The organism is Bradyrhizobium sp. SRL28, from assembly GCF_018596315.1.
Classification (GTDB): domain Bacteria; phylum Pseudomonadota; class Alphaproteobacteria; order Rhizobiales; family Xanthobacteraceae; genus Bradyrhizobium.
On sequence record NZ_JAHEAG010000009.1, the window covers coordinates 173,015 to 230,685 of the forward strand.

Consider the following 57,671-nt stretch of genomic DNA (forward strand, 5'->3'; position numbering starts at 1 on the left):
AGATAATAAGCGGCAACGAACGGCAGGAACACCCGCAGAATCAGGTGCCAGTTTTCTGTCAAGCCGCCGACACTTCGGTCTCGAGTCGCACGGCTGGACAGTCGGGATCGTGGTGGCTGTTCGACCGATTCTTCGTGAGCAATTGTCTGCTTCGCAACGGGTCTAGTGCAGAGGCAGTCCCGCCTTCCCTGGAAAGTTGAACAGGCTGCCGCCCTCCCGGACGGCAGTGGCGTGCTCTACTTCGATGCCAACCGGGTTTGACGTGCGGAGATCTGGCTCGTGAACTGGCGAAGAGGTCTTTGCCAGTCCCTTCCCAAAACCGTCAGCGAGAGTACCTCTCTTTTGGCCGAGCCGATCCACTGTCTCATGCACGAGCGAAGTCCCCGACTGAACGCGCCGCCAAACCTGTGTGGCAAATTCATCGAACCGCTCCGACCCTAGCGCACACGCGGCCGGCAGAGCTGCTGCCGGTAGCGGCGGCGTCACCGCAAGCTGGTATCGAGCCTGCAGCGCGACGCTCTCATTGACAACCCTAAGATCCTGATCGAGCTGTTCGAGCTGGCGGCTCATAAGTGAAAGGCGGCGATCTACCGAGAGATTATCGCTATCGTCGTCCGAACCGAAGAACTGGACAAGGGCGGCCTCAACGAGCGCCGACTTGCTAGCGCCAGGACGTTTGGCGGCTGCCGCTAGCCGCGCGGCCATCTGCTCCGAGAGATAGACGCCAATTCTGGGCTTCATCGTTGGACCTTTTGAAAGCCTGATTTCCTGCAGTACGCCTCCGAAGCAGCGGCGCGCTGACAAAAGGGGCTACTCACGGCTCCCGAGCAACCGCTCAATCGCAACCGTCGCGCGTTCGGATAGATCGGCGTAGAAAAAGGCCGATCGAGATTGCATGGCACCTGGCGGCCGGCGCGAGGTGCGACATGGCGCGGAAGTGCCGGCAGTCCGCCAATCAGATTCCCAGGCTAATTTTCCTTCCAAAGCTCCAGTTCACTCCCCCTCCACTCGCCGCGACGCCGGATACCTGTCGATCGAGATGCTGCTCAAGGGCCGGCCGCCAAGGCACGAGTTGGAATCCAAGTCCGTCGTCAATCATGGCAAACCGGCCTGACGCCAGCGTTACGCGCTGACGATAGACGCCCACGATGCGTTCGCCCTCCGACGAAGGAGTGTGCGATAACCCCGTCTCGGCCGAGAGTCTTGCCACCGTCGCATCGAGCTCCTGCCGCCTTAGCGTGTTGAGGAGATCGCGGGCAAAGACGACCCTTGCTCCCTGCCGGCGCGCAAGGCCTTCGCCTGCGAGATAGTCAACCCGGCGGTCCATGGCTTCGCGCACTTCGGATCCGAAACCACCGCTCGCCACGATCGAATCCCGCGTGAGTAACTGCCGGTCAATCCAGGTCGCTCCCGGCGCGGTGACCTGAGCCTCAATACTGAGATCCGATCGGTTGGCGAGCGAGAGCCGTTTGCGGCCCTGTGCATCGTCGTAAGACCGCGCCTCCACGATCGCGCCGGGCGCGGCATCGCCGGTCATTTCGATATCGGTGAACCTGATGTGATGCGTTCGTCCATCGATCCCCTCGACGATCGCATAGGCCGAGCCTTTCAGTTCGTCTTGCAGTCCACGCTCGACCAGGCGGCCGAGCACGGGATCTGTCGGTTCCTCGCCGTGCAAGGCAAAGCCGGAGACATCCGGCTCGCGGCCACGAACGCTCATCGCCCGATGCATGGTCTTGATGACATCGCCGCGAATTGACAGATCACGCAGCCTGTCCTCGATACCAGGCTTCAGCGTCCAGCAGCCGGGTGCAACTTGATCGGCAAGACCGAGACGTTCCAGTCTGGCTGCCCGGCCGACCATCAGGCGGCGGAGGCTCAAGTCTTCGCCCGACGCATTTGGCCGGAGGTCCGCCACGCCGGCGCCCTCGTCGGCGGCGATACGCAGCGCCCGATCGAGGCTCGTCCAACGTTCCGCCTCAACCTCCCTTTCCAAGGCAGACTGGATGTCGCGCTCGCTGCGCGGCCCGAGCTCCAGTGTGACGCGCTCGGCGGCGCGATCCCGAAACCCACGGCTGATGTAATCCCGGCTGATAACGAGATCCTGGCCGTCCTCGGCGCGGCCGCGGATCAGGACATGAATATGCGGATTGTCAGTGTTCCAGTGATCGACCGCGACCCAGTCCAGCTTGGTTCCGAGATCGCGCGCGACGTCGGTCATCAACTCGCGCGTGAAGGCACGGAGATCGCCGAGCTCGGCGGCGTCCTCCGGAGAAATAATAAATCGAAAATGATGCCGGTCATCCTCGCAGCGCCCAGCAAAGGCCCGCTCATCCGCCGCATCCGACCTCGCGTCGAACATCCGGGCGTCCGCGCCGTCGCGCGTCACGCCCTCGCGCTTCAGATAGGTGATGTGCTTGGTCAGCGGGGCCGAGCGAAAGCGCGTGCCGTGATGACGGACCACGCGCGCCTTCATTACCACGCGTCGCGAAGTCGAGCGGAGTGACAACGAGAGCGCGGCACGCCGGCCTCGTCCGAAGTGCGACCGACTCGCTCCACCCTTACCGCGCCCGAAACCGTCGCCGACATGCCCGGCCTTCTTGGCCGCCCGCATGACCTGGCCGACAAAGCTCTTCGGACGCGACGAGCTACGTCCGTTGTCGCGAATGCGACCAGGGCGAACACGAAGGTCATTGTCGCGCTGGCTCATGAAGGTTTCACCGCATACTCGCGTAGGCCGACGGCTCCGGCCCCGTTGATTTCCTTGACGATTTGGAATGGAGCGACGGCTTGATCATTCTCGCTGCCTCTTAAAACCTCATCTCCACCAACCACATGCGCCGGACCGAAGGCGGCGCTTTTCCCTTGCCGTCCTCCGTCGCTGGTTCCCAGGGCCCAACTTCCAAACTTCCAAGCCAACAGACTCTCGGTACTCGCGGCGATTTGCGACAAAATGCAGTTCGGGTCATGCGGTGGATCCTCCAATAGCGCCTGCCCGAACACGTCGGCTGGTGGCCGATTCATTGCGAAAGAGCCGCCGCGACTTGGCGGTTGACTTGCGAAGCCCCCACTGTTTGCGAACGAAGCGAGCGCTTGCGATAGCGATCGTTACCCGTAGGGCCGAGACACCCGTAGGGTGGCTCGGTGAGGAGCGAAGCGACGAGTAGAGCGCGGGCCGAAGGCATCGCCCGTATGCCATCAGCACGTTGATATCGCGCTCCTCCGCGAACCCTTGCCGCGTGAGCGAGGATCCTTCAGTAGCAAACCCGAAAGTCACAGCGTCATGACGTGTTGCAGCGCCTCGAATGCAAACCGAATGTCCGTCACGCTGCGCCCGCCCGCTCAACAAACAGCCTCTCAACAACAGGGGAGCCCCCCGCCAAGGAAGTGCACGCCTGCCGTCAACTGCGGCATGTTCACCCTGCTCGTTGTCCAGCAATGGTGTGACCGCCGCGACGTAGGCCGTAGTTTCGGATGGAAGCTGCTTGCGATGCGGTGTGTGCGCGCACGCTAGGCTCGAAGAGCGCGGAAACAGCGATGACACACGAATGGCGCGACCGCCACAATAGCACGCACGGTACGTCGGAGCGAAACGAAGCCACACGGCCGAGCCAAGCTTTCCGTTGCAAGCTGTGAGAACGATGCTTCACTGTTGGCCGGCAAGGAAAAAATGAAGTCCCTTCGGAGGGAGCCGTAATCCAGCGGCTTGTAGGGGAGTTCGTGCATGATTACTCCTCGTTAGTCCACACGGGTACCGCTCTGCCGATCACTGCGGAGGCAGGAAGTGGCCCGAAGTAGCGGCTGTCCAGCGAGTCGGTTGACTGCCAGTTCATGACAAAGATGTCGCCATCAGCAATGACGCGGCATCCGTTCCAGGCCGGAAGCGGACGGCCTCTCCCGTCGCGTTCCTGCGCCTGGCCGACCTCGACGCCGTCGACGGCGATCGTCAGGCGGTTTCGGCAAACCTTCTGTCCGGGGAGTGCCAGAACGCGCTTCAGCATAGGGACACCGATCGGCAGATAACCATTGAGATCAAGGAATGCAGCAAGGAGATCAGGTGGCTGAATCGCGACAAGTTCGGTAACGACCAACGTGGTCATCGGCTGAAGGCGGTAAAGGCCAATTGGAACGCTGTTCGATGCATTCCATATGTAGCGTGGTGGCGCTCTCCCAATCGTCCAAAGGAGAAGAACGGTTGCTACAGATGTCGTGAAAACTGTCGCACGCCGAGCGCTCATGACATCATCACCCTCCCCCTATGGAGCCAGGCCTGGTGCCGGGACCGGGTGTATGGCCGAGGTATTTCGTTGACCGACAACCGGTTATGCGCATGGTGCCAATAGTCGGGGGCGGCGTCGGCAGGATCAATGCCGAGCGCCTCGACGGCATCGATCAGCTGCAATACCCGCTCGACCTTTGGCCAGCCTGACAGGCGCAAGAGAACCTCGCCGCCCGGCCTGACATAGGGCACAGTCGAGCAGCGCTGGCCAGTTGCGACCGCCCGCAAGATGTCGATGCGTGAAACGACCGTTCCAAAATCGTTCGACATCCAGCGCACAAACGCGAACATGCTGCCGGGCGCGAACGACAGGACCCGCCTGCGGCGATCGAGAATTCGCTCCTCGGCGACGCGACCGAAGCGAATTCGGTTCTCGATGCGACTTTCAAGCCATAGCAGCTCAACCTGCGTGAGATTGCTCATGCGGCTGCTCCGTCTGCTCGGAGGTCAAACGCCTTGGTCCGCCCAAGCAGACGGCGCAGCGCCCGCTTACCAACAGGCTGGAAAACGACCGTCCCCGTTAGAAGGAATCCGAAGGATTCCAGGTTAGTAAAGTTACGGCCGCGACAAGCTACTGAGCACCAAGACGTTTCATCCGATTTTGGTCCTCGATAGCACGAGGATCGGGTCCTCGATGGCACGTGAATCCCGGTCCCCGATAGCACGAGCTGATTCACAGGTTTTCCCCCGTGCGACAGAAACCACGCTTGCGCAGACGTTCTACAAACGGATCGACGGGAGTCGGCGCAAAGACGAGACGTTCAGCGCCTCGAGGTCCCGGTCGGATGAAAAGACGGTAGCCAGGCATTGCCTGGCGACGGACTATTTCGCGCAGGTCGTAGGCAAAATGTTTGAGCGGCGAGAGGCTGCCGGACTTGGCGTGGAGATGAACAAGATCGAAACTCCAGCCGCCTTGCTGATGGCCGCCGTGCTTACGGACGACCCGATAAAGCCAGCGCTCAAGTCCACCTGTCAGGTCGAAATAGGCCCGGTCGATCGTGAGCACGAGCGCGTCGTCCAATACACCGCCGTAGAACCAGTCCGGCAGGATCAACTCCAGTCCACGCGGGCGGCCGTGCACATCCGCGGTCTCCTTCCACTCGTTAATCCAGGAGAACCGGTGCCGCCGGCGCTCCGTCGGTTGACGGATCGACGTCATCACGCTGGTCGATTGCAGCCGGTCGAGCGCCGCCTTGAGACGGTCGTAGTCGCGGGCGCTGGTACCGCGGCCGACGAAGGTAAGGATTTCGTAGGGCGTTGTCGCCATCAGGCGGGAGGTCTTCAGCCCGCTGTCTCGCGCTTCAACAATCTGCGAAGCCGCCCAGATCAGCACATCCGCGTCCCAGATCGTCGCCATGCCGTGTTCCGGCACGGCCTCGACGCGAATGGCGATCTTGCCAGCGCGGAAGTCGATCGGAACGACGCGCCTGGACTTGGCCAGGGAGAAGAACGGATATGCCATCAGGTCCTGCGCGTCGCGTGCCGCGAGGTCGCCCGGAAGCGCTCGGAACAGGTCGAGCTGTTCGCGCTCTAAGATACCTCGGCGCCAGGCCGGCCGATCATGTTCCCTGGCCATCAGCGTCGCGCCTTGCCCGCATAGGGAATGGGGCTCGCATGCCGCCTGGCGGGTAGCACCGTGCCGGCGCCTGGATCAGAGGTGGAGGTTTTGGCGCCCCGATCTGCCCAGGCCCTCAGGTCCTCCAGCGCATAGACCACGCGCCCACCAAGTTTTCGGTAGGCCGGGCCGGTGCCGTAGGTTCGGTGCTTTTCAAGCGTGCGACCGGAAAGCGAGAGGAACCGCGCAGCCTCGGGCGTGCGCAGATAGCGCGGCGGCAAGCCGGCGTTCGGATCGGGCATTTGAGAGGCTCCATGATCTCAGGGAGCGCCGGCGAGGTTGGCGGCGCGTCGAAGGTCAGGGTGGCGGAGTGAGGGCGCGAAGGGGGATGCCGATGATCGGGAGGTCCGCTTTCGGCACCCCTTTGAATTATCGGCTATTGCTTGCGGCGCGACCGCTGAAGCAATGCCCGATAGCTGCCGCGCATCAGCGCCAGCCCGCTCTGGACCAGGCGGATCGTGCGGTTACGCAGGTCATGGGTTTTCCAGGCATGATCCGGAATGCGGTTTTTGCCAAACAAGGCTTCTGCAATGGCGCGATAGCTGTTTCCTTCGGCTCGGCCATCGAGGGCGCGGATGGCAAGCGTTATCCGCTGGCGTCTTTGCGCAGACAGCGCAGGAAGTGGCGGTCTCGGCCGCCGTCCGCCAAGAGCCGACCACAGTCGATGCGCGGCGCGCGAGCGGACGTCGAACTCGGCGTCGAGCGGTAGTTCGAGGATCAGCAATGTGGCCTCAGTTGGAGGCTCCCTCAGCCACAGCCGATGCGTCGTTCCACCCAACCGGACGACGGCATGCCATCCATCTGACGCACGCCGAAGCTCGGCGCCGGTCAGTTTGGTCAGGTCAAACTCGTACCGACAAGCATCAATCGACGAACGAACTCCCGCCGGCAGCACGGTCGGCAGAACCTCGGGCGCCCAGAAGATAGCCTGCGTATCGAAGGGTTGGCGGGGGTCAGCTGCGAAAAGAAAGCCCCCATCGCTCTCGGAATTTTTCCTCGCTCAGCGCAGCCGGCGACCCGCCACGCTGCAGCGAGCGGTAATCTTCACGATAGTCGAGATTGCGACGAAGACACTCCCAGGCGAAGTCAGTTGCTTCGGCACTCTGCAGGCTTGCATAGGCCTCCGGCGATCTCCAATCGAATTCCGACATCGTATTACTTTCCCCATGCTTAAAAGGACAGGGAATTGCAGCACGAAAATGGGGACCCTTTATGGTTGCACGATACGCTGTCGCTATTGCGTCATTCAGCTTTGCAATCAAGGGGCAAACAAGAAGTCATCTTTCTGTCAAATGGAATTCACTTTCCATCTTCTCGCCGGCCTCCATGCAGCAGATGACGATAGCCCTGGTCCGCCATCCATTTCGCGCGAGCAAGATGGGTGTCGAACGCAAGGCGTGCACGTTCCGGCTCCCGGACGGCATCAATGTGGAGGATGAGGCGCGCCGCTTCGCGCCAATCCGCGTTATCGGCCTCGGCGTCGAGCAGGCGCAAATAGGTGACGACGTGTTCCTCGTCATACACTGTCAGGACGGGATCATCGGGAGCCGTATCTGCAACATTGGGATCGAGCGGTGGCGACGGCATTGAAACTCCTACTATTTTCTAGAAGCTTCGACCTCGGGACATCTTAGCTGCCCTCAGGCGATCTTTGTACTGGGAAGCCCGGCCGCTTAGAGGCTTTGTTGGCCCCAAAAGATTAACCAACCGTTTGTACGGAACGTTCCCACCCGTCGGATATCACGCGCGATTGTAGAGAATACTCCGTGGTGAAATACTCTTCAAGGCGCTGCCCTCTCAGGCATGGAGATACGAGAGGTACTCGCGCTCAATCTGAGGAAGCTTCGACGGGCACGCGGCTTTTCGCAAGAAGAGTTGGCGCACCGTGCCAAAATCGACCGTACCTATATCAGCTCGCTTGAACGAAACCTTTACGCCGCCGGCATCGACGTGGTGGACAGGCTCGGACGGGCTCTTGGGGTCGAAGCCGCAGATCTTCTCAGGCTTCCCCCTGCCGAATCAGGCGAACGAAAGAAGCGGACGCCGTCCAAGCGTTGAAATCGAAATTTGGATCGGGTGCTGGTGCAACGCCTTTTCGCGAGCCGGGCCTAAAGGCCAGCCAGGCCGGACGCAGTCCCGCGTCAGCCGCGTTGGCCGATCCTTGCCGATAATGCAAGAATCAACACCCCGCTCAACGAGCGGGGTGTTGGGTCTGGTTCGGCTCAGTCCCCGTTGGGCTTGCGGCTGCGGGACCAGATCAGGGTGGAGGTCTCGGCGTCTTCGTCGTCGAAGAGGTTGGCGTAGATCGGAGCGTTAAAGCTCGGATCGTCGAGCTTCACCGACAGATAATCGCGGCCCTCGCTGGAGCGCTTCGGCCAGGCGGCCCCGATCTCGGCGCGGCCGACATAGACCCGGTGGCTCGGCGCGTTGTCGCTGGTCCGGTCTGTCTCGGGCACGATGCGGACGCCCTTGGTCTGGAGGCTCAGGGTGACGATCTCGCCCTGGAATTCCTGGCCGGACTTCTTGAAGGAACCGATGTTAGCCATGTCACTTCTCCTTGCTGTTTTCGAGCCCGCGACCACCGCGGCCTCGATGGCGATCTGAAAGCCGAAGGCGATCGACGCCGCACCCGCTTGGGCCGCAGCGCAGCGGAGGATGGCGGCGGGCGACTTTCTTGCCTCGCGAGGAATGGGCGAAGCCCAGGGGAAGAAAGTCGATCCGTCCGCCATTGCGGTTCAGGCGATCGAGGCGCAGCCGACCTTCGGCCAGATCAAGCCAATGAGAGGCAAGGTGCTCGCGTGCACTGAACAGCATTCGAGGAGACGTGCCAGCTATCAATCGGTCCGAACAAGAGACCCCGGCGCATCCGGGAAGGAAGAGAAAACCTGGCGTACAGAAAGGCGCCCAAGCGTCGACGAGATAAACCGGACCAACGACAACGCTCCGAGCCATCAGGATTATCGTCGACCGACGGGATCGTCACCGCCCGTTCGAAGCGCTCCCGCGCGGGCCGTTATCTCTCGGTCACGAAGAACGACAGCCTCCCGTTCCATAGCCAGCCGAGCGAAGACGGAGCCGAACGATCACCCGTCTGTGGTCACCGATCCCAAGCATGGTCCCAAGGGTGATGGAGCCGAACCAGCACCAACGCCCGCGCTGAGAACAGGTGTCGTCAATATCGCCACGCGGGCCCAAGCGGTGCATCCGATGCCGACCGCGCCGACCAAGGCAAACACTTCCCGCCACCATTCCGAGGAAATGCCGATATGAGCGAGGCTGAGCGTCACCTCATAGCCGGCCCACACCGCGGGAGCCGCGAACAAAAGGGCTATGACAAGACGGATGGTGGGAGAGCGTGTGACAGAGAAGAGATACCGACCGGCCAAAAGTCCGAAGGCACCCGCGACAAAACCAACAGCGATGGCGCCGATGGGACCTATTCCAGTTCGATACGTATACATGCCGGCGGTCACGCCGACGAAGAACGGCAATGCATAGACTGCGAGCGTGAATAGCGCCCAACAGACGACGCCGAGCCCGGCGATATTGAGAAGAATGCCAGTGGTGATCATGGTGGTGGGTCCCGTGACACGTGTTGCAGGGTTACGCCTCCACCACCACCACGGCGCACCATTTAGTATAGCCGAAGACATGAGGTGACGGGAGAGGAAATTCGTTGGTGGTTCCTCCGTCTGGTCAATACGGAAATGTGCCTTTTGTCCGGCAGTAGCGGCGCTTACGCGCCGCCGTCGCCGCCGAACTTCCAGACGGGAATGCCGAGCTTGCGCGCCTTGTCGGCGAGATTGTCTTGAATACCGGTGCCGGGGAATACCATGACGCCAACTGGCAGGACGTCGAGCATCTGGTCGTTGCGCTTGAAGGGTGCCGCCTTGGCGTGGCGGGTCCAGTCCGGCTTGAAGGCGATCTGCGTTACCTTGCGGTGATCGGCCCAGCGGGCGGCGATGCGTTCAGCCCCCTTCGGTGATCCTCCATGCAGCAGGACCATGTCAGGATATTTGGCCCGGACCTTGTCAAGCGTATCCCAGATCAGGCGGTGATCGTTGCAATCGAGTCCACCGGTAAAGGCGATCCTGGTGCCCGCCGGCATCAGCGGCTCAAGGGCGACACGACGTTTGGCTGCGAGAAAGTCGCGGCTGTCGATCATGGCCGAAGTCAGGGTGCGATGGTTCACCAGAGACCCCGAGCGTGGCCGCCAGGCTGAGCCTGTGTGACGCTCGAATTGCTCGGCGGCCTGGTCGCGGAAGAACTCGATGGCGTTGCGGCGTTCGATCAGGGTCATGCCCTCGGCGATGAGGCGTTCCAATTCGACCGAGCGGATTTCCGAGCCATCCTGATCCTTCTGGCTGCGCTTCTGCGCCAACTCATTGCCGTCGAGGTCGCGTTCGATACGCTCGGTGGCGCGGTGGAAGAGATTGACGCTTCCCCACAGCAGGTTCTCAAGATCTGGTTCGAGACGGGTCTCGCTGAGCGTCGCGATCAGGGCGTCAAAGATGTCGGCGACGGCGTCGGCGACGGTGTGCGCTTCAGGCAGCGGTCTGGGGTCGGGTTCGTCCTGAAAGGGGCGATAGCCATGGAGCTGGAGTTCGGTGAGTACGTGATCGGTTGGGGATGTCGTGAGCGGCGGATCCCAGGTCTGTTCGTCGCGATCGGTCGTCATGGCGTTTTCCTTTGTCGGAACGGCCGCGCCCATCGCGGCCTTCGTGGCGACGAAAGGCGGCGGGCGGACCGGACCTGCACAGCGAAGCGGCCGAAGCAGAGCGGAGGATGGCGGGAGCCGGCTATTTTGCTTCGCGATGTAAAGCGTCTGTGAGGACGCGACGGAAAATAGCCGGCTCGCGCCATTGCGTGGCCGGGCCGCTTGCCGCAGGGTCGCCCTCTCAGAAGGCCGGGGAGCGGTCCTCTACGACCCACCAGGAAACGCCTGCGAACCGGCGCGAGGGAATGCGGAGACACTGCGTTCGTGTCCCGTACCGGCGGCGAGTCAGAACTCAATGAAGCGCGCTACGTCCTCCGGGGCGAGTTGCACTCGCAGGGCAGCCCGAAGCGCATCAATGCCGAAACCTCGGAGATCCTCGTTGAAGTCTCCGCAGCGCGGCGACAGGGCGATCGCCTCGATCCCGTTCGTGCCAGCCCGTGCGCTCAAGCTTTCCATTGCATGATCTCCGGCGGGATCGTCGTCGCGAACGATGTAAAGGCGACGCAGTGTGGCCGGAAGGAGAATGGCTGCGAGGTGAGCGGCTGAAAGTGCCGCCGCCATTGGCATATCAGGCAAACCGCAACGGAGCGACAATATGGTTTCGATCCCCTCGCCGGCCGCCATCACGTCGTCTGCGACACCGAAACGAACGGCGTTACCGAGGAGATGGCCCATCGCGCGCCGTGGCGTGTCGATTGGCGCCTTGCCGCTGGCCGAACGATCGAACCCTTGCGGATTGAGGTAGGTACGATGCGCGCCGGTAATCCTTCCGTCGAGATCGGTCACCGCCGCGATCATCGCCGGCCAGGTCTCGGTCGGTTCGTATGGATCCGGACGGTAGTAGCAGCGCGGATGGAACCGAAGGCTTGCGCAGTCGCGAAGAACCGTGATGCCGCGGGCACGGAGATTTGCTTCCGCAAGCGTCCCCGCAATCGGCTGAGACATCGCGAATAGCCGCCGTGCCGATTCCGGAGAACCCCTGGTCGCCGACTTCGGCGATCCAGTCGGTACCACCGAATGACGCGGCGGGTAGTCCGGTTCAGGTCGTGGTAGCCTGAGGAAGCGTCTTGCTTCGCCAGCCACGTCGCGGAAATCGACGAAGCCGCAGCTTTTGCGGATGACGTCGAGCAGATCGCCGTGCTCGCCGGTGGCGGCGTCGGTCCATTTGCCGGCGACGCGTTTGCCGGATGCATCGCGGCTCAGGCGTACGAACATCGAGCGGCCAGCGGCGTTCCTGACATCGCCGACCTGCCAATAGTTTCCGACCCGCCGCCCGTTGGAGAGATAGTGACGGCACACCGCCTCGGCCTCCCGCGCCAAGCGATGCGCCAATTCGGTTGCATCGCGGGGCATGTCACGCCGCCGCCCGATCGGAGATGCGCGAGAGCGGATAGCGCTCCAGCACTTTGCCCAGGATTGCCGGCCCGAAAGCGTCCGTCGGCACGAACATGCGCAGCTTCCACGAGATGATTTCGTGGAACAGGCCATAGGCTCGCAGCCGGTCCCGCATCGCGTCGGTAGAACCGGACAGTTCGATGCGGTTCACGCCCATGACGCGGACGCGACGAAGTTGCAGGCCTTCGGCCAGATCGAGCACGGTCTTGCCATCCATCAGCGCCGTAAAGGCCCCGTCCGGCGTCAACGTCGCCATACCGGTTGAAAGTGCGCCCGCGACCCAAGCCGGCGAGACCTGGCGGCCAATGATGCGCTCGCCGGTATCCAGTTGGAGCCGGTAGACCCGCGTCGACTCGTTGGGCAGGCGCTTCCAGATCGGTAACAACAATCCACACACGATGTGGATCTCGCTGTCGGTGAATTCCGGTACCTCGGCAACCTCCGCGGTCCAGACACGCGAAAAGGTCTCGCGGTCGGTCTCCTGCCAGTGGGTCTGTGGCATCATCGCCAACGCGACAGTTGGATGCTCCATCGGTCGAATGAGACGCACCCGGCGTTCGACCTCACCGTCGTCAGTCATCAGACTGCGAGCCGGTACCTGCACTGCCGCTCGTCTCGACTGGCTGTTGACCAGGAGCACGGCGCGCGGATCGGCGAGACGATTGAGCGCGTCGTCGAGGGTAACGGGTCTGTTGCGATCACGTTGGGTGATCGTCAGCAGACGGGTCTCGGCCGACCTGCCGGGATGGGTGTAGATGGTCTGCCGATCGGCGATGGCAAAGGACTCTGCCGTGAGCGTTTCCAATCCGACATCATAGGTACCGCTTGCGATCGCCCCCTCGATGCGCGAGGTCAGCAATTGTTCGAAAGCCGTGAACAGGATGTTCTGCAGATCGATAGTCATCGCCAGCAGACGGTTGAGGAAGGTCGTGATCGGCGGCAATTCGTCCCTGATGCCGTTGGCATCCATAAGCTTGAGCCCTGTGGTATCCTCAAACGTCTGGAGTGAACAATCCTCGACCTTGCCCATGACAAGGAGAACGTAGAGCTGCCGCAGGGCATCGCGGGCATAGTGGCTCTCCAAATTGTCCTCGGATCTGAACAACCCCTGCCCGCCGGTCTGGCGCTGGCCTTTGGTGATGGCGCCGAGGGTGTCGAGACGCCGCGCGATGGTCGAGAGAAAGCGCTTCTCGGCCTTCACGTTGGTCGCGATCGGGCGGAACAGCGGCGGCTGCACCTGGTTGGTGCGGTTGGTACGGCCAAGGCCCTGAATGGCGGCATCGGCCTTCCATCCGGCCTCAAGAAGGTAGTGAACCCGAAGGCGCCGGTTTTTGGCTGACAGCTCCGCATGATAGCTGCGTCCGGTACCGCCTGCTTCGGAGAAAACGAGGATGCGCTTGTCGTCATCCATGAACGCCTGGGTTTCGGCGAGATTCGCCGAACCCGCGCGGTTCTCGACCACGAGCCGATCGATGCGATCGGCGCCCCGCTTGCGAACGATCCGGCGCGAACGGCCGGTGACTTCGGCCACCATGTCGGTGCCGAAGCGCTGAACGATCTGATCGAGCGCGCCGTGGACAGGCGTTAACGAGGCGAGTTTTTCGATCAGCCGGTCGCGGCGCGCGACGGCGTCCCGACACTGCACTGGCTGGCCGTCACGGTATACCGGCCGTGACGACAAATTGCCCTCGCTGTCGGTGAAGGGCTCGTAGAGCTGGGTCGGGAACGAATGCGCGAGATAATCCAGCACGTATTCGCGCGGGGTAATGTCGACCTGGACGTCGCCCCATTCCTCGGTCGGAATTTCGGCGAGCCGCCGTTCCATCAGCGCCTCGCCGGTCGAAACAATCTGGATCACGGCGGCATGGCCCGCCGCAAGATCGCGATCAATGGCTGCGATCAGCGACGGCGTCTTCATCGCCGTAATGAGGTGGTTGAAGAAACGCTGCTTGGCGCTCTCAAAGGCGGAGCGCGCGGCGGACTTCGCCTGCGCGTTCAAAGTGCCGGTGGAGCCGGTGATGTTGGCCGCCTGCATCGCCGCATCGAGATTGTTATGGATGACGCTGAACGCGCCCGCATAAGCGTCATAGATGCGAATCTGCTCGTCGGTGAGCGTATGCTCAACCAGTTCGTATTCGACGCCCTCATATGACAGCGATCTGGCGGCATAGAGACCGAGCGCCTTGAGATCGCGCGCCAGCACTTCCATCGCCGCGAGACCACCGGCCTCAATCGCCTCAACGAACTCCGCGCGGGTGGCGAATGGGAAATCTTCGCCGCCCCACAGTCCAAGCCGCTGCGCATAGGCGAGATTGTGGACCGTAGTGGCGCCGGTCGCCGAGACGTAGACGATGCGCGCGTTCGGCAAGGCATGTTGCAGGCGAAGCCCCGCGCGGCCTTGTTGTGAAGCGGTCGCGCCGCCACGTTCACCTTTCCCGCCCGCCGCATTCTGCATCGCGTGAGACTCGTCGAAAATGATCACGCCGTCGAAATCCCTGCTCAACCATTCAACGATTTGCCGGACCCGAGAAACCTTCTCGTCACGCGCGTCGGAACGTAGCGTGGCGTAGGTCGTGAAAAGGATGCCCTGCGCCAGACGGATCGGTGTGCCCTGACGGAAACGCGAGAGCGGTGTCACCAGCAGGCGTTCCTGGCCGAGTGCGGACCAGTCACGCTGGGCGTCCTCGATCAGCTTGTCGGATTTGCTGACCCACACTGTACGGCGGCGACCCTTGAGCCAGTTGTCGAGCAGGATACCGGCGACCTGACGGCCCTTGCCGGCGCCAGTTCCATCACCAAGAAACCAGCCACGCCGAAACTGGACGGCGTTCTCGGCGTCCGCGGGCGCGGCCGAGACGAAATCGAACGTCTCGTCGACCGTCCATGATCCCTGGAGAGTGCCGCCATGGGCTTCGCCGGCATAGATCACGGATTCAAGCTGTGCATCCGACAGCAGGCCGTCCGACACCACATTCGCGGGAAGATGAGGCCGATAAGAGGGAATGGGTGGTGCGACCGACGCCATCGCCGTTGATTGCACGAGCATGGTGGGATGGGCTTGGGAGCCGGGAATACGGATCGACTGTAAGCCGTACTGTTCGTAGAGGGCTTCGGTGATGCGGCCGTGCTCGACGGGGTGCCACGCCAGGGTTTCGTAGGCGAGTTCGGTCGCGGCAGGCTCCATCGCCGGAGCTGGGGTGGAGGACGGGCGCATGGCGCAGGCCCGCACCGTTTTGGGAATGACCGGACGCGAGGTCGCCACATTGGCGACAGTCGATCCGATCGGAGACCGAGGTGGCACCTGCTGCATCACCCAGCCGAGCAATGTCGCTACATCCGGCGCCATGCCCGGAGACAGCGGAAACACCGTCGTATCTTCAGCGGGTTCCTTGTCGATCACGGTCAGGCGCGTATCGATGCTGGTGCCGTGTTTGGCGTAGACCGCGCCGTCGATGGCGGCCGAGAACACGACGCGCCCGCGTTCCTGCAAGGCGATGAAGGCGTCCCTCCATGCGGGATTGTCGGGCGCGCAGCTCGCGCCTGATATCGCGACCAGACGACCGCCTTCGGCCAGGCGTGCCAATGCCGAGGAAATATGACGGAGCGCTGCATCGGCCATGCGGCGGTCGACGTTGGCGACGGCCGAGAACGGCGGGTTCATCAGCACGACGCTGGGGACGGTGTCGGTGTTGAGATGATCGTCGATGTGCGCGGCATCGAACGAGGTCACCGCGATGCCGGGAAAGAGGAGTGACAAAAGTCCCGCGCGGGTTTCGGCCAACTCGTTGAGGGCAAGAGATCCCCCGGCGAGTTCGGCGAGGATCGCAAGCAGCCCGGTGCCGGCCGACGGCTCCAGGACAACGTCAGCCGGCGTGATCGCGGCGGCCAGGCTCGCCACAAAACTGAGCGGAATGGGCGTACTGAACTGTTGGAACGTCTCGCTCTCTTCGGAGCGGCGGGTATGGGTAGGAAGAAGGCTGGTGATTTTAGCCAGCATCGGCAGCATGGCGACCGGCGATGCGGCGCGTGCGCGCATCGCCGGGGCGAACTTGCGCAGGAACAGCACCGTCGCCGCTTCACAGGCGTCGTAGCCGGTCTTCCAGGCCCAGGCTCCCGAAGCGTCGGTGCCGCCAAAAGCGGCGTCCATGGCGACGCGCAGGAGCGGCGCATCGATGCGACGACCACTTTCGAGATGAGGAAGGAGAAGTTGCGCGGCCCGGCCAATCGCGGCAGATCGGCCTGCGATATCGGAAGCGGCCTCAAAGCACGCGGATGCGGCGGCAGAAGCGGAGATGTATGTCATGGAAGTGACCTCGAAAGAGCGGAGACGGGTCGAGCCGCAGGCGCTCTCTCTCGACCTCGCCGGCTCAAACCCGTCCCGGCCGCGCTCTTCCTTTGACCCGTCCACGAACAGAGGGTCCGACGCATCAGCGTCGGACCCTCGAGTTGCCCGCGATCAAGCCGGTTGCGCCTCCGGCTCGATCAGCCGCTTGGTGTGCTTCCTGACGCTGCAGGCACGATCGATCGGCCCCTGCCCGCTACACGGAACCGCGCGATGGCCGGGAGCCCTACGAGTGAACGGGTACAGTGGATCGCACCGAAGGTCAGGCGGCCCGACCCTCGACGACATCAGCGCCGACCTCATCCTCGGTGACCTCGTTCAGGCGCACGTTGGAATAGCGATGTTGCGTCAACCAGCGCTCCGCCGCTTCGTGGCTTTGGGCTAGATGAAGCAGTTCGGCATTGTCGCCATATTCCTGGAGGATGCGTACCGCGCCGATGGCAGGGCGCTCGACGATCTCGAAGCGCAGATCGCTGTCGAGGGAGTATGTACGCCTGACCGTCAGCACCACGACGCCGCCGCTGCCGAAATCGCCCTCGTGGAGTGTGAAGCTGGCAGGCGAGATCCAGTTCGGCCGCTCTCTGGCCGGTTCTTTCCTGACGAGGCGCCCGGCGCCGTTGCGGTTTTCCCACGCCGCGAGCTTCTTTTTGATGCGCGCAGGCGGCCTCGGCGTGCCGTCGGAATAGCGAATGAGTGAACCGAGTGGTGCATTTTCGTAGACGGTGTGAGCAGACATGATCGTTCTCCTGAAACGATGAAAGCCCGGCATGTCCCTGTCATTGGGGGGAGCCGCGCTTGGGGATGGGTGTGAGGCTGGGAAGGTGCGAAGCGGCCGCAGCCGCCTCGCGTTCACTCAACTATTCAGCTGCGATGATTTGGGGCCGGTCTTCGTCTGCGTCGGCGGCGACTTCGTCGTCCTCCGCGAGGAATTCCGGAAGCGCCTCGACGTCCGCGGCCGGACCTTGCTGCGCGTCGTCGATGTCAGGGAGACGTAGCGGCTCGGGCAGCCAGCCCGTGCCATCGAGCAAACGCTCGGCCTCCCGCGCCATGTCGCCTTTCTTCAGGTGGTCGATGAGCTGCACCGACGGCACACCCTTGGCCTCGCGCACCGCCTGGAGAATGCGGGGCTTGGTGACGCGGCCAAGGTAGTTATCGGCAGTCGGCTTCCAGCCTGCGGTCACCATGTCGAGCCCGACAGCGCGAGCCAGGGCATCGGCCTGATCGAGCCGGCGTCGAACGCCGTGGGCGGAGACGCGCCCCTCATTGTACCGGTTGGCGGGTTCGTGAAGTGCGTTGACCGCGGACGAGGCGCAGTGCGCGAACAGGGCCGCCTGCGCGGTCCCGTCGAGCGCGGCAAGCGCGTCCCACAGGCCGCCCTCCTCCTTGGGCAACCGCGCCTTCCATCCATCGTGGCGTGCGTCGATGGCGACAGCCGACGCGCTCTCCTTCAGGCCGGCAGCCTGAGCGGGGAACGTCGGTGTTCGGATCGAGATCTCCAGGCAGCCGCTCGACGATGCGAAACGATAGAAGGTCGCCAGCACGAAATTGTGCAGCACCGCCTGGAAGGCGACGGCGGGATTGTTGGCCAGTGCATCGCGCAGCGCCAGCGTGCGATGCGCCGTCAACTCGGTGACGAGCCGGTCCGGCAGCGGCTTCGCGGCATCGTCATCATCCTCGTCGACTGGCTCAGTCGGCGCACCACCAACCGTGATGACCGCACGCTGAATCGTACCGGGCTCCCGGTTGTCGACTGTCTCTCCCCCTTCGTCGGCGTCGCTATCGGGGACGTCGGGCACCTCGTCCTCAGGACGAACGTAGCCGCGGTCGATCGCGAGTACCCCTTCGGCATCGATACTGACGAAGGTGCCGGCACGGGCGATGTCGGCCGGATCGTAGATGAGCGATCGAGCTTCAAATACCGAACGCGCCGCCTCGATCTCGCCAAGACGCTGCTCGATCTCGTCAGGCAGTTCGTCGGCGTCCTGATAGTCGGTCTCGATCCTGGCGTACTCGGCATTCAAGGCGTTGAGCGTCGCCCGCTCCTCCTCCGTTAGTTCAGCCGGCTGACCGTCGAGTTGGCGCAGCCCGTTGGACTGACCGTAGGGGAAGTCGACGGCAACTGTGATCCACTTCCAGCCCTCGGCCGCGATCGCCTCGGCCTCGATCCTGAGCTTCTCCGAAACCATGCGATCGAGCAACGGCACGTCCTGCAGCCAACCTCCGTCATCGTGCTGAAACAAATCGCGCAGCACGACGCCACCCGCCTGCTCGTACGCGTCTAGCCCGACGAATTGGGCCCGGCGGTCGGAGGCGCGGACGGTGTGTTCCGTGAGCATCCGGCGGATCTGGTACGGCTCGTCGTTCTGAGAACGGCTCACATTGTCCCAAACCTGTTCCTGACGCGCATGGTCGCCGGTAACGGAAAAGGCCATGAGCTGCTCCAAGGTCATGCCATCGTCGGCATAGACGTCGTGCAGCTTCGGCGACACCGACGCCAGACGCAGGCGCTGCTTGACGATTGCCGGCGTCACGAAATGCCGTGCGGCGATGTCCTCTTCGCTCATGCCGCCATCACGGAGGATCTGGAACGCACGGAACTGATCGAGCGGATGCAGGCCGACGCGTTCGTCGTTTTCCGCAAGCGAGTCGTCTTCGGCAATACCGCCGTCCCTGACCACGCAGGGGACCGGTTGCGTCTTCGCCATGCGCTTCTGCTTCACCAGAAGCTCGAGGGCGCGGTATCGACGCCCGCCCGCAGGCACCTCGAACATGCCGGTCTCCGTGCCGTCGGCGTCGACGACGGCACGGACGCTGAGGCTTTGCAGCAAGGTGCGCTGCGCGATGCTCTCGGCCAGTTGCTCGATCGAGATGCCCGCCTTGACGCGGCGAACATTCGACTGGCTCAAGACCAGCTTGTTGAAAGGAATGTCCCGGGACGGACTGAGTTTGATCTTCTGAACGGCGCTTGCCATGTCGGATTCTCCGCGACGGGCGGCCGAAAGACTCTCTCTCGACCTCCAACCCGTCACGAACTGCGCCGCCCGCCTCTCACTCTCTGAGGTATCCCCGCCACCGCCAACCTAAGCGGTCGGCCGATGCACTACGCGGCCTCCTCGCTGCCATCGTCGAAAGAGGCGACCGGCTGTTGCAGAAAGCCGAGCAGGAAATCGGCAACCTTCGACGCCGCGCTCGCCGCCCGCACGACGGCGCGGTTGTCCTCACGCAGCACCTCGAGCCAGGAGCCGATATAGTCGGCGTGGCGCACGGTCGGCACGATGCCAAGGGTGGCGCAGACGAATGCGCCCGCCATCTCCGCGACCAGTTCCTCGCGCGCGTAGGATTTGGAGCCGAACGAGCCCGAGAGATCCCGACCGAGCCGGGCAGCCGCTCCGCTCCAATGCGAAAGTTCGTGGAACGCGGTCCGATGCCAGTTGATCGGCTCGAAATACGCGGCCGGCGGCGGCACCTGCACGAAGTCGCCGGTCTTGTTGTAGTAGGCCTGTGCGCCGCCGATGCGGAAGTCGGCGCCGGTGGCGGCAATCAAGGCTTCGGCCTGCGGCTCGATCTGATCCGGTGGCGGCGGGACAACCGAGGCGGCGACGTCCTCGGGCAAATCGCATTGGTCGGTGTTGAAGAGAGTGAAGCGCTTGAGGAACGGGATCGTGTCCGGCTCTTCCCCGGTCTCTGCGGCATGCTGGCGCTCGCCCGGGGGAACGAAGCGATCGGCATAGACGACGGTGGTTCCCCGCTCTCCCTTCCTGACATGGCCGCCGAGCCCGAGCGCCTGGCGAAACGTCAGCCAGCTCTGGCCGGAGAAGTGGTTTTCAATAACGGCACCCCACAAAATCAGCACGTTGATTCCGGAATAACCGCGCTGCGTCGAAGCATTGCGCGGCATGGCGAGCGGCGCCTTGATCGCCGCCGTCCCCCATGGCTGCACCCATGGGATGCGGCCGGCCTCCAGTTCGGCGATGATCTTGTCGGTGATTTCGGTGTAAAGGCTGGCTCGATCCTGACTGGCGCGCGCGTATGATTTCTGGCTGAACATCGCGGTTCTCCGCGACGGGCGCCGGAAGCCTCTCTCCCGACCACTCGACCCGTCACGACGAAGCCGGTCTGCCCTCTCACTCTCAATCTCGATGACGGGCGCACTGCGCCTGAAGGCTCGGTAGATTTCGAACCGGATGCACCCACGTATCTCGGTCGGTCTGGACGCGCTGCTGCTCCAAATGCCGATGGTTGTGACGGCGCGCCCAAGCTTGCGCGAGGGCTCACGCGTGTGATTAACGGGGCTGATGTGGCGGGTCGGGTCAGGAAGCTTTGCGCGCGAGGTGCGGAGGTCCGGTCATCAACATAGAAGAGAAGTGTATGGGCGGAGCGAAAGCGGAGACCACTCACGGGTCGCGAGACCCGGCTAAAAAAGGCACCCGCAGGAGGGTCAGCATAGCGCCGACGCGTAGCCGCGGGACCCGGGACCGAGTGCAGTCGCGAGACCGGTTAAAAAGGCACCCGAGCGCGGGGCAGTGATAGCGACGCCGGAATGAAATGACGGCGGGACCCGAGAGCGAGTGCCTCCGGCGAGCGACTCGTTATTCTGCGCGAGGGATCGAAGCCGCATGGCCGAGACGCTGCGCGGCTCGGTTCACGAGAGCCCGGTGCGGCGACAGCCGCACGCGCAAAGACGAGAAGCAGCAACAACGTGAGCTCGGGAAATGCGGATATCCTCACGAGCGCTTTTTTGCGGGTGATAGATCCGGATCTGACCATCGGAAACGCTTCTTCAGTTCTCCGCCTACTCAAGCACCCTTGCCGGGTGGCAAATTCGGCCTTCGAACACCACAAGTGTGTTTCGGCGTGGGGTTTGGACGCCTATCGGCGCCGGGGTCACCGTTCCCACATCAATAAAGTCAAGACTTTAGATCCGCGCGTGCGGCGATTGAGGGGTCAACTTCGATCAGCATTCACACTATGGGGCACCTGGGGTGTTTCCAGGAGAATGTAATGCCCGACCAATGTTCCGAGCTCGTCGAGATTTCGAAGCTCAATGGCGATTTCAGGAGAAACTACGGCAAGATCTTGGGCGCGATTCTCTATCTACGTTCCGTCAGCGCCGCGCGTGGACGTTCTTCGTTTTGGGCCGGCATGGTTTCCTTCGCTTGTTCGTTCGCGTTGGCTTGGATGGCGCGGCATGGCTGGACGATTTGAATTTCGCTTCGATGTTCCGAATAAGTTCGTTCATAGTATCTGCGCAAACGGCCTTGTGGCGGGCCAAAGCCCCATCTGAAAGCGTTAGATAAGGCTTCGCAGTATCTGCTGCGGGCAACAGCACATAGTCTTGAACCACCTTGTTGGACTCCTTCAGCCGCAAGAAAACACACAACTTGGTCCGTTCCTTTCTCAGGTGGGCTCTCCACAGAGCAACATGGTTTGGGGTCCTCCGCGCCATTCGCCGGACCACCTGAAACGAGATGATCTTGCTTCCGTGCCGTGCAAGCCCTGCACCATCGTCAGTGAGATTCAACCGAATCCCGAGATCGATCTTCAGCGCCTCCGCAACCTGCGCTGCCAGCTTTGACAGAAGCTCGGACCAATGATCTCGCACGTCAAACCATTCGCAGTCACGGGACCCTTGATAACCGATGAGCGCGTAGGCTTTCCGTAGCGAACCAAAATGCTTGATGTAGCATGCGACGGAAGGGAGACCGGGCGCGCTTTTAATGATGCGGGTCGTGAGTCTTCCTTTTCGACCGAGCGTCAAGCGGAGTCTCCGCAGCATCTGATCTTCCGGGATCGAGATGTACCGTTCAGCCATGATCTTCTGAGCACGTGCAAAAAGGTCCTGGTCGATCACCGGCGGCACCACTCCTGGGCTCCGAATCCACAAATGATCGGGATTGTTTACTTGCGTTTGGCCGAGACGACGGGACGTTCGGTTGTAGACGAGATTGCCGATACAGTTTTCGTTCCTGAGAATAGAATGGACCATGATGTAGGTCCAAGGTCGCCCATGGTGATTGGCTATGCTCCCTCGATTGAGCTGCCGTGCGATTTCGACGTCGGTCTTCCGCTCCATAACGAACTGCTGGAATATCCATCTTACGACCGCCATCTCTTCGTCGGACCCGAGCCGAAGCCGCACACGGTCTATTTTCAGCGCCTTGTATTCGCCCTTCGCCAACTTGCCTTTCGAGCGTTGCTGCTCATCGACCATCTCCCTGCCGAGCCCGAACGTGAGCGGGCCACCAACACGATAGCCAAGGCTCGCTATCCGGCAGTGACCGGTGTGCACCTTGACACCAAGCTCCCGGCTGAACTCGGCCGCCATTACGCGCTTGATGTTCTTTAGGATGCTCGACAGAAGGCTTCCGTCGTTTTCGAATTGTTCAGCGCAATAGACGACCTTGACGCCGCTTCGCTTGCAGACGAACTCATAATGCGCGCTTTCATCGACATCCTGGAAGCGTCCCCATCGGCTGACGTCGTAAACCAGAACGTGCTCAAAGTCCGTGTTTCCTGATTGAACATCCTTGATGAGTTCGGCAAGGGCAGGCCGACGGTTGATCCTCACTCCGCTGCGCCCTTCGTCGACATAAGTCCGAACGATGGTAAGGTTTCGTTGCTGCGCGTATGCCGCGATAGCGGCCGCCTGGTTCTGGGTCGAATAGCGCTGAAGATCGGTGGACATTCGAACATATTGCGCCGCGCGAAGAGCCTTCTGGGCTTTTGCCAGTTGCGTATTGCGGCGGACGACGAGCGCATTGACCATGGACTTACCTCGATCACTCGGCTCGCGGGTAATCCAATCCTCGAACCGGCTTCAGGGCAAGGGCCGCCGGTTCACGCTGGCAGGGCCGTAGGCATTGGAAATCCCGCCAAGTTGGCCGCTTCTGCCGCGCGGCAAGGGCGAACGAGCCCGAACGATAAACACTTGAAGTGGACCGCTGACCTTCGCTCGTGCGTGCCGCTACAGAAACTACCCCCGCGCGCGCCGCAGCGCGGCTTCCAATCGCTCCTTCTCCTTATCCCAGCGGGCTTCTTCGGTTTGCGATCTCTTCTCAAGAGCCTCGACCTCGGCCTGGATGGCGGCGGCCCGCTTCGCGTGCTCCTGCTCGGCCTTGTCCAACGCGGCCTGCGCCTTGTTGATGGCCTGCTGCCGGCGTTCACGGTCCTTTTGCCTGGCGGCCTCTTCCTTCGCCCGTTCAAGCTCGCGGCTCCTCCGTTCCCGTTCGTAGTCGAAAGCGGCCTTTCGTTCCGCAACCTTATCGACGGGGCGAGAGGAAGGCTTTTTCGCCTTTGGGCCTTTCGACTTGCGGGCGGCTTTCGTTGGTCCTCCGCCGCCAAGATCGGTGGGCAGCTCCGCATGTTCGCTGAAAGGTCGGTCGGTGCCAACCGGGCGCCTGAGGACGACGCCGGGCTTTGCCAGGGTCGCGGCGATGACGTCCGGATCGTGGCTTTCCTTCGCCGCGCCCTGGTGGAAGAGATTGCTGTCGGCGCCCCACGCTTCCAGCGCCGCCTTCATGGAGGGAGCGGCCATCGCCAGATCGAAGAAGCCCAGCGAAGTCTGGTAGGTCTTCAGTTTTTTAGCCATGCGATGTCTACCGTGGGAGCAACGACTGCCCAAGCCAAGCATAGAGCGCGGCCGGTCCGGAATATAGCTCGACCATTCGGTTGCTCGCAGCCGGTCCTGGCTGATCCCGCCGCGGAGGCCGCCGATGGTCGCGATCTTGGAGATAGATTGCGCCCGTCACTGACGACTGCGATGAAGGCGTGGGAAGCTGTGACCGGGTAGCCTTTGACTCCACTTTTCATCCGATAATCGACTAAGACTACGAGCACTCCCATCGGCCTTGAAAAAAGGGGCATGAGCAGTTGCGCGACGATCGTCTACCCACGCTCCGGACCGCAGTGATCGAGGGCTCCCTCGCGTTCCAGATGCGCCGCTTCGCGGCGGCGCAGGCCAACGACTGCGGTCTGCAGATCCTGAACTTGCCACAGGTCGCCGCAAGGCTTGCCGGCGGCTTCGCGATTCCGGCTTCGGCCGATTTGTTGGAGCCTGCAATTCGGGAGGCGCTCGACGAAGGTGGCTTCGACGAACTCGAGCGCGTGCGACATCTGCCGGGCATGACGCGCGCGGTGTTCCGGACCTTGAGGAAGATCTGGGCGGCGGACTTCGATCTCTCGGCGCCCGGCCCTGACGGTCACCGCCGCATCGCGGAAATGTCTCAGATAGAGGCCCGCCTGAAAGCACGCTTGCCTCCGTCAGCGATGACGCCAAGGGAACTGCGTGACGCCGCGCTGAAACGCATTCGGCATGCGCCTCGGATCGTCGGTGACATACGCATCGAGGGATTGTCCTTTATCGCGCCGGTTTGGCGACCGCTGATCGAGGCGCTTTGCGGGGTCGTCCCGGTCGAGTGGATCGCGCCGGCCGGCGCCGACGCCGGCTGGTTCCGCGGCACGATCGTGCGGCTGGATCCGGCCTCGGCCAAACAGCCCGCCGTCGTTTCTTGCGCCGACGTCCGCCACGAGGTGGTCGAGAGCTTGAGATGGGCGCGGCAGCTCATCGCATCCGGCATCGCCAAACCCAACGAGATCGCGATCACGTCGGCCAACACGACGGCGTGGGACGATCATTTTCTCGCATGCGCCGAAGGCACCGGCTTCCGGCTCCACTTTTCCCATGGAGTTTCGGCACTCGCCTCGCGCGACGGGCAACGTTGCGCGGCCTTGGCCGACGTCCTGATGCACGGATTGAGCCAGCAGCGCGCTCGCCGGCTGTTCGCCGTAACACGGGGACAGGGCCTCCCGCCGGACGACCTCCCGGACCGTTGGCTGGACGCGATACCGCGCGGCGCGGCACTGTCGAACGTGACGGATTGGAAGCGCGCGCTCGAAACGGCGGATCGCCAAGCGCCGGGACGGGTTTCCGTCGAGGCCACGTCTCCCCTCCTGGAGGTGCTCGCGAAGGGACCGGACGCGGCGGACGAGGCGGCGGCAACGTTTCTTCATGGACGCTCGCTCCGGATCTGGCAGGCCGCAACCCGTTCCGCGCCGACAGATGCCATCGAGTTGTCGTTGCGGAGTGCTCGTCTCACGTCGGAGACGGATGCGGCCGATGCCGTCGTGTGGTGTCCGGCGGGCGATCTCGCCGCCGCCCCCCGTCCCCACGTGCGGCTGCTCGGACTCACGAACCGAGGCTGGCCGCGCGGAAGCGGAGAAGATCCAATTCTGCCTGACCATGTCCTGCCGGCCGGCGTCTTCGACGTCGATCCGGTGGCGCGCGCGGACCGCAGGCATTTCGCCGTTATCCTCGGTGCCGCGACAGGAAGCGCCATTCTTTCGCGCAGCCGACGAGGCGCGCAAGGCGGCCGTGTCGGCCGCAGCCCGCTGCTGCAGAACCGCGTGGAGATCGTCCTTCCACGCGAGCGGATTCCGGAGCATGCCTTCAATCAGTCCGACAGGCTGCTGGCCCGTCCCGAAGAGGCCGCCGGCATCGATCAGGTCGGTTCGGCCGGCCGTTGCTGGCACGACTGGCACGTCGAGCGCCTCACGGATCACGACGGATGCTTCGAGCCAGGTCATCCGGCTATCAAGCGTTCGATCGAGCGGATCCAGTCGGCGACCTCGTTGCAGCGGCTGCTGCGAGACCCGTTGGGATTCGTCTGGAAGTATGCTCTGGGTTTCGATGTCCCGCAGCAGCGGGAGCAGCCGCTGACCATCGCGCCGGACGAGTTCGGCAAGCTGGTTCACGAGCTGCTTCGGCGCGCCGTGGATGCCCTCGAACCGCAACCGGGATACGCGAAGGCGTCCGACATCCAGATCGAAAACGCGCTTGAGGACGCGGGCCGGGTCGCTCACGCCGCTTGGCCCCTCGAACGTCCGGTCCCGCCGAGACTGCTGTGGGCCAATACCGTCGACTACGCGATGGCGATGGCGATGGCCGGCCTGCTGCGAAAGGACATCAACGAAGACGGCACGCGCAGTTGGACCGAGGTGGCGTTCGGTCAATCAGCGGGCTTCGAGGCTGGTCGCGAGCTGCCGTGGGACCCGACGATCCCGGTCGAAATACCGGGCACGCCCGTTCGATTGCGTGGCACCATCGACCGCCTCGATATGCGGAGCAATCCGTTTGCGGTCAGGGTGACCGACTACAAGACGGGAGCGCCTCCCAAGAACGCGACCCGCATCGTGATCGGCGGCGGCGCCGAATTGCAACGCGCCTTGTACGCGCTTGCGTGCCGTCAACTGCTCGAAGAAGAACCAAGGGTCTTGGCGAGATTGCTGTATCTGGCCGGTGAGCCGTTCGAGGTCAGATTGCAGGATGTCGATGCGGCTCTCGTCCGGATCGGCGCCTTCGTGAGCGAGGTGGTAGCCTTACTGCAACGAGGAAACGCAGTACCCGGAAGGCTCGCCTACGACAGATCCAACGATCTTCGATTGGCGTTTCCCGCCTCACCCGGGTACGAGCGTCGCAAACGCGTCGCATTCGACCGCGCTGCGGGTGGACTCTCGAAATTCTGGAGCGCGGCATGACCCCGCGAGTCGACGACGGCGACCGCCGCCGCGCATTGACCGAACTCGATTCGACGCTTCTGGTCGAAGCCGCCGCAGGCACGGGAAAAACGTCGCTGCTCGCCGGCCGGGTGGTGATGCTGCTCGCCGGCGGCGCAGCTCCGAGGTCCATCGCGGCGATCACCTTCACCGAGCTCGCGGCGGGCGAACTCCGCCAACGGATCGCTCACTACCTCGACGCCCTGCTCTCCGGAACCGTTCCGGGTGAACTGCGGCTATGCATTCCGTCGAAACTGAAGGCGGCGCATCGGAGATCGCTGGAGAGGGCGAGCGAGCTACTGGACGAACTGACCTGCTCGACGATCCATGGATTTTGCCACGACCTGCTGCGGACCTACTCCGTCGAGGCGAAGATCGATCCGGGCGCAGAAATTCTCGATCGCGATCAGGCCGATTTCATATTCGACGCGATCTTCGATCATTGGTGGCGCGATCGGCTCGACGAGCCTCGTCCGGCCGATGATCCGATCACGGTGGTGGCGAGGAAGGATCCGACCGGAGCTGAGAAACTCCTGCGCGACTTCGCCAAATCGAGGCGGCGCTACCGGAATGCCCGACCCCTGTCGCCCGATCTGGATGTCGACGCTCACCTCGATTTCGGAGAGAACGTTCGCGAGTTCCGCCGTTGGTACGACCGCGTCGGGGGACCGCGCGACGCCGAAAGCGACATCGCAAATCTCGAAACGTTGGCCACGCACTTCGAAGGCAGCTTCGCAGCAGGTCTCGACTTCGCGCGGTTGTGGGACGCAGCGCACCCCGCGACGCTGGGCCTCATGCGGTCCAGATCGTTCGATCTCCGCGAATACAGGCGACGCTCGATTTGGAAGCGCGCCAAAGGGGACGTAGAGGGTGGACCTCTCGCCGACCAGGCTGAAGAGCATTACGCGCGATGCCGCGAAGCCTACGGCACGCTGATGGGCCGGATCGCAACTGCGATCGTCAGCGTGTTCTCGTCCGAGCTCGACGGGCTCCTCGCCGAATACGAAGCGTTCAAGCGGCGCGCGGCGGTGATGGATTTCGATGACCTGCTCTTTACCTGCCGCGAGGTGCTCCGCCGATATCCCGAGGTACGGGCCGCCGCTGGCGAGCACTTCTCGCGCATACTGGTGGATGAGTTCCAGGACACGGACCCCGTGCAGGCGGAGATTCTATTTCTTTTGGCCGGATCCGACGGATCCGCCGGTGCTTGGCAAGAGCGTCGCCTGAGACCCGGTCAACTCTTCCTGGTCGGCGATCCCAAACAAGCTATCTACCGCTTCCGAGGAGCCGATCTCGCCACCTACCTCATGGTGCGGAACGCGATCGAGGCCCAGTTTCCCGATAACATACTTCGGGTCACGGCGAATTTTCGATCGAGACCGCGCATCCTCGAACACATCAACGGCTGCTTCGCGGGACCGCTCGCCGCGCAACAGGCGGGGTACGTCGCGCTGCAGGGCACGAGAGACGACGCGGATCACGGTTTTCCGAGCGTCGCCAAAGTATCCGTCGAGCTTTTGCCGAATACCCGGATCGACACCAGCCGGGACGAAGAGGCACGTGTTGTCGCCGAGATCTGCAGCCGACTGATCGGCAACGTCGAACTGAAGCTGAACAACGGCGGCAGCAGGCGCTTGACGCCAGGAGACATCGCCCTGTTGGCGCCCGTCTCGACCGAGCTATGGCGCTACGAGCGGGCCCTCGAGGAAGTCGGACTACCTTTCGCGTCACAAGCCGGCAAGAATCTTTTCAAGCGGCAGGAGGCTCAGGATCTCGTCGCGCTGGTCCGCAGCATCGTCGACGCGCGCGACACGCTGGCCTTGGGTGCCCTTCTGCGAGGGCCCTTGGTGGGACTTTCCGAGCAGGATTTGCTCACGATCACCGCGAGCCTCCCCGTTCCGCCGGGCAGCGAGTCGGCCCGCCTCTCGCTAAACACCGACCCGACGATCGTACAAAACGATCTGGCTCGAGAGATACTCGGCATATTGCGCGACCTTCGACTCCGGCTGCGCGTCACCACGCCCGCGCTGCTGCTCGCCGAAGCGATCGAACGGCTTCGAGTGCGCGCCATCGTCGCCGGACGCAGTGCGGATCAGGCCGCCCGCTCGCTCGCTAACGTCGATGGTCTGCTTGAGCGCGCCCGCAACTATGGAGTGCGCGGGTTCGTGCAATTCGCGCGGGACCTGGACGACGATTGGTCTGCCGGCACCGGCTTCGCCGAGGGCATCGTCGAAGCGGACGGCCGATCCATCGAGATCGTGACAGTCCACAGCTCAAAAGGCCTTGAGTGGCCGGTCGTCATTCCTATCAACCGGGCTTCGATGCCCCGCCCGCCCGAACCGTTTGTGTACCGCCGGAGCGACGAGAGCCTGCACTGGGCGCTCGGCCAGGTGACGCCGCCCACGCTGGAGAGCGCGCTGCAAGGGGAGAACCGGGAAAAGCGCGACGAGAACCTTCGGCTGCTCTACGTGGCTTGCACGCGCGCCATGGAATTGCTCGTCATTCCCGAGTTCACCTGGTGCGACGAGAAGTCCTGGGCGAAACAGCTCGACTTCGGACTCGAAGACATCCCCGAACTGGACGTCTCATTGCTTCGGCGCGCCGTCGTCGCTGCACCTAAGTCGAGCGAGAATCAACAGTCGGCGGAGGTCTTCGCCGAAGAACAGTCGCGGATCGAGCGAGGCTTTCCGCCGATCGCATGGACAAGACCGAGTGAGAGCGATCCGGATGTACTGCCGACCCAGCTCCCGGACTCCGCAGAAGACGCGCTGCTCGACGCCCCAGTGCTGATCCAAGGCAGTCGCCTGCGCGGCGTCATTCTGCACAAGCTTATGGAGGAGCTCGCGACCGGTGAGCTCAACGCGAAAGCCGGCGAAATGAGGGAAAGGGCTCACCTCCTTTGCCAGCAACTCGCGACGGACGCGACGGCAATCGGCAAGCCCGATCCCGGCGAGATGGCGGACACCGCCCTCCGCACATTTACCCTGCCCGAATTGCAGCCGTTCATTCAACGGTTCGTTCCGGAAGTGCCGTTGTACGGCGGAACGACCGCGGGCGCCGACGAACTGATTTCCGGCCGCGCCGATGCGGTCGCCCTGGCAGACGACGGTGATCTGGTCGTGTTCGATTGGAAAAGCGATGTTGCGCCTAGCGGACAAAACCGCATGGCCTATCGGGAGCAACTCGGTCAGTATCTTCGCGTCTTGGGCGCACAGCGCGGCGCGATCGTGTACATGACAGCGGGCCGTATCGACTGGATCAACTCGGCGGGTCGAACGGTCAGGTCGACGTAATTCGCGCTCGTCGTCCATGATCGCCGTAATTCTGATCGACGAATTCCGTCCGTTTTTTCCGGTCGTACATCCCGCTGCGCAAATCGTGCCGTGCGCTGATAACTCCGTCCCAAAAAGTAACCTGGCGATTTGGACGCCTCGTGCGGAGCGACGCCGGCCTAATTGGGAGGACCCAGAGCGTCAAGCAATCGATCGACGAAAATCGCCTGTCCCATGAGGATCTTTCGTCGCGCGTCGGTGACAGCGAACCAAGCCGCTCGGTCGATTTCCCGAAAGGTCCGATGGCGTCCGGAACGCGGCGGCCATTCCATCTCGAAGGTGTTGCTGCGGATGAGCGCGGGATCCCAGTCGCCTTCGATGGCCCAAGCTTGTACGACTTTGCCGCCCGCTTGCCGCGTCTCCCCGAGTGGCAAGAAAACTCCCTGCGGGTGGTATCCAGTTTCCTCGGCGAATTCGCGCCGAGCGGCGGACAGCGGCGCTTCATCGGCGCCAATCAGACCTTTCGGGATGCTCCAGGCACCGTCATCCTTGTTTTGCCAAAATGGTCCGCCTGGATGAGCGAGCAAGACTTCGAGATCGGTGGCGCGCCCTCGAAACAGGAGGAGCCCGGCGCTTTGCGATTTCCGCGAAGCCATCGTGGACGCTAGGCCGACTTCCGCTGCGGTTTGGCCGCCGGCTTCTTCGCTGCGGCCTCCTTGGCCGGTTTCTTGCCGGCAATCGGCATCAGCATTTCCTTCTGCCCGGCTGCTGCCTTGCGCGCCTTCTTGGCTGGCTTCTTCGGCGCCTCTGTCGCTGCCGACGCGTCTCTTCCGATGCTCTTACGCAGCGCATCCATCAGGTCTACGACGTTCTCGCCGCGCGGACGCGCTTTGGCGGTGATGGGTTTGCCGGCGCGCTTCTGGTTGATGAGATCGAGAAGGGCGGTTTCGTACTGGTCTTCGAACTTGTCCGGCTCGAAGTGGCCCGCCTTCTGGTTGACAATGTGCCTGGCGAGATCAAGCATGTCCTTGGTGACTTTGACATCCTGGATGTCGTCGAAATAGTCCTTTTCGGAGCGGACTTCGTAGGGATAGCGCAGCAACGTTCCCATCAGGCCCTTGTCCAGCGGATCGAGCGCGATGATGTGCTCCCGATTGGTCAGCACCACGCGCCCGATCGCGACCTTGTTCATCTCGCGGATGGTTTCGCGGATGACGGCGAAAGCGTCGTGGCCAACTTTCCCGTCTGGCACCAGGTAGTAGGGACGGATCAGATACCTCGGGTCGATCTCGCTGCGGTCGACGAACTCATCGATCTCGATGGTTCGCGTCGATTCCAGCGCGACGTTCTCGAGCTCCTCCTTCGTCACCTCGATGAAGGTGTCGGTGTCCACCTTGTAGCCCTTGACAATATCCTCGTTGGCGACCTCCTCGCCGGTATCGGCGTCCACCTTGGCGTACTTGATGCGGTGGCCGGTCTTCCGGTTGAGCTGGTTAAACGAGACCTTTTCGGATTCCGACGTGGCCGGATAGAGCGCTACCGGACAGGTGACGAGGGAAAGGCGCAGGAAGCCTTTCCAGTTAGCGCGGGGGGCCATGGCGGGGGAACTCCAATACTGATGTCGGATTCAAGACGAACGGCCCGGCTTGGTTCCGACATCGCGCCCCTTCCAACGGGATGATTTCTTCTCGGCGCGGACGTAAGCGGACTCGACTTTTGTTCTCTTTATGTTCTAATTCGGAATGACAGACCGACCCGCGAGCTGGCGCATGCCTACCCCGAAGCAGATGGAAAAGCTGGCCGCTGAAGCCATCCGCAGTCGGGCCCCCTCCGCTGCGGCTCCCGATGCGCCCCTCCCGGCCGAATACTGGGAATCGGTCCTCGAAGGCCCGCGCGCCGATACGTCAGGAGCCCAGATGCGGCAGCGACGTCTTTCTGAGATTCAGCGCCACCTACTCCGCGTCTCCTGCCGCCGCTGCGAACGGACCGTCGAAATCCAAACCGCCGATGCAGTCCGATTGTATGGCGGCAACGCAGTCTGGAAGGACGTCGCGCAGCGACTGCTTGACAACACCTGTCAGCAGCGCACCGGAAGACACGAAGAGGACGGGTGCTGGCCGGGATTTGACATGCCCTAGCCTGCACCCCGAGTTTGGTCTGGGCTTGGATGTCCGGATGGCGCCAAAACATCACCCGACGCCGCTGTCAGGCGGAGACCGAAAGGCTCTGACGAAGGAATTGGGGAAAGCACGCGCGATGACCGGCATTCTGGCTGCGCAATCAGCAGAGATGCGAGCCAAGGGCGCTGCGCTGATCCAGCAGGCCGACAGGTTGCTCTGTGAAAGCTGGAACGAGCGGATGTGGAGCGATGGCGAGCCGATCGACCCCTCGCCAACCATTGACCAGGCGATCAACGGCGGCTTTCCCTGGCTGGAAATCCAGTGTTCGCGGTGCAAGAGCCCGAACGATGTCGATCTGGCAGCCCTCAAGCATCCGCCGACCACCTTCGTGCACGATCTTGCAAACCGTCTGCGCTGCCGCAAGTGCGCCAAGGCCGGGCGGCGCCCGTCCGCGACCTTGCTCCAACTTGGTTGGCAGCCGCGTCACCCTCAAGGGGAGGTCTAGGTTGCGGTCGAAGCAGGAATCATCGACCGTCGTTGATTCCAACCATGAACGGACGCCCAAGGTGCAGACGGCAACCGCCTACCTCGAAACCCTCAATCCCGAACAACGACGTGCAGTCGAGCACGGGGTAGCAGGGGGATTGGCGGCGCCGCCGCTGCTGGTGATCGCCGGCGCAGGCTCCGGAAAGACCAACACCCTCGCCCACCGGGTGGCCCATCTGATCGTTCAGGGCGCCGACCCCCGCCGGATCCTGCTGATGACGTTTTCTCGCCGCGCGGCGTCCGAGATGACCAAACGGGTCGAACGCATCGCACGCAAGGTGTTGGGCGACAACGCCGGTGTCATGACCGACGCGCTGACCTGGGCCGGAACCTACCACGGCATCGGCGCACGGCTGCTGCGCGAGTACGCCGAACAGATCGGCTTGGACCCAGCCTTCACGATACACGACCGCGAAGACTCAGCCGACCTCATGAATCTGGTCAGGCATGAAAAGGGATTCTCCAAGACGGAAAGCCGCTTCCCTACTAAAGGAACGTGTCTCTCGATCTATTCCCGCTGCGTCAATGCCGAGATGCCGATCGAGCAGGTCATCGGCACCTCGTATCCATGGTGCGCCGGATGGGCGGCGGAGCTTAAGGAACTATTCGCGGCCTATGTCGAAGCCAAGCAGAAGCAGAACGTGCTCGATTACGACGATCTCCTGCTCTACTGGGCGCAGATGGTCGGCGACGCCGGCCTGGCCGACGACATCGGCGGCCGCTTCGATCACGTCCTTGTCGACGAGTATCAGGACACAAACCGCCTGCAATCCTCGATCCTCCTGGCGCTGAAGCCCGGCGGCCGAGGCCTGACGGTCGTCGGTGACGACGCCCAATCGATCTACTCGTTCCGCGCTGCGACCGTGCGCAACATCCTCGACTTTCCCGACCAATTCTCGCCGCCTGCGAGCGTCATTACGCTCGACCGCAACTATCGATCGACGCAAACGGTTCTCGCCGCCGCCAACGGCGTCATCGGTCTCGCCAAGGAGCGTTTTACCAAGAACCTCTGGACTGAACGCACGTCCGGAGCCAAGCCGCAACTCGTCACCGTCCGCGACGAGGCCGACCAGGCGCGCTTCATCGTCGAACGCATCCTGGAGAATCGCGAATCCGGCACGCTCCTCAAAGAGCAGGCCGTCCTGTTCCGGACATCCAGCCACAGCGGCCCGCTTGAAATCGAACTCACGCGCCGGAACATCCCGTTCGTGAAGTTCGGCGGACTGAAGTTTCTCGACGCCGCCCACATCAAGGACATGCTGGCATTGCTGCGGTTCGTCGAGAATCCGCGCGACCGCGTCGCCGGCTTCCGTCTGCTGCATCTGCTGCCCGGCATCGGCTCCGCAACAGCGCAACGCGTGCTCGACCGCATGGCGGAGGCCGCCGACCCCATCGCAGCGCTCACGGGCATACCAACGCCTCCGCGTGCCGGCGACGACTGGAGGGACTTCGTCGAGACTTTGGGCAATCTCCGATATTCGGAATGGCCCGTCGATCTGGAGCGGGCTCGCTTGTGGTACGAACCGCATCTCGACCGCATCCATGAAGATGCCGAGACCCGGCGCGCCGACTTGCTCCAGCTCGAGCAGATTGCCTCGGGATATCCGTCGCGCGAACGCTTCCTGACCGAACTCACCCTGGATCCGCCCGACGCGACCAGCGACCAGGCCGGCATGGCGCTGCTCGACGAGGACTATCTGATCCTGTCGACGATTCACTCCGCCAAAGGCCAGGAGTGGAAGTCGGTCTATCTGCTCAACGTCGTCGATGGCTGCATGCCTTCCGACCTCGGCGCCGGCACCTCGGCCGAGATCGAGGAGGAACGCCGGCTGCTCTACGTCGCGATGACGCGCGCAAAGGACGGCCTCCATTTGGTCGTGCCGCAGCGCTTCTTCGTCCACGGCCAGCGCGCGCAGGGTGATCGCCACCTCTATGCATCAAGGACACGCTTCATTCCAGAAAAGCTGCTCAGTCTGTTCGAGCGGACGGCCTGGCCGGTTGCGCCGGCCGGTACCGTGCCCCGAGCCGCCGCCCAAGGACCCAAGGTCGATATAGGCGCCCTCATGCGGGGAATGTGGCGGTAGCCGGGGAGACATCTAAATGAGATTACTTGCCGTAATGGTCGCCGCATTTGTTTGTTCGCCAGCGATAGCGGCGGACTACCTGGGAAAGGTTCTAGCCGTGTCGGACGGAGACACCTTCACCATGGAAGCCGATGGCGCCAAGGTACGCGTGAGGATCTGCGGAATCGACGGACCCGAACGCGGGCAAGCTGGTTACGGACAGGCCGCCGGCGTGCTGTCAAGCATGATCGAGGGCAAGACTGTCCATTGCCTGCAAGTGGGTGAAGGCACCGTCTGCGACGGGCGGTCCCGACCTACCAGTCGCGACCGCATCGTGGCACAGTGCTTCCTCGACAAGGTCGACATCGCAGAACAGATGACCAGGTCCGGCACCGCGTGCGACTGGCCCAGATTCTCCGGCGGCAGGTACAAGATCAGCGACACCACCTGCTCGCGCAAATAGGATTCGACGCCGTTCATGGACCGTTCGTACGGCCGCCAAAGCAGACGAGACACCCGGTGTGCAATCTCTACTCGATCACCACCAACCAGGCCGCCATCATTGCGCTCTTCCGCGTTGTGAACCGATACGTCGGAAACCTGGCGCCAATGCCGGGCGTGTTTCCCGATTACAAGGCTCCGATCGTGCGCAACGGACCCGAGGGCCGCGAACTCGCCACGGCGCGGTGGGGCATGCCATCGTCATCAAAGGCGTTGATGGACGCCACCAAAAAACGAGCCGAAAAGCTGCAAGCCAAGGGCAAGCCGGTCGACTTCAATGAATTGCTTAGAATGGAGCCGGACGGCGGCACGACCAACATCCGCAATGTAAAGAGCAAACACTGGACCCGCTGGCTCGGCGTCGAGAACCGTTGCGTGGTGCCGTTTAACTCTTTTAGCGAGTTCAACAAGGCCGAAGGCGGCGATATCTGGTTCGCGCTCGATGAGACCCGCCCCCTCGCCTGCTTCGCCGGCATCTGGACCAACTGGACCTCCGTCCGGAAGGTCAAGGAAGGCGAGACTAACAACGACCTCTACGCGTTCCTCACGACGGAGCCGAACGCCGAGGTCGGCACCATCCACCCCAAGGCAATGCCGGTGATCTTGACGACTCCGGACGAGGTCGAAACCTGGATGACGGCCCCTCCGGACGAGGTCTTGAAGCTGCAACGGCCGCTTTCAGACGGGTCGCTCAAAATCGTCGCCCGCGGCGTCAAGGAAGACCCAGCCGAGCGCACAACGTGATCGACGAGGACGAAGTCGACCAGGCAGCTCCCCCGGGCCGCCAGCGCAAGATCATCCACGTCGACATGGACGCCTTCTACGCGTCCGTCGAGCAACGGGACAATCCTGATCTCCGCGGCAAGCCGGTCGCAGTCGGCGGATCCCAAGAGCGGGGCGTCGTGGCGGCAGCCAGCTATGAAGCCCGCAAGTTCGGGGTGCGGTCGGCCATGCCCTCGGTAACCGCCAAGCGGCAGTGTCCCGATCTGATCTTCGTGAAGCCGCGCTTCGAGGTCTACAAGGCGGTCTCTCAGCAGATCCGTGAGATTTTCGCAGAACACACACCGATCATCGAGCCGCTGTCGCTGGACGAGGCCTACCTCGACGTGACCGAAAATCTGCAGAGCGTTCCGTTAGCCCGGGACGTCGCGCTCGCGATCCGTTCGAAAATCAAAGAAGTTACCGGTCTCAACGCATCCGCCGGCATCTCCTACAACAAGTTTCTGGCCAAGCTTGCCTCCGACTACCGCAAGCCGAACGGCCAGTATGTCATCGCGCCGGAGATGGGGCCGGCGTTCGTCGAAGCCCTCCCCGTCAGCAAGTTTCACGGCATCGGGCCGGCGACCAGCGCCAAGATGAACTCCCTCGGTCTCCACACCGGCCTCGACATGCGTAACCAGTCACTCGAATTCATGCAGGCCAATTTCGGCAAGGCGGGCGGATACTACTATTGGATATCGAGAGGCGTTGATAACCGAGAAGTCCGCGCGGACCGAATCCGGAAGTCGGTCGGCGCCGAGAACACGTTCGCCGCAGACCTCACCGACTTCGACGCCATGGTCGTCGAACTCGAGCGTCTCATCGACAAGGTCTGGAAATATTGCGAAGGTGTCGGCAACCGGGGACGCACGGTAACTCTGAAGGTGAAGTTCAACGACTTCGAGATCATCACGCGGAGCAGATCCGTCTCTCTTGCGGTGTCGAGCCGCAGCGACCTAGGGCGCCTATCGGTCGCTTTGCTGCAGAACGAGATACCGGTCCCCAAGCCGGTCCGGCTTCTGGGCCTCTCGCTATCGGCGCTGCAGCATTCTGACGACGCGGAACCGCAGCTGGTGCTGCCGATGTAATCGCGTCACGTCACTCCTTTTCAAGTAGATCATGAACTCGATCTGTCGTGATGGCGCTTCGTTGAGTATCTGGCAGTGCACGGGATAACAAAGCCGCCAGCGTCGCCAACGCGGGCGGAGATGACCCGCGCCGTCGCGGTCCTCCTCCGCGGGTAAAGTCCTGAAGCTGCATGATGAATTCGGGAATGCGGCTCATGCCCTTGCCGATCCGCCGTGCCTCCTCCGAGGTGAGGTTGCCGGCACCGCCGCTATAACGCTGCGTTTCGTCGCGGCAATACAACCATGCCACCGTCAGGCCGCTGGCGTCCTGGACGGTGTAGCACTCGGAATTCGCTCGGTACTCTATTGCGCCGCCCGACAACCTAAGGAAGTATAGTTCAGAATGGGGACGGGAATGACAAGTGAGATAGGACTTCATCCAGGCACGACCTGGCATAAGTGCGATTTTCAATGCCATACGCCGCGGGATCTGAGTTGGGCCGGTTCGCCTGATCTTCCGGGCGGAGATCCGGCAGCCGAGCTCGCTCGGCAGCATTGGGCAGAAGCGTTCATCGCGGCGGCAACGGCGGCCAACCTGCAAGCCGTGGCAATTTCAGACCACCATGACGTTTGTCTCTCAACCTATGTGTTGGAAGCAGCATCGCGACTCAATTCGAAGGTTCGGGTGTTCCCTGCCGTCGAGATTACATGTTCTGATAATGCTCAGTGTATTGTCGTTTTTGATCCAGCTGCGACTGTTGAAAAGCAAAAACTGGCGCTGGCGGCGGCCGGAAACATTCTTATCGCGCCAGGTGCAGACGCGAAGACTTGCAAGATCATGCCAGCGCGAGAAACCGTGGCCGATTTCGTTAAGGCCGTTCAGGGCGAGCAGCATTTGCGCGATATCAGCGTGATCCTGCCGCACTTCAGCACGGAAGATGATCACAAGAGCCTCAATGAAACGGGGCATCATCCGCGGTTCGCTAACCTCCCGATCGATGGTGTGTACATCGAGCGTCCGTACAGTTCGCTGGACCAGACAACGATACAGAAGATCCGTGGCAAGATCAGCGATTGGGGCCGTCGCCGGCGCGCTATCCTGGCGACCGGCGACAACCGAAGGGCGGACTGGGGCCGGCTCGGTACACATGATTGCTGGATCAAGATGGGGGAGCACTCAATCGAGGCTTTCCGCCAGGCACTGTTGGCCGACGAAGCTCGCATTGCGTTCGAGGCGCCGACGTCCCCTGCGGAGTACCTGGTCGAGCTGCGGGTGAAGAGCATTCTTACTGGGCCGGCGCCGGTGAGGATGTCGTTTAATGATGGCTTCAACGCGCTGATTGGCGGGCGTGGTTCAGGCAAAAGTGCGTTCCTTGAATACTTGCGCTTCGGTCTGGGTCGAACGGATCGAGACTTCAACAGCGATATTGATCCGGAGTCTGATCGCGAAGCAAAGCTCATCGATGAAACCTTGACCGGCGACGGATATGTGGAAGTCGTGTTGGAGCGCGAGGGGGTGAGAGAGACCTGGAAGAGGGTTTTGGCAAATAGCGAGGTCATCACCGTCAGCGCAGCGGGTCGAACGATCGAAGTGACAGCCAGCACGGCGCGGGAACGTTTTCGTTCGAGGGCATTCCGGCAGAAGGGTCTTTCGAGCACGATGAATGACCCGGCGACCGCGTCCGAGCAGATTACCGGCATCGCGGCCGCTGAAGAAGTGGATCAGGAGCGGAGCATCAAGCGGGCTATCGCGACCGCCCAACGCAGCGTCGGCAGTGCTCTTATCAATCTGGTCGCACTGTGGCAGTCGCGTGTCGACCTCAAACAGACCACTGAGAAAGTCGAGGATCTCAGGGAGCGCATCGCCGCGTTGACTAAACGGCTGGAGGATGAGGGTCTTTCGCCACAGGCGTTGCAAACGATGGAAGAAGCCCCCAGGTACGGGAGGGCAAACGAATTTATCGGGGCTGTCAGCACCCAGGCCGACGAAGCAAGAGTCCTACTGAATGAGCTCGAGGCGGCGACGCTGACCGTCGATGTGACAGTCTACGAAGGAGCGATCGGATTCGAGGAAGTCGCTGGCTTGCAGCAGGTGCTCTTGGAGGCGAAGACGAAGATAAAGGCGTCGCTCACAACAGCCCGGACTGCACTTGAGACCCTCGCCGTCGCGCAGCTGGACGCCAAAGACCGCTTTTCCATCAAGCGGGAAGCGTTCCTGCTGACATACGCTGCCGCCGTTGAAGAGCAGGGAAAACACAGCAACTTGATTGACGAAGTTGCGCGGCTCAATGCCGAGCTGCAGACAGCTGAAACCGCACAAGCCAGGGCCCGCAGTGCTGAGGTCACGCAGGCGAACGCCGAAAAGAACTACCGGGATGCACTCGCGGGCTTGGATGCGCTGGTAGAGCAGCGGAGGGGCATTTTGAAATCAGCGGCCGACAAGGTAGCGGGCAAATCGAGCAACTTGCTACTTGCGCGGATGCGCCGGGACCGTATGCCCGCGCAGTACCTAGCCGCACTGCAAAAGCTCTTCGAGGGCTCAAACACTCAGTCGGTAGACGAGGGCTGCACGGATTGGCTGAAGGCGATCATGGAGGGCGATGAGGAGGGCTGGTCCAAGCTGCGGCAGTCTTTCCTGGATCTTTACGAAGCAAAAATTATGGCTGGCTCGCCGCCGGATGCGAGCGATGGCATTTTGACGTCACTGCAAGCCCTTCTTTTCAAGGGACTACGACAACTCACGGAGCGCCAGCGGAAGAAGATCTATCAGAACCTTACGGATGCGTTGATTGCGGGAGTCGTCGCGGCCGTGCCGTCCGACGCGATCAACATGTCTTACTTGGATGATGGCAGGCCGATAGATTTTAAAATGGCCTCGCCGGGGCAGCAAGCGTCTGCCTTACTCGAACTGTTGCTGAAGCAGTCTGCTGGCACGCTCATCATAGACCAGCCGGAGGATGACCTCGACAACCGTGTCATCATGCGCATCGTTGAATTGCTTAGGACGTCGAAATCGACCCGCCAGTTGATTTTCACAACGCACAACGCGAACATCGTCGTGAACGGCGACGCCGACAAAATCATTGCGCTCAAATCGCCGGAGCCGTCGTCCAATCCGAACAACAATGCCCCGCGTGTACAAGTCGATTGCGACGGTGCCATTGAAACGCCAGCTGTGGGTAAGACCATCACGTCAATCATGGAAGGAGGGCGCGATGCCTTCGACCTCCGCAGTCGAAAATATCGCTTCGACAATTAGCGCCACACAAGCGCGGAAAATTAGCCACGTGCACACATGACGCGCATCGAGTCCGTGGCGGCGAGCCGCAGCCGCCGGGCGCCAATTCTCTTCATGCTTGCGCTCAGTCGCAGCCCGCATGAATCCAGCTCAATATCCGCGGCTCATCGGACACATTTTTCCGCGGCCACCAGGTGACGCTCACCGGCTTGGCGCCGCGGGAGGCCCGTCGTGGAATGACGACGCCTGCCTTGTAGCTCACTCGCGCGCCATGCGAACTCCCTTTGAGCCCGGCATCGTTCTGTCCGGTGAGGCAAGGCTCCCAGCGCAATCAAGCCATTTTCCGATATCGGTCCAACAGCTGCGCATATCGCACGCCGTTACCACTTGGGAAATGCTGACACCAGGCCGCGAGAAACCTCTTCTCCACTTCCGGCATCTTCGCGCGACGCAAAATCACGGCAATGCGCCATGGATAATAGGGAGCCGGAACCTCCCCTGTTGCCAGGTATGTGGAGAATGCCCCCGCAACAATGGCGGTCTGCTCTCCGAGATTGTTATCGATCGCCTTCATATGATCTCGAAATGCATCCTCATGGAGAGACAAAAAAGCAGGTCCCGAAGACGCTTGATTCCAAGTTTCACCGGTTTCGAGCATCCGTGCGAAAACTGTGTCTTGCTTTTTGGCGAGTACCGCCACCTCAGCGGCTGACAGCGGGGGTGTCTGCTCCATACATTCGATAAGAACGCGGAGCGCATCGTAATCAGCGTCGTTGTCTGTCGGAGTCACCTGTGGGAGCCCATGCCTACTTCGATGATTTTCACTCAGCCAGGATCTCTTGGCAGGTAGAGCCTCGGAAACCAGCGATCGACGGCGTCTGGCGGAAAGCCTAAGCGCACAGGACTTCGGGTCGTGGGTGACACAAGGTAGCCTTTGTCTATCAGTTGGTTGAGGACTGTGCGCGCCTGGCGCTCGGCATAACCGGTGATGTCGGCCGCGTCCCCGCGTTTAAATTCACCCTGCATGACGGCCAGCTGCAAAATCGGCCACGAGCCCTTTGAGAGGCGTTTTGCGCCAATTTCTTCTTTCGTCCATATCTCCATTCGGTTCATGAGCTCGGACGGCTCCAAAAGCTGCCCCATGAAGTCGACCTGGTCGACGGAAGTGGTCAGGAAGAACCGGCAGAAGGCGACGAGGCCGGCCTCGGTGAGGTTACCGCGGCCATCGAGATCCCCTCGCCGTGGCTCGTCTGCCGCCTGCAGAGCAGCCTTATACTGAGCTACGGAGCGCGCGAGTCCGCGTGAGACCGACCACAGTTCAGATCCAACACCGAGCTCGCGCAGCACGGCATGCGAAAAGAGCCGGGCGACGCGGCCGTTGCCATCGAGAAACGGGTGAATCCAGGCCAGTCGATGATGTGAGGCCGCGACGCTAATGATGTGGTCGATTTTCGAGAGGTGCTTTGCCGTATAGGCTTCGCAGAAGCGCTTGAGGAAGTCCGAGAGCTCCGCTGCGTCGGGGGGTATGTGTAGGCCGACCTGGACGTGGCGCGCACGCAGCTCGCCGGGCGTCATTTTGATGCGCTCGTTGGTTTGCGGGTTTTCAACCCACCACATCTCTTCAGGGATGCGGCTATAAAACTCTCGGTGCAGCCACAAAATGAACTCTGTGGTAAATGCGCTCCCGGGCCCCTGCCCCCGGTCAATCATCTCTTGGACTTCGATGTGCGCCTTCGCCTCGAGCTGAAGGTTGCGCTTCTCCGGCTCTTTGGAAAAATCTTCCTTGAGAGCGCGGTCGATGTCTATGAGCGTGGTATTGTGGTTTTCGATGAGGTTGGAGTAGTAGCAGTTCATCGAGCGCACTAGGTCGCCGACGGAGGTTCGCAAGGCAGGGCTCAGCCGCGCAGCGAGCCCACTGGCCTTTGCAACCAGGTCGGTTGCAAGGTCCGTTAGCTCCTTGTTTTCAGAGGGTACCAAGGGCTCCATGCGTGCGACGGACATTTTTGCCGCTTTCTTTGCCGGTTAATTCTCCAATTAAATTAGCCTATTAGGCCATTTTTAGCCAACACGTTTTGCCGCTTTCTTTGCCGCTTTGACGGGCACCAAACTTCGCCCTTGATCCCGTTTTGTTCTCATATAGAAATGGCGAGGCGATCAGCTTCGACATGTCGATGTCGCTGATTTCGGGGGAAAAGCTGCCGTTTACGCCGCACGCCGCGACCAGGATGTGGACATCACGGTCGACCACGTCGCTTTCGACGCGAGATGATGTTGAATCCGACCGTACGGATGACAGGGGGAGTTCATGAGTTTCAAAGCGAGCGGCGCGGGCACTGCGCATGAGCCCACCCTCCACTGCCCCAACTGCAATCACGAGATCCGGCTGACCGAGTCTTTGGCGGCTCCCTTGCTCGCTGAAACGCGTCAGCGTTTTCAGGAGCAGCTGGCGAGCAAGGACGCTGAGATAGCTCGGAAGGCCGAAACTTTGCGCCAGGAGCGCGAACAACTCGCTAAGGACCGCGAGCAGGTCGAGGATCAGGTTACCAAGCGCTTGGCGGCCGAACGAGCCCAGCTGGTCGCAGCTGAGGCGAAGAAAGCACAAGCAGCATCAGCAGCAGCGCTCTCCGACAAGGAAGCGCAGGTCGCAGAACTCCAAGCGTCGCTCGCCACCAATAACACCAAGTTGGCCGAAGCCCAGCAGCAGCAGGCCGGGGTGATACGCCAGCAGCGCAAACTGGAAGATGAGAAGCGCGAGCTTGACCTGACAGTTGAAAGACGCGTCCAAGCATCGGTAGCCGACATTCACCTCAAGGCGAGGCACGAAGCTGACGATGCGGCGCGCTTACGCGTCGCTGAGAAGGATCAGACTATTGAATCGATGACCCGCACGATCGAGGAGCTGAAACGTAAGGCTGAGCAAGGGTCCCAGCAGTCCCAGGGCGAGGTCCTCGAGCTCGAGCTCGAGGAGTTGCTGCGGGGGCGCTTTCCGACTGATTTTATTGAGCCGGTCGCCAAGGGCGAGCTCGGCGCCGACGTCATTCAGCAGGTAAACGGCGCTGTCGGCCAACCCGCCGGTATTGTCCTCTGGGAGACCAAGCGTACAAAGGCCTGGAGCGATGGCTGGCTGGCCAAGCTGCGCGAAGACCAGCGGCGCTGCGGCGCGGACATCGCCCTTATCATTTCGCATGCACTTCCCAAGCACGTTGAGCATTTCGACTTGATGGACGGCGTGTGGGTAGCTCATCCACGTTGCGCCCTACCCGTTGCTGTTGCGCTCCGTCAGTCCCTGATTGAGCTATCGAGCTCGCGCCTAGTTCAGCAGGGTCAGCAAACCAAGATGGAGCAGGTCTACCAATACTTAACTGGCAATAAATTCCGCCAGCGGATTGAAGCCGTCGTCGAGAAATTCAACGACATGCGCGAGGATCTGGACAAGGAGCGCAAGTTCATTGGCCGGCAGTGGGCCAAGCGTGAAACCCAGATTGTCGCGGTCATTGAATCAACCGTTGGCATGGTGGGGGATCTCCAGGCAATCGCCGGCAAGGCTATGCCGGAGATTGCCAGCCTCGAGATGCCGCTACTTGAAGCTCCGGTGGAGCCGGAACGGAAAGCAAGTTGATTGGCTGATGCTACCGCTGAATTGGGTCTCCTCCCGCAGAGATGGCTTGTATTTAGTGCTCAAGCAAGAGGATGGCCACGATCATCGCCAAGCCTTCGGTCCTTTTGGCTGAATTTGAAGTCGATTATACGAGCCCATGCGTGGCTCCACGATCTGTCAAGCGGGCGCCAGGCGTCCATCGAAGCGCTCCATCCCAAGGCAATCCGGCAAGGACTGCGGCTGGAGTTTCCCCCACCTAACCTAGCGCGCGCGGCCCTAGAAACGCGAGTGCCTCCCGCGAGGGGCCCAATATTCGCTTGCGCGAGGGATCGTCACCCGAAGGGCCGAGACAGACGTTCCGCGCCTTCGCGGCAATCGGCTGGCTCGGTGAGCGTCAGCGAATAGAGCCCGGCCCGCTCAACGGACGCGCTCCTAAAGTTGAGTTGTGCTATATATTCAGAGTATAGCCGTTTACGTTTCCGGCCGGAGCGATGTGCCAGGATGACGAACCGTGTTTTAAAACCGTTATTCCTCGACGGCGATGCGCCCGATCCTGCGTACTGCAACATTCGCGATGCGAAAGAAGGGCCATTGGTCAAGGCTCGTAATCATTGCGAGTATCTGTGGGTTTTTTTCCAGCATCACGCAGATCGGGAGTTTCAGGACGAACTTCGTAAATGTTTTGATCAACGGTATTGGGAGATGTATCTAACTGTCTCCCTCATTCTTGCCGGATATGATGTCACGTGCCCGAAGCCCGGTCCCGATGTTGGTATTGTGTATAAAGGGCAACGCATCTGGCTTGAGGCAACGTCGCCAGATCGAGGCAAAGACGGCTCGCCGGATCAAGTCCCAAAGATGAAGTCAGTCGAACTGGGCGAAGATCCAGTCGTCCAGAATGCGCCTGACGAGAAGATTGTGCTGCGCTATTTGAATAGCATTTCGACCAAGTTCAATGAACAGTATGCAAACTGGCTCAAGAAAGGAACGGTCAGCGATAAGGATGCATTTGTTATTGCCATCAATCCTCGCGAGATCGATTTCGATCGCCTCGATGGCTCGCCTCCGCGCATCCTTCAGGCCGCCTATACTGTCGGTGCGCCGTATGCCGTGGTGGATATAAAAGAAGGTGCGATCACGCGGGTCGGCTACCAATTTCGAAGCCACATTAGAAAGGAACCTAAGAAAGACGCGAAGGTGGGCGACGAACTTACAAAGGTCGACACTGGTGTGTTTCAGCAGCAAGAGTATGCCGCGTTGAGCGGGCTGCTGTGCTCGCGCGTGGATGCTGCAAATCATCTCGGAGAAATGGACAGCGACTTTCAGCTCGCGCCTAACCCGCATGCAAAAGTGCCGCTTCCCGACGACTTTCGATTTCGCGGGACGCTTTTCGAATCAAAGCAAGTTAGAGACGGCTACCAGGTGATTGCAAAGTAGCATCGCATCGAAGGGAACAGCGCGAGGGAGGGCCACCGAATGGTCGAGGCAAACGTTCCGCGCTTTCAAGGGATGCGAAGTCGTAGCTTGCCAACACGATTTCAGCCTGCTCCGTCGTGAGGCCCATCATCAGCTCAAAAGCTGTCCGCATCGCAAATTCGAGTTGCGAGAACGCGATCACAAATTCGCCGATCGCTTTGGTATCTTTCGCCCTGCGACCCTTTCGCTTCATCAAGCTTCCCCTACTGAAGGAAACCGGCCCGAACCACGCCCTACCTGTCACATGTAAAGGGTGGTATTTAGCAACACTTTCAACCGAGTCGCCTTTTTGATTGCCAGTTTCAGCAGCAACGACCGCGACCCAGCAGTTCGCATTCGGATCGGCCGATGTGTCTACTGCGAAAGCACGCGTTATCGCAAGAAGGATGACCGCAGGCTGGGTGATGAGCATGTCATTCCCGAAAGTCTTGGAGGCAACCTCATCTTAGAGCAGGCGGCATGTGAGGGTTGCGAGCGCAAAGTGAACCTGTTCGAGCAGTCCATCATGAAGACTGTGCTCTATGCGCCCCGCGTGCATCTCGGCATTCGGAGAAAAAAGCGCAAGCGCGGCGAGGACACGCTCACGCTCGATGCGACCGTCAACGGAAAGGAGGTCAAAGTCTCCCTACCTATCAAGAGAGTGCCGTTGATGCTGTTCTTCATCATGATGGACGCGCCCGGAATTCTCATTGGCCGGCCAGCGAACATTCCCTCGTTCAACGGCGCCTGGGTGAAGCCGTTTCTTGAACACGGGCCACGAATGCCGCAGGGCCTTCAGGGTATGGCCACCCCAGCGCTCGACACGCATAAATTCATGCAATTTCTGGCCAAAATTGGCCATTGCTACGCGGTGAGCGTTTTAGGGCATACGTTTAAGCCTATCCTGTCCGACATGATCTTGGCTGACCCTGCCCCGCCCCCCAATTTTTATCTCATCGGCAGTTACGGAAACGCCCGTACCGACGACCCAACCGCCAACCTCCACGAACTCGATGTCAGTTGGCAAAGTGCGGACGGTGTCGAATACGCGGTGGTCAGCATCAGGATGTTTGCCAAACTTGGGGCGCCAACGTACCGGGTCGTTGCTGGAGAACGAAAATGAACCAGCCCTCGATGAGGGATTACCTTGATGCGATCGATAGGCAGGTGTTTGACCACCTTGGGCGCATGACCAATGACGCGATACTCTCGAAATCAATCGACGAGTGGATTGAAGAGCTCATCGTAAAGTTCGCCACCCCCGACATCCCGGTGATCTACCCAGCCCAAGTGTCTCACTCGACCGTGCCTGGCGAGGTCCCACAGTATGCCGTCCCGAACCCCAATTACGGCAATGTCCCGAAGGTTCAAGGACTCATCAATCAATTCCACCTGCCCTTTGCTGGCAATAGGAATTTTTTCTTTTACGAGGCCGAAGGATGGATCGAACTCTTCCCACGCGCCGAGGTGCTGGCTGACGAACTCCGCATCTCAATTGGAGGGGCTTGGTACACCCCTCAAATGCTGGAAGATATCGTCGATAAACATGTTGGGGTTATCGGCAAACGGCTGGATCGTTTTCGAAAGGACGCCGAGCGATACAAGCAGGATCTACCCGGACGCCTAAGACCTAGGTTGGAGGAAAAGCGAACGAAGGCCGAAGTCGAGGCAAAGACAGCGGCGGGGCTGAAGTATCCACTCAAAAAACGCGACGATGCCCCGCAGACATATCGGCTGCCCGCCACTCCAAAACCACTTGCGCCGAACGCCACCCCTTCGCGAAACGCCAACCCGGAATTCACGCTCGACGAGTCGGACTACACGGATATCCTCCGGATTTGCGAGAGCATGTCGTTGGTCATGGAGCGAAGCCCCTCGGTTTTTGAGAAGGCCGAGGAAGAACACATCCGGGTGCATTATCTTGTGCAATTGAACGGCCAGTACCAAGGGAAGGCCACCGGCGAGACATTCAACCACAAAGGCAAGACTGACATCCTCATCCGCCACGAGAAGGCGAATGTATTCGTTGCTGAATGCAAGTTTTGGAGTGGTTACGAAGGCCTCAAAAAGACGACAGATCAACTCTTGAGCTACACGACGTGGCGCGACACCAAGACGGCTCTTATCGTGTTCAGCCGCATTCAGGACTTCACGACCGTTATCTCAGAGGCTCAGCGCGCGATGAAGGACCATAAGCACTACAAATCGGGGCCGACCAAGGAAGGCGAAACCCGTTTTCGTTATGTGTTCACCCACCCGGACGACAAACAGCGCGACATCATCGTGACCCTCTTGCTATTCAACATGCCAAAGCCGGTTAAGCCATGACCTTCCTTCTACTGACAGGGGCTGGATTTTCCTACAACTGGGGCGGCCCCCTCGCCGCCGAAGTGTTTAACACGGTCCTGGCCGACAAGGATATCGACGAACACACTCGTCGTCTCTTGTTCGATTCACGTGGAGCATTCGAAACCGTGCTCGCCGACCTTGAGCTTTCGACCGATCCCGACGACCAGAAGCGGCATGACGCTCTCATCACTTCCGTAGCAGGGATCTTCAACGGCATGAACAACAGCTTCATGCAAACGCCGTTTGAGTTCGAGAACCCTCCGAGCGTCCAACATTCAATGGCAAGTTTCCTCGTCCGGTTTCACGCCATCTTCACGCTCAATCAGGACGCCCTTCTCGAACTTCACTACAATCCTCCGATCGGGCCTCCAATGAATTGGGCACGCCTCAATCTTCCGGGCATGAGGTATCTACAGGGCTACAGGCCAGGCGGAACGCTTCACGACAAGTTCGCGATCATGGAGCCGAACCCCCCTTTCACAACGCTCGGCACTGGCGTCCAGCCTTACGTAAAACTCCATGGCTCCGTTAATTGGGTCGAGTCCAACATGGGAAAGCGCATTCTGATCATGGGCGGTCAGAAAGCCGTGAGTATCGGCCGCTTTCCGGTTCTCCAATGGTACCACGACGAATTTCGAAAGATGCTCCTGCGGCCGGACGCACGGTTAATGGTCATCGGTTACGGATTTGGTGACAGCCATATCAACGATGCCATTGCGGATGGTCTAAAAGCTGGCCTCAAAATCTTTGTCGTGGACCCTTACGCGCTCGACGTGATCAAGAAGGACCCGCGCATAGACGGGACGCCACGTATCCAATTCATCGGCATGTCTACGAGGTCATTGAAACAGGTATTCGGCGGCGATCGATATGGCCATGCAGAACTATCCAAGTTTTTCGCCTAACTGGCAAGGTTTTGCTCGAAACCTTATCAGTCAGCGAACTGACTCGGACCAAGTCCGCCGACTGACCCGTGCTACATGACCGCGCCAAATGCGTCATCAGGCACGGCGCCTATCGCGCCATTCACCCCCGTCCCGAGTAGATCAATTTCCCCTCCCGGTTGCATCTTGCCACGAACACCCTATTCTGATGCAGAATCTCGGGGGGCTTCCATGGGCGCTGACTACTTGAAGGATTACAGGACCTATCCGCGGATGGTCCGCTGGTTCAATCCCATCTTACTCCTCAAGCTGTTGAACAACGTGGTCACGTCAGCAATGTTTGGCCAGTACGCCGACCGTCGCCTCATGATCGCCGCGCTCGATACAGTCCCGCCTGAAAAGCATTTGGAACGTGCGACGGCCTTCGTCGATGAATTTAGTCCCGAAGGGACCGGGCCCGTGTGGTTCGACTTCGTGGCCGACCTCGGCGATGGTTTCGACAGCACCTTCGCGGTCGCATGTCTGCTTGCCCGCAAGGAATGTGAAGTCGAGGGGAAGAAACTACGACGCGGTCAGATGCTCATCATGGGCGGCGACGAAGTCTATCCGCTGGCTAACGCGCAGACCTATCGCAACCAGCTGTTTCAACCTTATCGGTGGGCCTTCCCAGACCCCGACCGGAAAGACCCCAACGGGGTACCGTTGTTTGCCATTCCGGGCAACCACGACTGGTATGATGGCCTGGTGCAGTTCCTCGCGTACTTCACGCCGACGCTCCCCACTCACTTCGGCGGTTGGCGCACCCATCAGAAGCGAAGTTATTTTGCGATCCAGCTTACAAAGACCTGGTGGCTTTGGGCGATGGACATTCAACTCGCCGAAGACATGGACCAGCCGCAGGCCGACTACTTCGAGATGATTGCGCGGTCGAACGAGCTGCTGCGCGGCTCGCGTATCGTTCTCTGCACAGCGGAGCCCGGCTGGCTTTATACCGACACCAACACCAACTCCTGGGAAATCGTCGATTACGCCCTCAGCATCATCAAGAGAGCCGACAAACAGTTGACCATCCCGCTTCTTTTGTCCGGCGATACACACCACTACAGCCGCTACCAAGCAGTGGATGGCACGCAATTCGTGACCTCAGGCGGCGGTGGCGCATTCCTCCATCCGACCCATCAACTCGAAAAGGATGTCAGCGTTCGCTGGAACAGTCGAAAAGTGAAGCTGACCCTCGCCGACAAAGCGACGGAGGTTCAGGACACCGAGCAAGCCACAGCAATCAAGCAACCTGAGGTACCGCCGGAGCAGGGCTCGACGGCCAAACAGACGCCGACCGCCACCGAGCCCGCCGTGTATCCCTCTATCAGAGTTAGCCAGGACCTTCTTTGGCAGAACATCTGGTTTGCTTTCAAGAACTGGGATTTCTCGATACTAATGGGGCTGGTCTACTTCGCCGTCGGCGTTCTGATCGGCCTGCGGGACGAGATAGACGCGTATATCGCAGTCGCCCTGATCATCGGCAGCGGAATCATCGCTTATACGACCGATCAGGAGAAAGTTTCGCTCGGGGAGATCTTTCGAACGTGGCGAATCTGCCGAATCAGACCTGACGAGTTCGACGCCTTGGCGATCGAGAAGCTCTGGCTTCAATTCCAGAAAGCCATGATCGTCATCGGGACAAGCCTTGTACACGTCACCGCCCACGTCGTCACGGCGATCCTCGCCGCACGCTGGTTTACAGCCTGCAACGCCGAGCATTTCACGCTTGCGGGTGAATGGTACAGCGTCTGGACGTGGGTGAGCCTCCTCCTCCTCGAAATGGGGGCTGTCGGTTTCCTGTTCGGAAGTACCTATTTCGGCCTCAACATGCTTCTTACGTGCCGCTGGCTGCGCATGAACCGCAACGATGCCTTCAGCGCGCTGCGCATCGGTCGATACAACAATTTCCTGCGCTTGCGGATTGAAGGCGACGAGGTCCAGGTTCACGCAATCGGCCTGGAGAATGTGCCGCAGCGCGACGACTGGAACGACAATCAAAAATATAAGATTGGCAATCCGGACGAGCCGCGATGGGTGCCTTCGAAGCCACTCGCTCCGCACCTCATCGAAACATTCACAGTGTCTGGGAAATCCGGTCCCGCTTAAACCGGCTCACGTGGGGATTCGGGGGACAGAAAGCCGCAGCCCATCTTGCAGGAGGTCACTACAGTTGGCCTTGCGTGGATGCATAAAGACGGCAAGGGCTTCAACGTCCTGCTAACTGCGATGCCCGTAAGCCGCACGGTCGTGGCTCGCGAACCGCCATCCCGAAAAGCGGGACAATAGCCTCAAAACCCTTATCAGTTGGCTGAGGGAGATGGATTCGGAATGATCGGCCCGAATCTGCCTTGGCTTCCGCAAAATTGGGAATTGGACTTCCGGAGCTGGTACAAAGGTCGGGGAGAAAATGCATTCTCCAGCGCGGCCGGCGTGGTATACTTCTCATCCTATTCTGGCGACATCATCGTGGGCGTCGGGCCGGACGGGAAGCGGAGGACGGTCGCGGATGGCCTCGCAACCCCGACCGGAATCGCCTTTGCACGCGACGGCCGGCTGCTGATCGCCAATCGCTCATCCGGAGTGATCGTTGCTTTCGACACAAAAACGGGCAACCGCACCGTGGTGGCGCGTGGGCTCTCGCTGCCTGTCGGCGTGGTCGAAATGCCGGACGGCAGCATTGTCTCCTCGCAATATGGTGGTCGTGTCACCCGCATCCTGCCGATGGCAAGGTCCAGGAACTCGGTCAGAGTTTCAACCGCCCCGGCGTCGGCATCCTCGCCGATGGAGATGATGCGGTGTTGGTCATCGACAACGGCGGGAGCGTAGTGCGCCGCGTCAGCTTCGACGGCCAGTCGAGCGTCGTCGTCGATGGCCTATCGGGCAGTGCCGTCGCATTGGGCCGGGCCGCCAACGGCGATCTTCTGGTCGGGACATGGGGCAGCGGCAATATCTATCGCGTCGCATAGCCGAAGTCATGAAACGCCCGAAACCTCTTCATGAAGCGGCTTGATAAGGGAGTATCCAACAGACCATGGCTCAAGAAGCAAACGGCGAGCGTTTCGAACGCGGCATGAAGGTTCTCCAGCGGATCGGCGGCGAGGGTTTTGACTTGCCGATCAAACGCCTTGCAGAGGCGTCGCCGGACTTGGCGCGTTTTACGGTCGAATATCCTTATGGCGATATTCTCTCCCGTCCGGGACTGAATTTGCCGCTACGGCAGATTTGCACCGTCTCTTGTTTGATGGCGCTGGGCAGCGTCCAACCGCAGCTCAAGTTTCATATGACAGGCTTCCTCAACGCCGGAGGGAGACCGCAGGATTTGGTGGAGTTGCTCTTCGTATCCGTGGCGGTCCTCGGCTTCCCCTCCGTCATCGACCCGATCGCCCTAGCGCGCGAGATCTTCCAGGAGCGACGCATCACCTTCGAGGCCCCGCCACCGGCAAGCGACGACGGAACGCAGCGATACCGGCGCGGCCTAGAAATCCTCTTAGCGGTCAACGGCGAAGGCCATCTGCGGCCTCTTGAGGCGATCTCGCCGGACCTCGCACGCTGGTCGATTGAATTCGCCTTCGGCGAGTCCCTGGCGCGCGAGGGGTTGGAACCGAAGGCCAAGCACCTCGCCATCATCTCGATGCTGGCGGCGACCGGCAACCGCGACGACGCTCTCGATTTCCATCTCAAAGCCGCCCTCAAGCAGGGCCTGTCGCCCGCAGAGATTGCCGAGGCGCTGATTCAGCTTAGCGTCTATGCCGGATTTCCCGCCGCACTCAACGCCTTCGGTCTCGCCCAACGGGCCTTCTCGGCAGACCGCGGCGCTACAGCGATCACGGCGCCATCCGCGGCGGCACAACTGTCCGAGAGCCGGGAGCTGCGTCGGGAGCGCGGGCTCGCGACACTTGCACAGACTTCCGGAGCATCCGGTGAAGCGGTCATCCGCAGCTTCGACGACATTGCACCGGATATCGGTCGGATGATCGTCGAGCACTCGTATGGCGACGTTTTCTCACGACCAGGCATCGATCCTAAAATCCGCGAGCTGACGGCCTGCGCGGCCTTGGCTGCGGTCGCGACCAAGACTACGGAAGCCCCGCTGCGTGTCCACATCAATGCGGCACTCAATGCCGGCGCGAGCCGCAAGGAGGTGCTCGAAACCCTCCTCAACCTCGTTCCCTACAGCGGCTATCCCGTCGTGCAACAGGCGGTGCGGATTGCCGGCGAGGAATTCGCCAAGCGCCCCGAATGAAGAGCTTGGTTGCCGGCGCATAGCAGATGCCACCAATCCCGCAATCCGTTCATGAGGATTCCTCAAGGCTCATCGCGTCGCGGGACTTCCGCGACCATCTGCGCGCGCTTACCCAGCGCGTCGAGGTCGATACCGGCGAAGTCAGGATCATGGGATCGAAGTCCCGGCTGCTTCAGACGCTGGCGGCGAACGGTGGCGTAAACCAAGTGCCGACTCAGGGACTGAAGTGGCGGAGGGAGAAGGATTCGAACTGACGGTACTCTCATTCCCGCTGGCAGGTTGCGAATAGCAAGAAGCCGCTCATCGGGCCGCTTTGTCGCTCCGGCCCTACCGATTCACATAGTCGGGATTAGACATCCGCCGGCATCCCAAAACGCCGTTTGAAAAACCGTTTTAGTATCGCTTCCTCAAACGGTGCTTTTCAATAAGTGCTTGATATAAATGGCGCGCCCGACAGGATGAAACTGAGAACTCTTATGTCATTGTTTTTGCTATAGGCTGAGAACGCGGTCCGATCGTGGGGTTCGATGGGTGTCGCTCGGCCTCATTCTTTAAACCGGCACGGCGCTAAAAATCAGAGTTCTTGTCTAACGCTTACGCGGCAAAAAGATTCTCGAAGACTGCACCGCGATGTACTTCGACAGCCTTGGCGAGCCAGCGCCGGCCTGAGCGAGGAGAACTACGATAACTTTCAGGAAGTCCGAAAAAGGCGGCGCAGTCCGGTCTGCGCTGTTTTGGGGCCGTCAGCGCAATGGCAGGTCCGGAGCATGGGAGGCCAGAAACCTGCCGTTCGTGCGTCGTTCAATACGCGCCGTTTATGCGCGGTTCCTCACCACCGCCAACAGCGGATTCACCTGCGAGGATTGGGCTCTCCGCAACGGCAAAAAAGCGACAGAAGGAATCGCAATTTTGCGGTGCGCGTTGGCTGAGCTGGCCCATCTATATGGATATGTCAAACTCGACACCGGAAACATTGAATGAGTTGCACTATTTATTCTCGCGCTTACTTAGTTCTGCATTGAGATCCTTAATCGTCCCCTCAATCAAAGAAAGCGCATTTTCGAGCGCTGTCCCGAAGTTTTCCAGATGCCGATCCCATACTCCGAGGATTTCGAGCGGGATCTTTTCTCGCAGCTCCTTTCCCGCCGCGCGTTCCCCTTCCACGTCACCGAGGCGTATTTCCCACTTTTCCTTGAGGAATTCGTGGTTCGCTATCGTTGCCTTAAGAACGCCCAGTGGCAATTCCGAATAGGCGACCCCGTTTATGGTCCCGGGTTCGTCACCCTCGATGTTGGACGTGTGCGCTAATGTTAGTGCCGCGAAGCCACTCTTCTCGAGCTGCTCGCTGACCTTACCGTCAACGGACATCTGCCGCTCAGCATCTTCGTCCAACATGATAATTTGCAGAACGTCGTCCAGCGTCGCCGGCTTCGCCAACCCGGAGTTCGCCATCAGTTTCTGGATATCAGTCAGAATATGTTTTCGGGCGGTTGTGTAGCGTTGGAATGGCGACTCGCGACCATGGCCATCGAGGACGTCGACGCGCGTGTCCCAAGCAGGAAGATCAACGATTGTCATGTGGGACACATTTTCCAGATAGGGGGATTTAAGAAGGTCGCCCGGATGAATTTCATGTGTCTTGAGGCCTGGACACAATGCGAGTCCCGCGTCGTCATAGGATTGTGCGACCAGATATGAGCAAAAAAAGCCCTTCTCTCTCGCTGGTAGCCATAATCCAGTCCACGCCCCCAATCTGCGTAGCCTCTTGAAGGCCGACATTACCGCGCCCGGCGTCCAGTAATCGAGCTCACGGTATTTCTCAACGGTTATCGATGCCTTGGCAGCAAAGGATTCCGATTGGTCCGTGGTTCTCAATCGATAGACCGCTACGTTCGACTTCGATGCTATGCCGAACCGGAGGTAATTGAAATTGCTCACCCCGTAATCGGCTGCTTCCAGGAAATTCAATTCCCCTTTATAAATCGCCGCGTGACTGAACGGGCTGCCTGTGGCTGTCCGGATGGCTTTTGATTCGCGTCCATCCGGATCGGTGCAAAACAGGATGTCACCGGGTATGAGGTTAGCCAGCTTGAATTTGCTTACAGCTTTGTCGTCACCGGTCGACTTTGTCATGTCACGCCTACCCATCCGTTCCCACACTGCGCCAGAAGATGGCTGCCTTCCAACGCTATGACTAGTTTCCTAGACACAGCCAATTGCTTTATGAGATGTTTGTCTCAAGCTGCAGAAAAGCCACCAAATCCCACCGCCGTTCCACACGAAACAGGCGGAATTTTGTGGTGGAGGCGATCGGCCGCCATGAACGACTGCTCTGGAGACACGGCGCCGCTCGCTTGAACGGCGATGATGAGGCGCAAAGCCGCCGGTCGCTGAGCGGAACCCGGGTGTCTCTTGAGTGCTCACCTGCCTCCGGTGAGAAACTGCTCGGTTCCCAGTTTTGTTCTGGAGTGGCGGAAAATTGGCGCGCCCGAAGAGATTCGAACTCCTGACCCCCAGATTCGTAGTCAGCAGGTCCAGGGACCAAGCCGCGCATCCCCGCCTCTTCGAGTTACCCCTCCGATTTCCGCTCAAATCTAGCCGGATGCCCGACGGAGACGTCCTCACCCTTTTCGGCGCCCCCTTCGTGGTCTTGCATACGGTGATTCAGCTCAAGCAGAGCCAGCTATGGTGACTATCAGCGCCGATGAGTCCGAAACATCGGCGCGTATGGGGAAGCTCAGGCTCGCAGCGGCTGATTTCATGGACCATGGAGAAGCGTAATGCCGCGGCGTCCGGCCAAGGTCACACAAGCAGATATTGCCCGCGCGATCCGCGCCGCTAAGGAAGCTGGCGCGAGCGCGATTACGGTCGATGCAGAGGGTGTTATTCGAATTGCGCTGACGGCGGACGCCGCGCCAATCAAAGCCATAAATGGTTGTGACGAAACATGGACCCCATCAGAGGCGTTGCAGCGATACCTGAAAAGCACCGAAAGCGGGTGAAACGCACCTTACGCAATTGATGCGGAGTCACCGCACCGTTAGACTCCAAGCATTGGTCCCCGGAGAAAGCCAATGCTTGAGCCAGAAAAACGCGATCCCCGCGCACCCGGGGATACGCGAATGTATCTCTACTTCGACTATTCCCCGCTGGGCGCGCTGCGCTGGTACGTGAAAGTGAGCCGCAAAGGTCGCCGGATCGGCATCAGAGAGGAATACGGGACCAAAGCGTTCGACGCTGCCTATGACGCGGCGGTCACGGCGCTGGGGGGAGTCATGCGTAAACGCCGTAGTGCGCCCGATCCGCTGGTGCAGCCCGAACGTCGCTATGTGCAGGCCGATCGTTCGCAGCGTGGGCAGACGCGCTATTATGTTCAGCTCCGCAACGGACTACCGAAGATCAGGATCAAGGTCGAGCTCGGCACAAAAGACTTCGACGAAGAGTGCGATGCAGCCATCGCCTCGCAGATCGCGCTCTACGGCGACGCGTCCGATCACATTAACGCACAAAAGCAACGCAACGAACCACGTGGCGAATTTCCCAGTGAGCCGCCGACGCCTCATACGCTGCGCTGGTATTGGACCCTCTACAAACAGAGCGACCACTGGCTGGGCGATCTCAGCGTCGGTCATGAGGGCTTGGCGGAATCGACCCGGCTACAGCGCACTGGACTGATCGAGAGCCTGCTGCCCGAAAATGGGGAGAAGCCCTTTGCAGTGATGACGCGCAAGGTCATCAAGCAGGAAATGAAAGCGCGAACACCGTCGCAGGCTGGCAATTTGTTATCCGGGCTGCGCGGCATGATCCGATGGATGATTGATGCCGGCCATCTCGATGGCGATGATGACCCAACGATCGGATTGAAATCCGGCAAGGCCAAGGCGAGCCGTGAGACCGGTGGCTTTCTGCCCTGGACCGAGAACGACATGGCGCTCTATCGCGCGAAGTGGCCCCTTGGCACAGAAGCACGGCTGATGTTCGACATCCTGCACTACACCTTCCTGCGACTGGGCGATGCCCATCGGTTCGGGCCGCCGCACCTGCGGCAAATCGTGCGCAAGATGGCGGTGCAGATCGCAACTGAGAAGAGCCGCGGCAACACCACTGTTACGGTGCCGGTGCATCCGTCGTTTGCAGAAAGCCTGCGGGCAGCGCGCGCGGCCGGCATGATCGGCGCCGAAGTCTTCGCCGGCAAGAGGTTGAAAGGCCGGGTGCTACCCATGAACAAGAAGGCATGGGCAATGAAGTTCAAAAAGTACGCGGTGCTCGCCGGCGTCAACGAGCCGAAGAAGAGCTGCCACGGTGTGCGCAAGGCACGTGCTGAGGTCGCTGCTTACGCCGACTGCACCGAGAGCCAGATGATGGCGATGTTCGGCTGGACCGATCCAAAGATGCCAGCACATTACATCGCCCAGGCGAATCGAGAAAAGCTCGGCATCAGTGGCATGGACAAGATCATCGCGTTCGATCAGAGCCAGTCGCTCGACGACTTTATGCCGCTGCCCGATGGGAACAGCGCGAGAACGCCCGACGCGAACAAAGTAGTAACTTTGCGTAGTAACTTTGGAAAAAAGATCCAATGAAATCAATGGATTATGCGTGGGTATGGTGCGCTCGGAGGGACTCGAACCCCCA

49 protein-coding genes and 1 tRNA gene (2 of these 50 running past the window's edge) are annotated in these 57,671 nt (G+C 60.9%); 22 read left to right on the plus strand and 28 right to left on the minus strand.

Annotated elements, in window-relative coordinates; all coding sequences use genetic code 11:
* From KIP88_RS48220 to KIP88_RS20570, 10 genes are all read right to left on the minus strand, one after another.
* Positions 1 to 62, minus strand: the start of a protein-coding gene (locus tag KIP88_RS48220; RefSeq protein ID WP_308163606.1) for an MFS transporter. The gene continues 1,348 nt to the left of window position 1, outside the view; 62 of the gene's 1,410 nt are visible here — the first part of the coding sequence; its start codon is at positions 60 to 62; the stop codon falls past the left edge of the window.
* Between the two features lie 100 nt (positions 63 to 162).
* Positions 163 to 804, minus strand: coding sequence for a ribbon-helix-helix protein, CopG family (locus KIP88_RS20530; protein ID WP_214489752.1), 642 nt, complete (start codon positions 802 to 804; stop codon positions 163 to 165).
* Positions 805 to 955: 151 nt separating this feature from the next.
* Positions 956 to 2,710 (minus strand): VirD2 family relaxase/mobilization nuclease, encoded by a 1,755-nt coding sequence (locus tag KIP88_RS20535; protein WP_214489753.1) that lies wholly within the window; start codon positions 2,708 to 2,710, stop codon positions 956 to 958.
* 1,018 nt (positions 2,711 to 3,728) lie between these two features.
* A complete protein-coding gene (locus KIP88_RS20540; protein ID WP_214489754.1) occupies positions 3,729 to 4,238 on the minus strand; it encodes a S26 family signal peptidase in 510 nt (169 codons plus the stop codon).
* The gene (locus tag KIP88_RS20545) at positions 4,235 to 4,702 is read right to left on the minus strand and encodes a DUF2840 domain-containing protein (RefSeq protein WP_214489755.1); all 468 of its coding nucleotides are present in this window, start codon (positions 4,700 to 4,702) and stop codon (positions 4,235 to 4,237) included. Before KIP88_RS20545 ends, KIP88_RS20540 begins: the two co-directional genes overlap by 4 nt.
* Before the next feature lie 250 nt (positions 4,703 to 4,952).
* Entirely contained in the window at positions 4,953 to 5,855 is a 903-nt protein-coding gene (locus KIP88_RS20550) for a replication initiator protein A (RefSeq protein WP_214489756.1), read from the minus strand.
* Positions 5,855 to 6,136, minus strand: a complete 282-nt coding sequence (locus tag KIP88_RS20555) for an AlpA family transcriptional regulator (RefSeq protein WP_214489757.1) — start codon at positions 6,134 to 6,136, stop codon at positions 5,855 to 5,857. The genes KIP88_RS20550 and KIP88_RS20555 overlap by 1 nt, the downstream gene beginning before the upstream one ends.
* Before the next feature lie 134 nt (positions 6,137 to 6,270).
* A complete protein-coding gene (locus KIP88_RS20560) occupies positions 6,271 to 6,618 on the minus strand; it encodes a DUF2285 domain-containing protein (protein WP_308163607.1) in 348 nt (115 codons plus the stop codon).
* A 229-nt stretch (positions 6,619 to 6,847) separates the two neighbouring features.
* Positions 6,848 to 7,045 carry a transcriptional regulator domain-containing protein gene (locus KIP88_RS20565; RefSeq protein ID WP_214489758.1) on the minus strand — a complete coding sequence of 66 codons (198 nt, stop codon included), beginning with the start codon at positions 7,043 to 7,045 and terminating at the stop codon, positions 6,848 to 6,850.
* A 148-nt stretch (positions 7,046 to 7,193) separates the two neighbouring features.
* Positions 7,194 to 7,481, minus strand: a complete 288-nt coding sequence (locus KIP88_RS20570) for a DNA -binding domain-containing protein (RefSeq protein ID WP_214489759.1) — start codon at positions 7,479 to 7,481, stop codon at positions 7,194 to 7,196.
* Positions 7,482 to 7,697: 216 nt separating this feature from the next.
* On the opposite strand from KIP88_RS20570, the gene KIP88_RS20575 reads away from it, so the two are divergent.
* Positions 7,698 to 7,952, plus strand: a complete 255-nt coding sequence (locus KIP88_RS20575; protein WP_214489760.1) for a helix-turn-helix domain-containing protein — start codon at positions 7,698 to 7,700, stop codon at positions 7,950 to 7,952.
* A 164-nt stretch (positions 7,953 to 8,116) separates the two neighbouring features.
* On the opposite strand, the gene KIP88_RS20580 is transcribed toward KIP88_RS20575, so the two are convergent.
* From KIP88_RS20580 to KIP88_RS20625, 10 genes are all read right to left on the minus strand, one after another.
* Complete coding sequence (locus KIP88_RS20580; protein WP_214489829.1) at positions 8,117 to 8,440, minus strand: DUF736 domain-containing protein; 324 nt, start codon at positions 8,438 to 8,440, stop codon at positions 8,117 to 8,119.
* A 537-nt stretch (positions 8,441 to 8,977) separates the two neighbouring features.
* Positions 8,978 to 9,466 carry a hypothetical protein gene (locus KIP88_RS20585; RefSeq protein ID WP_214489761.1) on the minus strand — a complete coding sequence of 163 codons (489 nt, stop codon included), beginning with the start codon at positions 9,464 to 9,466 and terminating at the stop codon, positions 8,978 to 8,980.
* A gap of 164 nt (positions 9,467 to 9,630) precedes the next feature.
* Complete coding sequence (locus KIP88_RS20590; RefSeq protein ID WP_214489762.1) at positions 9,631 to 10,572, minus strand: DUF2493 domain-containing protein; 942 nt, start codon at positions 10,570 to 10,572, stop codon at positions 9,631 to 9,633.
* Between the two features lie 324 nt (positions 10,573 to 10,896).
* The gene (locus KIP88_RS20595; protein ID WP_214489763.1) at positions 10,897 to 11,964 is read right to left on the minus strand and encodes a toprim domain-containing protein; all 1,068 of its coding nucleotides are present in this window, start codon (positions 11,962 to 11,964) and stop codon (positions 10,897 to 10,899) included.
* Position 11,965: 1 nt separating this feature from the next.
* On the minus strand, positions 11,966 to 16,309 hold the full coding sequence (locus KIP88_RS20600; protein WP_214489764.1) for a strawberry notch-like NTP hydrolase domain-containing protein: 4,344 nt from the start codon (positions 16,307 to 16,309) through the stop codon (positions 11,966 to 11,968).
* Positions 16,310 to 16,610: 301 nt separating this feature from the next.
* A complete protein-coding gene (locus KIP88_RS20605) occupies positions 16,611 to 17,084 on the minus strand; it encodes a hypothetical protein (protein WP_214489765.1) in 474 nt (157 codons plus the stop codon).
* Between the two features lie 121 nt (positions 17,085 to 17,205).
* Positions 17,206 to 19,320, minus strand: coding sequence for a ParB/RepB/Spo0J family partition protein (locus KIP88_RS20610; RefSeq protein WP_214489766.1), 2,115 nt, complete (start codon positions 19,318 to 19,320; stop codon positions 17,206 to 17,208).
* 128 nt (positions 19,321 to 19,448) lie between these two features.
* Positions 19,449 to 20,396, minus strand: a complete 948-nt coding sequence (locus tag KIP88_RS20615; RefSeq protein ID WP_214489767.1) for an ArdC family protein — start codon at positions 20,394 to 20,396, stop codon at positions 19,449 to 19,451.
* A gap of 1,056 nt (positions 20,397 to 21,452) precedes the next feature.
* Entirely contained in the window at positions 21,453 to 23,114 is a 1,662-nt protein-coding gene (locus KIP88_RS20620) for a recombinase family protein (RefSeq protein WP_214489768.1), read from the minus strand.
* A gap of 207 nt (positions 23,115 to 23,321) precedes the next feature.
* A complete protein-coding gene (locus KIP88_RS20625) occupies positions 23,322 to 23,936 on the minus strand; it encodes a cell envelope biogenesis protein TolA (protein ID WP_214489769.1) in 615 nt (204 codons plus the stop codon).
* Positions 23,937 to 24,217: 281 nt separating this feature from the next.
* Here KIP88_RS20625 and KIP88_RS20630 point away from each other — a divergent pair, with 281 nt between their 5' ends.
* Together KIP88_RS20630 and KIP88_RS20635 are read left to right on the plus strand one after the other, a co-directional pair.
* The gene (locus tag KIP88_RS20630) at positions 24,218 to 26,881 is read left to right on the plus strand and encodes a PD-(D/E)XK nuclease family protein (protein WP_249790892.1); all 2,664 of its coding nucleotides are present in this window, start codon (positions 24,218 to 24,220) and stop codon (positions 26,879 to 26,881) included.
* Positions 26,878 to 30,192 carry an exodeoxyribonuclease V subunit beta gene (locus tag KIP88_RS20635; RefSeq protein WP_214489770.1) on the plus strand — a complete coding sequence of 1,105 codons (3,315 nt, stop codon included), beginning with the start codon at positions 26,878 to 26,880 and terminating at the stop codon, positions 30,190 to 30,192. The genes KIP88_RS20630 and KIP88_RS20635 overlap by 4 nt, the downstream gene beginning before the upstream one ends.
* A gap of 158 nt (positions 30,193 to 30,350) precedes the next feature.
* Here KIP88_RS20635 and KIP88_RS20640 read toward each other — a convergent pair whose 3' ends face one another.
* Both KIP88_RS20640 and KIP88_RS20645 read right to left on the minus strand, forming a co-directional pair.
* The gene (locus KIP88_RS20640; RefSeq protein WP_214489771.1) at positions 30,351 to 30,827 is read right to left on the minus strand and encodes an NUDIX domain-containing protein; all 477 of its coding nucleotides are present in this window, start codon (positions 30,825 to 30,827) and stop codon (positions 30,351 to 30,353) included.
* Positions 30,828 to 30,835: 8 nt separating this feature from the next.
* On the minus strand, positions 30,836 to 31,768 hold the full coding sequence (locus tag KIP88_RS20645; protein WP_214489772.1) for a Ku protein: 933 nt from the start codon (positions 31,766 to 31,768) through the stop codon (positions 30,836 to 30,838).
* 145 nt (positions 31,769 to 31,913) lie between these two features.
* Between KIP88_RS20645 and KIP88_RS20650 the strand changes: the two genes are divergently transcribed.
* The 6 genes from KIP88_RS20650 (at position 31,914) to dinB (ending at position 37,248) form a co-directional block, all read left to right on the plus strand.
* Positions 31,914 to 32,309 carry a hypothetical protein gene (locus KIP88_RS20650; protein WP_214489773.1) on the plus strand — a complete coding sequence of 132 codons (396 nt, stop codon included), beginning with the start codon at positions 31,914 to 31,916 and terminating at the stop codon, positions 32,307 to 32,309.
* A gap of 37 nt (positions 32,310 to 32,346) precedes the next feature.
* Entirely contained in the window at positions 32,347 to 32,796 is a 450-nt protein-coding gene (locus KIP88_RS20655; RefSeq protein WP_214489832.1) for a hypothetical protein, read from the plus strand.
* A 61-nt stretch (positions 32,797 to 32,857) separates the two neighbouring features.
* A complete protein-coding gene (locus KIP88_RS20660; RefSeq protein ID WP_214489834.1) occupies positions 32,858 to 34,921 on the plus strand; it encodes an ATP-dependent helicase in 2,064 nt (687 codons plus the stop codon).
* Between the two features lie 16 nt (positions 34,922 to 34,937).
* Positions 34,938 to 35,363, plus strand: coding sequence for a thermonuclease family protein (locus KIP88_RS20665; protein ID WP_214489774.1), 426 nt, complete (start codon positions 34,938 to 34,940; stop codon positions 35,361 to 35,363).
* A 56-nt stretch (positions 35,364 to 35,419) separates the two neighbouring features.
* Positions 35,420 to 36,145: an SOS response-associated peptidase gene (locus tag KIP88_RS20670; protein ID WP_214489775.1), complete on the plus strand. Its 726-nt coding sequence runs from the start codon at positions 35,420 to 35,422 to the stop codon at positions 36,143 to 36,145.
* Positions 36,145 to 37,248 (plus strand): DNA polymerase IV, encoded by a 1,104-nt coding sequence (gene dinB, locus KIP88_RS20675; protein ID WP_374226489.1) that lies wholly within the window; start codon positions 36,145 to 36,147, stop codon positions 37,246 to 37,248. Before KIP88_RS20670 ends, dinB begins: the two co-directional genes overlap by 1 nt.
* A 10-nt stretch (positions 37,249 to 37,258) precedes the next feature.
* Here dinB and KIP88_RS20680 read toward each other — a convergent pair whose 3' ends face one another.
* The gene (locus KIP88_RS20680) at positions 37,259 to 37,666 is read right to left on the minus strand and encodes a hypothetical protein (protein WP_214489777.1); all 408 of its coding nucleotides are present in this window, start codon (positions 37,664 to 37,666) and stop codon (positions 37,259 to 37,261) included.
* Here KIP88_RS20680 and KIP88_RS20685 point away from each other — a divergent pair.
* On the plus strand, positions 37,643 to 40,486 hold the full coding sequence (locus KIP88_RS20685; protein ID WP_214489778.1) for a TrlF family AAA-like ATPase: 2,844 nt from the start codon (positions 37,643 to 37,645) through the stop codon (positions 40,484 to 40,486). The genes KIP88_RS20680 and KIP88_RS20685 overlap by 24 nt on opposite strands.
* Positions 40,487 to 40,796: 310 nt before the next feature.
* Here the strand turns inward: KIP88_RS20685 and KIP88_RS20690 are convergent, their stop codons facing one another.
* The 3 genes from KIP88_RS20690 to KIP88_RS20700 are packed head-to-tail and all read right to left on the minus strand — an operon-like array spanning position 40,797 to position 42,713.
* Positions 40,797 to 41,255: a hypothetical protein gene (locus KIP88_RS20690; RefSeq protein ID WP_214489779.1), complete on the minus strand. Its 459-nt coding sequence runs from the start codon at positions 41,253 to 41,255 to the stop codon at positions 40,797 to 40,799.
* Positions 41,256 to 41,290: 35 nt separating this feature from the next.
* Positions 41,291 to 42,466: a Fic family protein gene (locus tag KIP88_RS20695; RefSeq protein ID WP_214489780.1), complete on the minus strand. Its 1,176-nt coding sequence runs from the start codon at positions 42,464 to 42,466 to the stop codon at positions 41,291 to 41,293.
* 46 nt (positions 42,467 to 42,512) lie between these two features.
* Positions 42,513 to 42,713 carry a hypothetical protein gene (locus KIP88_RS20700; RefSeq protein ID WP_214489781.1) on the minus strand — a complete coding sequence of 67 codons (201 nt, stop codon included), beginning with the start codon at positions 42,711 to 42,713 and terminating at the stop codon, positions 42,513 to 42,515.
* A 57-nt stretch (positions 42,714 to 42,770) separates the two neighbouring features.
* Here KIP88_RS20700 and KIP88_RS20705 point away from each other — a divergent pair, with 57 nt between their 5' ends.
* From KIP88_RS20705 to KIP88_RS20750, 10 genes are all read left to right on the plus strand, one after another.
* Positions 42,771 to 44,084, plus strand: a complete 1,314-nt coding sequence (locus KIP88_RS20705) for a DUF2130 domain-containing protein (RefSeq protein WP_214489782.1) — start codon at positions 42,771 to 42,773, stop codon at positions 44,082 to 44,084.
* Positions 44,085 to 44,564: 480 nt separating this feature from the next.
* Entirely contained in the window at positions 44,565 to 45,500 is a 936-nt protein-coding gene (locus KIP88_RS20710; protein ID WP_214489783.1) for a hypothetical protein, read from the plus strand.
* 520 nt (positions 45,501 to 46,020) lie between these two features.
* Positions 46,021 to 46,641: a hypothetical protein gene (locus KIP88_RS20715; RefSeq protein ID WP_249790895.1), complete on the plus strand. Its 621-nt coding sequence runs from the start codon at positions 46,021 to 46,023 to the stop codon at positions 46,639 to 46,641.
* A complete protein-coding gene (locus KIP88_RS20720; RefSeq protein WP_214489785.1) occupies positions 46,638 to 47,846 on the plus strand; it encodes a hypothetical protein in 1,209 nt (402 codons plus the stop codon). Before KIP88_RS20715 ends, KIP88_RS20720 begins: the two co-directional genes overlap by 4 nt.
* Positions 47,843 to 48,772 (plus strand): SIR2 family protein, encoded by a 930-nt coding sequence (locus KIP88_RS20725; RefSeq protein WP_214489786.1) that lies wholly within the window; start codon positions 47,843 to 47,845, stop codon positions 48,770 to 48,772. The genes KIP88_RS20720 and KIP88_RS20725 overlap by 4 nt, the downstream gene beginning before the upstream one ends.
* Positions 48,773 to 48,982: 210 nt before the next feature.
* Positions 48,983 to 50,899, plus strand: a complete 1,917-nt coding sequence (locus KIP88_RS20730) for a metallophosphoesterase (RefSeq protein WP_214489787.1) — start codon at positions 48,983 to 48,985, stop codon at positions 50,897 to 50,899.
* A 222-nt stretch (positions 50,900 to 51,121) separates the two neighbouring features.
* Entirely contained in the window at positions 51,122 to 51,619 is a 498-nt protein-coding gene (locus tag KIP88_RS20735) for a hypothetical protein (protein WP_214489788.1), read from the plus strand.
* On the plus strand, positions 51,589 to 51,759 hold the full coding sequence (locus KIP88_RS20740) for a hypothetical protein (RefSeq protein WP_214489789.1): 171 nt from the start codon (positions 51,589 to 51,591) through the stop codon (positions 51,757 to 51,759). Before KIP88_RS20735 ends, KIP88_RS20740 begins: the two co-directional genes overlap by 31 nt.
* A gap of 104 nt (positions 51,760 to 51,863) precedes the next feature.
* Entirely contained in the window at positions 51,864 to 53,036 is a 1,173-nt protein-coding gene (locus KIP88_RS20745; RefSeq protein WP_249790914.1) for a carboxymuconolactone decarboxylase family protein, read from the plus strand.
* Positions 53,037 to 53,062: 26 nt separating this feature from the next.
* Positions 53,063 to 53,290, plus strand: a complete 228-nt coding sequence (locus KIP88_RS20750) for a hypothetical protein (RefSeq protein ID WP_249790896.1) — start codon at positions 53,063 to 53,065, stop codon at positions 53,288 to 53,290.
* A 733-nt stretch (positions 53,291 to 54,023) separates the two neighbouring features.
* Here the strand turns inward: KIP88_RS20750 and KIP88_RS20755 are convergent.
* A complete protein-coding gene (locus tag KIP88_RS20755; RefSeq protein WP_214489791.1) occupies positions 54,024 to 55,169 on the minus strand; it encodes a hypothetical protein in 1,146 nt (381 codons plus the stop codon).
* 647 nt (positions 55,170 to 55,816) lie between these two features.
* Between KIP88_RS20755 and KIP88_RS20760 the strand changes: the two genes are divergently transcribed.
* Both KIP88_RS20760 and KIP88_RS20765 read left to right on the plus strand, forming a co-directional pair.
* On the plus strand, positions 55,817 to 56,038 hold the full coding sequence (locus KIP88_RS20760; protein WP_214489792.1) for a hypothetical protein: 222 nt from the start codon (positions 55,817 to 55,819) through the stop codon (positions 56,036 to 56,038).
* 120 nt (positions 56,039 to 56,158) lie between these two features.
* Positions 56,159 to 57,619: a hypothetical protein gene (locus KIP88_RS20765; protein ID WP_214489793.1), complete on the plus strand. Its 1,461-nt coding sequence runs from the start codon at positions 56,159 to 56,161 to the stop codon at positions 57,617 to 57,619.
* A gap of 23 nt (positions 57,620 to 57,642) precedes the next feature.
* Here KIP88_RS20765 and KIP88_RS20770 read toward each other — a convergent pair.
* Positions 57,643 to 57,671, minus strand: a tRNA-Leu gene (locus KIP88_RS20770); it runs 56 nt beyond the window's last position.

Excerpts from the sequence above, each read along its gene's own strand:
- KIP88_RS20535 (WP_214489753.1), bottom strand. The coding sequence starts at position 2,710 with ATGAGCCAGCGCGACAATGACCTTCGTGTTCGCCCTGGTCGCATTCGC.
- KIP88_RS20540 (WP_214489754.1), bottom strand. The coding sequence starts at position 4,238 with ATGAGCGCTCGGCGTGCGACAGTTTTCACGACATCTGTAGCAACCGTT.
- KIP88_RS20545 (WP_214489755.1), bottom strand. The coding sequence starts at position 4,702 with ATGAGCAATCTCACGCAGGTTGAGCTGCTATGGCTTGAAAGTCGCATC.
- KIP88_RS20550 (WP_214489756.1), bottom strand. The coding sequence starts at position 5,855 with ATGGCCAGGGAACATGATCGGCCGGCCTGGCGCCGAGGTATCTTAGAG.
- KIP88_RS20555 (WP_214489757.1), bottom strand. The coding sequence starts at position 6,136 with ATGCCCGATCCGAACGCCGGCTTGCCGCCGCGCTATCTGCGCACGCCC.
- KIP88_RS20565 (WP_214489758.1), bottom strand. The coding sequence starts at position 7,045 with ATGTCGGAATTCGATTGGAGATCGCCGGAGGCCTATGCAAGCCTGCAG.
- KIP88_RS20570 (WP_214489759.1), bottom strand. The coding sequence starts at position 7,481 with ATGCCGTCGCCACCGCTCGATCCCAATGTTGCAGATACGGCTCCCGAT.
- KIP88_RS20575 (WP_214489760.1), top strand. The coding sequence starts at position 7,698 with ATGGAGATACGAGAGGTACTCGCGCTCAATCTGAGGAAGCTTCGACGG.
- KIP88_RS20580 (WP_214489829.1), bottom strand. The coding sequence starts at position 8,440 with ATGGCTAACATCGGTTCCTTCAAGAAGTCCGGCCAGGAATTCCAGGGC.
- KIP88_RS20585 (WP_214489761.1), bottom strand. The coding sequence starts at position 9,466 with ATGATCACCACTGGCATTCTTCTCAATATCGCCGGGCTCGGCGTCGTC.
- KIP88_RS20590 (WP_214489762.1), bottom strand. The coding sequence starts at position 10,572 with ATGACGACCGATCGCGACGAACAGACCTGGGATCCGCCGCTCACGACA.
- KIP88_RS20595 (WP_214489763.1), bottom strand. The coding sequence starts at position 11,964 with ATGCCCCGCGATGCAACCGAATTGGCGCATCGCTTGGCGCGGGAGGCC.
- KIP88_RS20600 (WP_214489764.1), bottom strand. The coding sequence starts at position 16,309 with ATGACATACATCTCCGCTTCTGCCGCCGCATCCGCGTGCTTTGAGGCC.
- KIP88_RS20605 (WP_214489765.1), bottom strand. The coding sequence starts at position 17,084 with ATGTCTGCTCACACCGTCTACGAAAATGCACCACTCGGTTCACTCATT.
- KIP88_RS20610 (WP_214489766.1), bottom strand. The coding sequence starts at position 19,320 with ATGGCAAGCGCCGTTCAGAAGATCAAACTCAGTCCGTCCCGGGACATT.
- KIP88_RS20615 (WP_214489767.1), bottom strand. The coding sequence starts at position 20,396 with ATGTTCAGCCAGAAATCATACGCGCGCGCCAGTCAGGATCGAGCCAGC.
- KIP88_RS20620 (WP_214489768.1), bottom strand. The coding sequence starts at position 23,114 with ATGGTCAATGCGCTCGTCGTCCGCCGCAATACGCAACTGGCAAAAGCC.
- KIP88_RS20625 (WP_214489769.1), bottom strand. The coding sequence starts at position 23,936 with ATGGCTAAAAAACTGAAGACCTACCAGACTTCGCTGGGCTTCTTCGAT.
- KIP88_RS20635 (WP_214489770.1), top strand. The coding sequence starts at position 26,878 with ATGACCCCGCGAGTCGACGACGGCGACCGCCGCCGCGCATTGACCGAA.
- KIP88_RS20640 (WP_214489771.1), bottom strand. The coding sequence starts at position 30,827 with ATGGCTTCGCGGAAATCGCAAAGCGCCGGGCTCCTCCTGTTTCGAGGG.
- KIP88_RS20645 (WP_214489772.1), bottom strand. The coding sequence starts at position 31,768 with ATGGCCCCCCGCGCTAACTGGAAAGGCTTCCTGCGCCTTTCCCTCGTC.
- KIP88_RS20650 (WP_214489773.1), top strand. The coding sequence starts at position 31,914 with ATGACAGACCGACCCGCGAGCTGGCGCATGCCTACCCCGAAGCAGATG.
- KIP88_RS20655 (WP_214489832.1), top strand. The coding sequence starts at position 32,347 with ATGGCGCCAAAACATCACCCGACGCCGCTGTCAGGCGGAGACCGAAAG.
- KIP88_RS20665 (WP_214489774.1), top strand. The coding sequence starts at position 34,938 with ATGAGATTACTTGCCGTAATGGTCGCCGCATTTGTTTGTTCGCCAGCG.
- KIP88_RS20685 (WP_214489778.1), top strand. The coding sequence starts at position 37,643 with ATGACAAGTGAGATAGGACTTCATCCAGGCACGACCTGGCATAAGTGC.
- KIP88_RS20680 (WP_214489777.1), bottom strand. The coding sequence starts at position 37,666 with ATGAAGTCCTATCTCACTTGTCATTCCCGTCCCCATTCTGAACTATAC.
- KIP88_RS20695 (WP_214489780.1), bottom strand. The coding sequence starts at position 42,466 with ATGTCCGTCGCACGCATGGAGCCCTTGGTACCCTCTGAAAACAAGGAG.
- KIP88_RS20705 (WP_214489782.1), top strand. The coding sequence starts at position 42,771 with ATGAGTTTCAAAGCGAGCGGCGCGGGCACTGCGCATGAGCCCACCCTC.
- KIP88_RS20710 (WP_214489783.1), top strand. The coding sequence starts at position 44,565 with ATGACGAACCGTGTTTTAAAACCGTTATTCCTCGACGGCGATGCGCCC.
- KIP88_RS20720 (WP_214489785.1), top strand. The coding sequence starts at position 46,638 with ATGAACCAGCCCTCGATGAGGGATTACCTTGATGCGATCGATAGGCAG.
- KIP88_RS20725 (WP_214489786.1), top strand. The coding sequence starts at position 47,843 with ATGACCTTCCTTCTACTGACAGGGGCTGGATTTTCCTACAACTGGGGC.
- KIP88_RS20730 (WP_214489787.1), top strand. The coding sequence starts at position 48,983 with ATGGGCGCTGACTACTTGAAGGATTACAGGACCTATCCGCGGATGGTC.
- KIP88_RS20735 (WP_214489788.1), top strand. The coding sequence starts at position 51,122 with ATGATCGGCCCGAATCTGCCTTGGCTTCCGCAAAATTGGGAATTGGAC.
- KIP88_RS20745 (WP_249790914.1), top strand. The coding sequence starts at position 51,864 with ATGAAGGTTCTCCAGCGGATCGGCGGCGAGGGTTTTGACTTGCCGATC.
- KIP88_RS20750 (WP_249790896.1), top strand. The coding sequence starts at position 53,063 with ATGCCACCAATCCCGCAATCCGTTCATGAGGATTCCTCAAGGCTCATC.
- KIP88_RS20755 (WP_214489791.1), bottom strand. The coding sequence starts at position 55,169 with ATGACAAAGTCGACCGGTGACGACAAAGCTGTAAGCAAATTCAAGCTG.
- KIP88_RS20760 (WP_214489792.1), top strand. The coding sequence starts at position 55,817 with ATGCCGCGGCGTCCGGCCAAGGTCACACAAGCAGATATTGCCCGCGCG.
- KIP88_RS20765 (WP_214489793.1), top strand. The coding sequence starts at position 56,159 with ATGTATCTCTACTTCGACTATTCCCCGCTGGGCGCGCTGCGCTGGTAC.